General features: G+C 71.9%; 50 protein-coding genes and 1 pseudogene (1 of these 51 only partly in view). 17 read left to right on the top strand and 34 right to left on the bottom strand.

Annotated features, from left to right (window positions below):
- Both ACFY1H_RS29070 and ACFY1H_RS29065 read right to left on the bottom strand, forming a co-directional pair.
- Positions 1-1,621: the 5' portion of a HelD family protein gene (locus ACFY1H_RS29070; protein WP_386952155.1), read on the bottom strand. 650 nt of this gene lie to the left of the window's left edge; the window shows 1,621 of its 2,271 coding nt (coding positions 1-1,621); its start codon is at positions 1,619-1,621; the stop codon falls past the left edge of the window.
- Between the two features lie 221 nt (positions 1,622-1,842).
- Positions 1,843-2,823: a heme o synthase gene (locus ACFY1H_RS29065; RefSeq protein WP_360596563.1), complete on the bottom strand. Its 981-nt coding sequence runs from the start codon at positions 2,821-2,823 to the stop codon at positions 1,843-1,845.
- A 522-nt stretch (positions 2,824-3,345) separates the two neighbouring features.
- On the opposite strand from ACFY1H_RS29065, the gene tkt reads away from it, so the two are divergent.
- From tkt to ACFY1H_RS29030, 7 genes are all read left to right on the top strand, one after another.
- Positions 3,346-5,448: a transketolase gene (gene tkt / locus ACFY1H_RS29060; RefSeq protein ID WP_366583287.1), complete on the top strand. Its 2,103-nt coding sequence runs from the start codon at positions 3,346-3,348 to the stop codon at positions 5,446-5,448.
- Positions 5,449-5,473: 25 nt separating this feature from the next.
- Complete coding sequence (tal, locus tag ACFY1H_RS29055; RefSeq protein ID WP_386951474.1) at positions 5,474-6,589, top strand: transaldolase; 1,116 nt, start codon at positions 5,474-5,476, stop codon at positions 6,587-6,589.
- A gap of 9 nt (positions 6,590-6,598) precedes the next feature.
- A complete protein-coding gene (locus tag ACFY1H_RS29050) occupies positions 6,599-8,218 on the top strand; it encodes a glucose-6-phosphate isomerase (protein WP_386951471.1) in 1,620 nt (539 codons plus the stop codon).
- Positions 8,215-9,741, top strand: a complete 1,527-nt coding sequence (gene zwf, locus ACFY1H_RS29045; RefSeq protein ID WP_364047691.1) for a glucose-6-phosphate dehydrogenase — start codon at positions 8,215-8,217, stop codon at positions 9,739-9,741. Before ACFY1H_RS29050 ends, zwf begins: the two co-directional genes overlap by 4 nt.
- Entirely contained in the window at positions 9,738-10,772 is a 1,035-nt protein-coding gene (opcA, locus tag ACFY1H_RS29040) for a glucose-6-phosphate dehydrogenase assembly protein OpcA (protein ID WP_386951468.1), read from the top strand. Before zwf ends, opcA begins: the two co-directional genes overlap by 4 nt.
- The gene (pgl, locus tag ACFY1H_RS29035; protein ID WP_366583283.1) at positions 10,769-11,545 is read left to right on the top strand and encodes a 6-phosphogluconolactonase; all 777 of its coding nucleotides are present in this window, start codon (positions 10,769-10,771) and stop codon (positions 11,543-11,545) included. The genes opcA and pgl overlap by 4 nt, the downstream gene beginning before the upstream one ends.
- 450 nt (positions 11,546-11,995) lie before the next feature.
- Positions 11,996-13,198 (top strand): sensor histidine kinase, encoded by a 1,203-nt coding sequence (locus ACFY1H_RS29030; protein WP_386951465.1) that lies wholly within the window; start codon positions 11,996-11,998, stop codon positions 13,196-13,198.
- Between the two features lie 827 nt (positions 13,199-14,025).
- Here ACFY1H_RS29030 and ACFY1H_RS29025 read toward each other — a convergent pair.
- The 6 genes from ACFY1H_RS29025 to ACFY1H_RS29000 form a co-directional block, all read right to left on the bottom strand.
- Positions 14,026-14,370: an RNA polymerase-binding protein RbpA gene (locus tag ACFY1H_RS29025; RefSeq protein ID WP_220238699.1), complete on the bottom strand. Its 345-nt coding sequence runs from the start codon at positions 14,368-14,370 to the stop codon at positions 14,026-14,028.
- A gap of 95 nt (positions 14,371-14,465) precedes the next feature.
- Positions 14,466-14,696, bottom strand: coding sequence for a preprotein translocase subunit SecG (gene secG / locus ACFY1H_RS29020; RefSeq protein ID WP_220238698.1), 231 nt, complete (start codon positions 14,694-14,696; stop codon positions 14,466-14,468).
- Positions 14,697-14,814: 118 nt separating this feature from the next.
- Complete coding sequence (tpiA, locus tag ACFY1H_RS29015) at positions 14,815-15,600, bottom strand: triose-phosphate isomerase (RefSeq protein ID WP_386951462.1); 786 nt, start codon at positions 15,598-15,600, stop codon at positions 14,815-14,817.
- Positions 15,600-16,814, bottom strand: a complete 1,215-nt coding sequence (locus ACFY1H_RS29010) for a phosphoglycerate kinase (protein ID WP_386951459.1) — start codon at positions 16,812-16,814, stop codon at positions 15,600-15,602. Before ACFY1H_RS29010 ends, tpiA begins: the two co-directional genes overlap by 1 nt.
- 5 nt (positions 16,815-16,819) lie before the next feature.
- A complete protein-coding gene (gene gap, locus ACFY1H_RS29005) occupies positions 16,820-17,824 on the bottom strand; it encodes a type I glyceraldehyde-3-phosphate dehydrogenase (RefSeq protein WP_326833958.1) in 1,005 nt (334 codons plus the stop codon).
- Positions 17,825-19,016: 1,192 nt separating this feature from the next.
- On the bottom strand, positions 19,017-20,192 hold the full coding sequence (locus tag ACFY1H_RS29000) for a winged helix DNA-binding domain-containing protein (protein WP_386951456.1): 1,176 nt from the start codon (positions 20,190-20,192) through the stop codon (positions 19,017-19,019).
- Positions 20,193-20,264: 72 nt separating this feature from the next.
- On the opposite strand from ACFY1H_RS29000, the gene ACFY1H_RS28995 reads away from it, so the two are divergent.
- Entirely contained in the window at positions 20,265-20,909 is a 645-nt protein-coding gene (locus ACFY1H_RS28995) for a LysE family translocator (RefSeq protein ID WP_386951453.1), read from the top strand.
- On the opposite strand, the gene ACFY1H_RS28990 is transcribed toward ACFY1H_RS28995, so the two are convergent.
- From ACFY1H_RS28990 to ACFY1H_RS28975, 4 genes are read right to left on the bottom strand one after another with little or no spacing between them, the layout of a single operon-like run.
- A complete protein-coding gene (locus ACFY1H_RS28990; protein WP_386951450.1) occupies positions 20,906-21,715 on the bottom strand; it encodes a TIGR03620 family F420-dependent LLM class oxidoreductase in 810 nt (269 codons plus the stop codon). The two genes, ACFY1H_RS28995 and ACFY1H_RS28990, sit on opposite strands and share 4 nt — an antisense overlap.
- Positions 21,716-21,753: 38 nt before the next feature.
- Positions 21,754-26,229: a hypothetical protein gene (locus ACFY1H_RS28985; RefSeq protein ID WP_386951447.1), complete on the bottom strand. Its 4,476-nt coding sequence runs from the start codon at positions 26,227-26,229 to the stop codon at positions 21,754-21,756.
- A 10-nt stretch (positions 26,230-26,239) separates the two neighbouring features.
- Positions 26,240-27,043, bottom strand: coding sequence for a hypothetical protein (locus ACFY1H_RS28980; protein ID WP_220238690.1), 804 nt, complete (start codon positions 27,041-27,043; stop codon positions 26,240-26,242).
- Positions 27,043-28,515: a hypothetical protein gene (locus ACFY1H_RS28975; RefSeq protein WP_366583339.1), complete on the bottom strand. Its 1,473-nt coding sequence runs from the start codon at positions 28,513-28,515 to the stop codon at positions 27,043-27,045. The genes ACFY1H_RS28980 and ACFY1H_RS28975 overlap by 1 nt, the downstream gene beginning before the upstream one ends.
- A gap of 77 nt (positions 28,516-28,592) precedes the next feature.
- Here ACFY1H_RS28975 and ACFY1H_RS28970 point away from each other — a divergent pair, with 77 nt between their 5' ends.
- Positions 28,593-29,030 (top strand): PPOX class F420-dependent oxidoreductase, encoded by a 438-nt coding sequence (locus ACFY1H_RS28970; RefSeq protein ID WP_366583276.1) that lies wholly within the window; start codon positions 28,593-28,595, stop codon positions 29,028-29,030.
- A gap of 657 nt (positions 29,031-29,687) precedes the next feature.
- Here ACFY1H_RS28970 and ACFY1H_RS28965 read toward each other — a convergent pair.
- Entirely contained in the window at positions 29,688-30,296 is a 609-nt protein-coding gene (locus tag ACFY1H_RS28965; protein ID WP_366583275.1) for a TetR/AcrR family transcriptional regulator, read from the bottom strand.
- A gap of 69 nt (positions 30,297-30,365) precedes the next feature.
- On the opposite strand from ACFY1H_RS28965, the gene ACFY1H_RS28960 reads away from it, so the two are divergent.
- Entirely contained in the window at positions 30,366-31,325 is a 960-nt protein-coding gene (locus ACFY1H_RS28960; protein ID WP_366583274.1) for a sterol desaturase family protein, read from the top strand.
- A 54-nt stretch (positions 31,326-31,379) separates the two neighbouring features.
- Here ACFY1H_RS28960 and ACFY1H_RS28955 read toward each other — a convergent pair.
- The 3 genes and pseudogenes from ACFY1H_RS28955 to ACFY1H_RS28945 all read right to left on the bottom strand — a co-directional run.
- Positions 31,380-31,547, bottom strand: a pseudogene (locus ACFY1H_RS28955) (hypothetical protein); the annotation flags it as partial.
- Between the two features lie 226 nt (positions 31,548-31,773).
- Complete coding sequence (locus ACFY1H_RS28950) at positions 31,774-32,145, bottom strand: hypothetical protein (RefSeq protein WP_386951443.1); 372 nt, start codon at positions 32,143-32,145, stop codon at positions 31,774-31,776.
- Positions 32,142-32,393, bottom strand: a complete 252-nt coding sequence (locus tag ACFY1H_RS28945; protein ID WP_386951440.1) for a hypothetical protein — start codon at positions 32,391-32,393, stop codon at positions 32,142-32,144. The genes ACFY1H_RS28950 and ACFY1H_RS28945 overlap by 4 nt, the downstream gene beginning before the upstream one ends.
- 87 nt (positions 32,394-32,480) lie before the next feature.
- On the opposite strand from ACFY1H_RS28945, the gene ACFY1H_RS28940 reads away from it, so the two are divergent.
- Positions 32,481-33,338: a hypothetical protein gene (locus tag ACFY1H_RS28940; protein ID WP_366583272.1), complete on the top strand. Its 858-nt coding sequence runs from the start codon at positions 32,481-32,483 to the stop codon at positions 33,336-33,338.
- On the opposite strand, the gene whiA is transcribed toward ACFY1H_RS28940, so the two are convergent.
- Genes whiA through uvrC form a run of 4 tightly spaced genes read right to left on the bottom strand, consistent with a single transcriptional unit; the run spans position 33,335 to position 38,263 of the window.
- Positions 33,335-34,327 (bottom strand): DNA-binding protein WhiA, encoded by a 993-nt coding sequence (whiA, locus tag ACFY1H_RS28935; RefSeq protein WP_285968830.1) that lies wholly within the window; start codon positions 34,325-34,327, stop codon positions 33,335-33,337. The genes ACFY1H_RS28940 and whiA overlap by 4 nt on opposite strands.
- 36 nt (positions 34,328-34,363) lie before the next feature.
- Complete coding sequence (yvcK, locus tag ACFY1H_RS28930; RefSeq protein ID WP_366583338.1) at positions 34,364-35,335, bottom strand: uridine diphosphate-N-acetylglucosamine-binding protein YvcK; 972 nt, start codon at positions 35,333-35,335, stop codon at positions 34,364-34,366.
- 1 nt (position 35,336) lies between these two features.
- Positions 35,337-36,194, bottom strand: a complete 858-nt coding sequence (gene rapZ / locus ACFY1H_RS28925) for an RNase adapter RapZ (RefSeq protein WP_285974707.1) — start codon at positions 36,192-36,194, stop codon at positions 35,337-35,339.
- 50 nt (positions 36,195-36,244) lie between these two features.
- Entirely contained in the window at positions 36,245-38,263 is a 2,019-nt protein-coding gene (gene uvrC / locus ACFY1H_RS28920) for an excinuclease ABC subunit UvrC (protein ID WP_386951435.1), read from the bottom strand.
- Between the two features lie 208 nt (positions 38,264-38,471).
- Here uvrC and ACFY1H_RS28915 point away from each other — a divergent pair, with 208 nt between their 5' ends.
- The gene (locus ACFY1H_RS28915; RefSeq protein WP_386951432.1) at positions 38,472-39,188 is read left to right on the top strand and encodes a S1 family peptidase; all 717 of its coding nucleotides are present in this window, start codon (positions 38,472-38,474) and stop codon (positions 39,186-39,188) included.
- A 72-nt stretch (positions 39,189-39,260) separates the two neighbouring features.
- Positions 39,261-40,046: an exodeoxyribonuclease III gene (locus ACFY1H_RS28910; protein WP_386951429.1), complete on the top strand. Its 786-nt coding sequence runs from the start codon at positions 39,261-39,263 to the stop codon at positions 40,044-40,046.
- Positions 40,047-40,106: 60 nt separating this feature from the next.
- Here ACFY1H_RS28910 and ACFY1H_RS28905 read toward each other — a convergent pair whose 3' ends face one another.
- The 5 genes from ACFY1H_RS28905 to rpe all read right to left on the bottom strand — a co-directional run bounded on the left by ACFY1H_RS28905 (position 40,107) and on the right by rpe (position 43,813).
- Entirely contained in the window at positions 40,107-40,502 is a 396-nt protein-coding gene (locus tag ACFY1H_RS28905; protein WP_366583337.1) for a PH domain-containing protein, read from the bottom strand.
- A gap of 62 nt (positions 40,503-40,564) precedes the next feature.
- Positions 40,565-41,071 (bottom strand): 6,7-dimethyl-8-ribityllumazine synthase, encoded by a 507-nt coding sequence (gene ribH, locus ACFY1H_RS28900; RefSeq protein WP_364047649.1) that lies wholly within the window; start codon positions 41,069-41,071, stop codon positions 40,565-40,567.
- Entirely contained in the window at positions 41,061-42,338 is a 1,278-nt protein-coding gene (locus ACFY1H_RS28895) for a bifunctional 3,4-dihydroxy-2-butanone-4-phosphate synthase/GTP cyclohydrolase II (protein WP_220247524.1), read from the bottom strand. Before ACFY1H_RS28895 ends, ribH begins: the two co-directional genes overlap by 11 nt.
- Before the next feature lie 90 nt (positions 42,339-42,428).
- A complete protein-coding gene (locus ACFY1H_RS28890) occupies positions 42,429-43,034 on the bottom strand; it encodes a riboflavin synthase (protein WP_366583268.1) in 606 nt (201 codons plus the stop codon).
- Positions 43,035-43,126: 92 nt separating this feature from the next.
- On the bottom strand, positions 43,127-43,813 hold the full coding sequence (gene rpe, locus ACFY1H_RS28885; protein WP_366583267.1) for a ribulose-phosphate 3-epimerase: 687 nt from the start codon (positions 43,811-43,813) through the stop codon (positions 43,127-43,129).
- Between the two features lie 170 nt (positions 43,814-43,983).
- Between rpe and phoA the strand changes: the two genes are divergently transcribed.
- Positions 43,984-45,369 carry an alkaline phosphatase gene (gene phoA, locus ACFY1H_RS28880; RefSeq protein ID WP_386951426.1) on the top strand — a complete coding sequence of 462 codons (1,386 nt, stop codon included), beginning with the start codon at positions 43,984-43,986 and terminating at the stop codon, positions 45,367-45,369.
- Between the two features lie 48 nt (positions 45,370-45,417).
- On the opposite strand, the gene ACFY1H_RS28875 is transcribed toward phoA, so the two are convergent.
- The 3 genes from ACFY1H_RS28875 to fmt are packed head-to-tail and all read right to left on the bottom strand — an operon-like array spanning position 45,418 to position 48,265.
- The gene (locus tag ACFY1H_RS28875; RefSeq protein ID WP_386951423.1) at positions 45,418-45,921 is read right to left on the bottom strand and encodes a flavoprotein; all 504 of its coding nucleotides are present in this window, start codon (positions 45,919-45,921) and stop codon (positions 45,418-45,420) included.
- Positions 45,918-47,342 carry a transcription antitermination factor NusB gene (locus ACFY1H_RS28870; RefSeq protein ID WP_366583264.1) on the bottom strand — a complete coding sequence of 475 codons (1,425 nt, stop codon included), beginning with the start codon at positions 47,340-47,342 and terminating at the stop codon, positions 45,918-45,920. Before ACFY1H_RS28870 ends, ACFY1H_RS28875 begins: the two co-directional genes overlap by 4 nt.
- A complete protein-coding gene (fmt, locus tag ACFY1H_RS28865) occupies positions 47,339-48,265 on the bottom strand; it encodes a methionyl-tRNA formyltransferase (RefSeq protein WP_366583263.1) in 927 nt (308 codons plus the stop codon). The genes ACFY1H_RS28870 and fmt overlap by 4 nt, the downstream gene beginning before the upstream one ends.
- A gap of 95 nt (positions 48,266-48,360) precedes the next feature.
- Between fmt and ACFY1H_RS28860 the strand changes: the two genes are divergently transcribed.
- Positions 48,361-48,816 (top strand): GatB/YqeY domain-containing protein, encoded by a 456-nt coding sequence (locus tag ACFY1H_RS28860; protein ID WP_366583262.1) that lies wholly within the window; start codon positions 48,361-48,363, stop codon positions 48,814-48,816.
- Between the two features lie 116 nt (positions 48,817-48,932).
- Here ACFY1H_RS28860 and ACFY1H_RS28855 read toward each other — a convergent pair whose 3' ends face one another.
- From ACFY1H_RS28855 to ACFY1H_RS28840, 4 genes are all read right to left on the bottom strand, one after another.
- Positions 48,933-49,154 (bottom strand): hypothetical protein, encoded by a 222-nt coding sequence (locus tag ACFY1H_RS28855; protein ID WP_366583261.1) that lies wholly within the window; start codon positions 49,152-49,154, stop codon positions 48,933-48,935.
- Positions 49,151-49,480, bottom strand: coding sequence for a hypothetical protein (locus tag ACFY1H_RS28850; protein WP_366583260.1), 330 nt, complete (start codon positions 49,478-49,480; stop codon positions 49,151-49,153). The genes ACFY1H_RS28855 and ACFY1H_RS28850 overlap by 4 nt, the downstream gene beginning before the upstream one ends.
- A 211-nt stretch (positions 49,481-49,691) precedes the next feature.
- The gene (locus tag ACFY1H_RS28845) at positions 49,692-50,354 is read right to left on the bottom strand and encodes a Crp/Fnr family transcriptional regulator (RefSeq protein WP_386951418.1); all 663 of its coding nucleotides are present in this window, start codon (positions 50,352-50,354) and stop codon (positions 49,692-49,694) included.
- A 19-nt stretch (positions 50,355-50,373) separates the two neighbouring features.
- Positions 50,374-51,003 carry a hypothetical protein gene (locus ACFY1H_RS28840; RefSeq protein ID WP_386951415.1) on the bottom strand — a complete coding sequence of 210 codons (630 nt, stop codon included), beginning with the start codon at positions 51,001-51,003 and terminating at the stop codon, positions 50,374-50,376.
- Positions 51,004-51,255: 252 nt separating this feature from the next.
- On the opposite strand from ACFY1H_RS28840, the gene ACFY1H_RS28835 reads away from it, so the two are divergent.
- Together ACFY1H_RS28835 and ACFY1H_RS28830 are read left to right on the top strand one after the other, a co-directional pair.
- Positions 51,256-52,320: a helix-turn-helix domain-containing protein gene (locus tag ACFY1H_RS28835; RefSeq protein ID WP_366583257.1), complete on the top strand. Its 1,065-nt coding sequence runs from the start codon at positions 51,256-51,258 to the stop codon at positions 52,318-52,320.
- A 1-nt stretch (position 52,321) separates the two neighbouring features.
- Positions 52,322-53,449 carry a hypothetical protein gene (locus ACFY1H_RS28830; RefSeq protein ID WP_366583256.1) on the top strand — a complete coding sequence of 376 codons (1,128 nt, stop codon included), beginning with the start codon at positions 52,322-52,324 and terminating at the stop codon, positions 53,447-53,449.
- On the opposite strand, the gene ACFY1H_RS28825 is transcribed toward ACFY1H_RS28830, so the two are convergent.
- The gene (locus tag ACFY1H_RS28825) at positions 53,446-53,994 is read right to left on the bottom strand and encodes a GNAT family N-acetyltransferase (protein ID WP_366583255.1); all 549 of its coding nucleotides are present in this window, start codon (positions 53,992-53,994) and stop codon (positions 53,446-53,448) included. The genes ACFY1H_RS28830 and ACFY1H_RS28825 overlap by 4 nt on opposite strands.
- Before the next feature lie 207 nt (positions 53,995-54,201).
- A complete protein-coding gene (locus ACFY1H_RS28820; RefSeq protein ID WP_386951410.1) occupies positions 54,202-56,334 on the bottom strand; it encodes a primosomal protein N' in 2,133 nt (710 codons plus the stop codon).
- Positions 56,335-56,511: the final 177 nt, after the last annotated feature.

Here is a 56,511-nt window from a genome sequence, read left to right as displayed (position 1 = left end):
ACGTGCGGTCCTGCGCGGCGCGCTGGGCGGCGGTCAGCTCGCTGCGCTCCTGCTGGCGTTCGGCGAACAGCTCGGCGTCGAGGACGTCGGACACCCGCAGGATCTCCTCGTCCTGGATCTCCTCGTCCTGCTCCAGGATGTGGAGCACGCCCTCGGCGTACGCGCGCTGCACGCGGTCTCGGCGGCGGCGCTCGGCGCGTTCCTCGCTGTCGTCCTCGCCGAGCAGCTCGGCCAGCTCGTCGAGCAGCGGCACATCGGCAGGCGTCCACTTGGCGTCGCGGCCGCTCTCGAGGTGCGCGCGATCGGCCTCGGACAGCAGCTTGCCGGCGGCGCGATCGAGGTGTTCGCGCTCGGCGAACAGGTCGTCGAGCAGGCCTTCCGGGGTCAGTTTCGGCCACAGCTCGTTGACGGCGGCGGCGATGGCGGGGCTGGCGGCGAGCTCGGCGCGGATGTCCTGCACGTCCTGCGCGTCGAGCAGGTCCTCCCCCAGCTTGCGGGCGGCCTGGCGGGTGAGCGCGTCGAGCACGTCGGACACGAACAGGCGCCGCGCGAGGTTGTGGGGCCGGCGCGAGCGGCGGGCGCGGGTGCGGGCCTCGACGCAGGTCTTGCGGTCGAGCTTGAGGATCTCCCGCTCGTGCTCGATCTCCACCACGGGCTCGGGCACGCGCTGGCGGTCGCGCACGGCGTTGGCGAGCACGTCGGCCATCACCAGGCGCCCCTTGACCTCCGCGGCCTCCGGCGCCTCGACACCCTCCGCGTCGAGGCCCGGGTAGAGCTGCCCGATCGTGGCGAGGAGCACGCCGGTCTCGCCCAGCGACGGGAGGACCTGGCCGATGTAGCGCAGGAACGTGCTGTTGGGTCCGACCACGAGCACGCCGCGCGTGGTGAGCTGCTGGCGGTGCGTGTAGAGCAGGTACGCGGCCCGGTGCAGCGCGACGGCGGTCTTGCCCGTGCCCGGCGCGCCCTGCACCACCATCACCCCGCCGAGCGGCGCGCGGATGATCCGGTCCTGCTCGGCCTGGATCGTCGCGACGATGTCGCTCATCTCGCCCGTGCGCCGCCGTTCCAGCGCGGCCAGCAGCGCCGCCTCGCCCGCCAGCCCGAGGTCCTGCCCCTGGTCGGCGGCGGACAGGTCGAGGATCTCGTCGTCGAACCCCGTCACCTTGCGGCTCAGCGACCGCAGGTGCCGCCGCCGGCGCACCCCGTCCGGCGAGGCCGCCGTGGCGAGGTAGAACGGCCGCGCGACCGGCGCCCGCCAGTCCACCAGCAGCGGCTTGTAGTCGTCGTCCTCCTCGAACAACCCGAGGCGGCCGATGTAGGTCGTCTCTTCGGCGCTCTCCGGCACGAAGTCGAGGCGGCCGAAGCACAGCCCCTGCTCCACCGACCCGAGCTGCGCGAGGCGGTCGGAGTACAGCGTGGTGGCGACGTCCCGCTCGGTGCGCGCCTGCGGGGTACCGCCGGTCTGCCGCAACGTGGTGTCGAGGCGCCGCTGCGCCTCCACCCGCTCGGCGTCGAGCTTCGCGTAGAGCGTCGTGACATACGCCTGCTCACGCGACAGCTCGGCGGCGTGCTCGGGCGTACCGTCCTCGAGGGCGCGGTCTGCTTCCCGGTCCGGGGACACGGACAAGTGAGATCCTGCTTTCGCATCGGGAGAAGGCGGCGGACAGCCGGAAAACCACAACGGCCAACCAGACTACGCCATTCCCGAGCGCGGCTCAGCCGCCGCGGAGCCGGTGGAAGAGCCGAGTGACCTGGTCCACACGCCAAAACGCCGCCGGGCCGGGAGCCTCGGCGGCGCTGTGGTGAAGCGGCTGTGGTTTGAAGCTGCGGTGAAGAAACCGGCTAGAACGGCAAGCCGAGCGTCGGCAGTCCGATCGCCGAGTCCACCGCCAGTGCGACGAACACGATCATCAGGTACGTGTTCGAGCGGTGGAACAGCGACATGGGCTTCGTCTCCTCGCCGCGGCGGACGGCGGCCTGGAGGCGGTGGGCGTAGAAGAGGAACCAGGCGCCCGCGAGGACGGCGAAGGTGGCGTACAGCCAGCTCGTCACGGGGAGCAGCAGGAGGGTCCAGGCGACCATCACCCACGAGTAGATGACGATCTGCTTGGCGACGTGCTGCGGGGTCGCCACGACCGGGAGCATCGGGACGCCCGCGCGTTCGTAGTCTTCGCGGTACTTCATGCCCAGGGCCCACGTGTGCGGGGGCGTCCAGAAGAAGATGACGCCGAACATGACGAACGCGGGCCACTGCACGGTGCCGGACACGGCGGCCCAGCCGATGACCACCGGCATGCAGCCGGCGGCGCCGCCCCAGACGACGTTCTGCGACGTGCGCCGCTTGAGGCCCAGGGTGTACACGAAGATGTAGAAGAGGATCGTCGCGATCGCGAGGATCGCCGACAGCAGGTTCACGGTGAAATACAGCACCGCGAACGAAGCGACGCCGAGCACGAGGCCGAAGATCAGCGCGTTGCGCCGCGGCACCGAGTCCTTCACCAGCGGGCGCTTCTTGGTGCGGTTCATCACCTTGTCGATGTCCGCGTCGATCACGCAGTTGAGCGCGTTGGCGCTGCCGGCGGCCATCGTGCCGCCCACGAGCGTGGCGAGCACGAGCCACGGCGACGGGATCTCGCGCCCCGCGAGGAACATCGCCGGGATCGTGGTGACGAGGAGGAGCTCGATCACCCTCGGCTTCGCGAGCGCGGCGTAAGCGCCGACCACCTGGCGGACAGTTCGCCGGGCACCACGCGGTCGTTCACCGGTCGGGTGTTCGGCGCTGGTGTTCTCACTGCGTCCGTGCGCAGCGTTCACCAACGACATTTCACTCCCAAGGTCAGTTCGGGGCCGGGTGGCGATCCGGAAGACCGCGATGGAACTGGTGAAGCTCCCGGACCAGGCCCGCGCTCGATGTTAGACGTGGCGAATCCGCCTGCGTGATCGAGGGTCCTCGACACGCCACGCCTGTCTTCTGCGTCACGCCACCGGGTTCACCCGCGACGACCACGGCGGCGCACGGTGTGTCCGGAAGGACCGGTCGTGGTGTCCGGCGGATCCGGTCGGTCCCCTCGATCGTCCCTTTTGCACGGTCCGTGACCAGCGGCGGACGGCAAGCGACCCGCATGGGCGGGATCACCTGCCCGGTGGGGACGGGCACGGCTGTCGCGGCTGCCCGGAGCACACCCCACGCACTAGGCTGTCGCGGACGGGCCGCGTGGCACCCCGGCGCAGTGCTCCCAGCAGGAATATCGTCCCTTCGGGATCGATTGAGATTACTGGCAGTGCGCACCGGCTACACCATGACGGAAAGCAAGCGACAACCTCAGGACGGGGAGTTCGAGTTCAGTGTCCGAAACCGCCTCTACCAGCGAGAACAACCCTTTGCTCCGGCGTGACGTGCCCGCCGACTGGACCGGGACCGATTCCCGCGCCGTCGACACCGTCCGGGTCCTCGCCGCGGACGCCGTCGAGAAGGTCGGCAGCGGTCACCCGGGCACCGCGATGAGCCTCGCCCCGCTCGCCTACACGCTGTTCCAGCGGACCATGCGCCACGACCCGGCCGACCCGCACTGGCGCGGCCGCGACCGCTTCGTCCTCTCGGCCGGGCACTCCAGCCTCACCCTCTACATCCAGCTGTACCTCGCCGGCTACGGCCTCGAGCTCGAGGACCTCAAGCAGCTGCGCACGTGGGGCTCGCTGACCCCAGGCCACCCGGAGTACGGCCACACCAAGGGCGTCGAGACCACCACCGGCCCGCTGGGCCAGGGCCTGGCCAACGCGGTGGGCATGGCGATGGCCGCCCGTCGCGAGCGCGGCCTGCTCGACCCCGACGCCGCGCCCGGCGAGAGCATCTACGACCACCACATCTTCGCGATCGCCTCCGACGGCGACATCGAAGAGGGCGTGACGTCGGAGGCCTCGTCGATCGCGGGCCGCCAGGAGCTGGGCAACCTCATCGTCTTCTGGGACGACAACAAGATCTCCATCGAGGACGACACGAACATCGCGCTGTCCGAGGACACGGTCAAGCGCTACGAGGCCTACGGCTGGCACACGCAGGTCGTCGAGGGCGGCGAGAACGTCACCGCGATCGAGGAGGCCATCAAGGCCGCCAAGGCGGAGACCGGGCGCCCGTCGTTCATCGCGGTGCGGACGATCATCGGCTACCCGGCGCCCACGAAGATGAACACCGGCAAGGCCCACGGCGCCGCGCTCGGCGCCGACGAGATCAAGGCCGTCAAGGAGATCCTCGACTTCGACGTCGAGCGCACCTTCCAGGTCGACGACGAGGTCATCTCCCACACCCGCAAGGCCCTGGAGCGCGGCAAGCAGGAGCACGCCGCCTGGCAGGAGCGTTACGACGCGTGGGCCGAGGCGAACCCGGAGCGCAAGGCGCTGGCCGACCGGCTCGCCACCCGCACGCTGCCCGAGGGCTTCGCCGACAACCTGCCGCACTGGGACCCGGACCCCAAGGGCATCGCGACCCGCAAGGCCTCCGGTGAGGTCCTCAACGCGCTGCGCGACCCGCTGCCCGAGCTGTGGGGCGGCTCCGCCGACCTGGCGGAGAGCAACAACACCACGATGAAGGGCGCCGACTCGTTCGGCCCGGCGAAGGCCACCACGGCGGCCTGGAACGCCAACCCGTACGGCCGGACGCTGCACTTCGGCATCCGCGAGCACGCGATGGGCTCGATCCTCAACGGCATCGCCCTGCACGGCGGCACTCGCCCGTACGGCGCGACGTTCCTCATCTTCTCCGACTACATGCGCCCGCCGGTCCGGCTCGCGGCGCTGATGGGCCTGCCCACGCTCTACGTGTGGACGCACGACTCCATCGGCCTCGGCGAGGACGGCCCGACGCACCAGCCGATCGAGCAGCTCTCCGCGCTGCGCGCGATCCCGGGCCTCAACGTCGTCCGCCCAGCGGACGCCAACGAGACCGCCTACGCGTGGAAGGCCGTGCTGGAGGACGTGCACCACCCGTCGGGTGTCGCGCTGACCCGCCAGAACGTGCCGGTGCTCGAAGGCACGAGCGCGGAAGGCGTGAAGCGCGGCGGCTACGTGCTCGAGGACGCCTCGAACGGCGCCCCCGAGGTCGTGCTGATGGCCACCGGTTCCGAGGTCCAGCTGGCCGTCGCGGCCCGAAAGACCCTCGAGGCCGACGGCGTGCCGACCCGCGTCGTGTCGATGCCGTGCGTCGAGTGGTTCGACGCGCAGGAGCAGTCCTACCGCGACGCCGTGCTGCCGCCGGCCGTCAAGGCGCGGGTGTCCGTCGAGGCGGGGGTCGCGCAGTCGTGGCACCGCTTCACCGGTGACGCGGGGGTGAACGTTTCGATCGAGCACTTCGGTGCTTCGGCCGACGCCGCCACACTGTTCCGTGAGTTCGGGTTCACCCCGGAGCACGTCGTCGAGGCCGCCCGTCGCTCGATCGCCAACACCAAGAACTGAATTTCTGAAGGGACGGAAAAGAGTCATGAGCAGCACTGACCGGCTCGCGCAGCTTTCGGAGGCGGGCGTCTCCATCTGGCTGGACGACCTCTCCCGCGAGCGCCTCAGCACGGGCAACCTCGCCGAACTCATCCGCGACAAGCACGTCGTGGGTGTCACGACCAACCCGACGATCTTCGCCAACGCCCTGTCCCACGGCGCGGCGTACGACGCGCAGGTCAAGGAGCTGGCCGACCGCGGCGCGGACCTCGACGGCACCGTCCGCGAGCTGACGACCACGGACGTGCGCAACGCCGCCGACCTGTTCCGCGACGTCTACAACGCCACCGACGGCGTCGACGGCCGCGTCTCCATCGAGGTCGACCCGCGCCTGGCGCGCGACACCGACAAGACGATCGCCGAGGCCAAGGACCTGTGGAAGGCCGTGGACCGGCCGAACCTGATGGTCAAGATCCCGGCCACCGACGAGGGCCTGCCCGCCATCACCGCGGCGCTGGCCGAGGGCATCAGCATCAACGTGACGCTGATCTTCTCCGTCGAGCGCTACGCCCAGGTCATCGACGCGTTCTTCGCCGGCCTGGAGCAGGCGAAGGCCAACGGCCACGACCTCAAGGGCATCCACTCGGTCGCGTCGTTCTTCGTGTCCCGTGTGGACACCGAGGTCGACAAGCGCCTGAACAAGATCGGCACCGACGAGGCCAAGGCTCTGCTCGGCGAGGCCGCGATCGCCAACACCCGGCTCGCCTACGCCAAGTTCGAGGAGCTCTTCGCGAGCGACCGCTGGAAGGCGCTGGCCGCCGCCGGCGCCAACGCGCAGCGTCCGCTGTGGGCCTCGACCGGCGTCAAGGACCCGGCGTACTCCGACACCCGCTACGTCGACCAGCTCTTGGTCCACGGCGTCGTGAACACGATGCCGGAGAAGACCATGGACGCGGTGGCCGACCACGCCGAGGTCACCGGTGACACGGTGACCGGCCGCGGTGCCGAGGCGCAGGGCGTGTTCGACAAGCTGAGCGCGGCCGGCATCGACGTGCCGGACGTGTTCGTGGTCCTCGAGACCGAGGGCGTCGAGAAGTTCGAGAAGTCCTGGCAGGAGCTGCTCGAGACGGTGACCGGCCAGCTGAACAAGGCGAAGGGCTGAAGCCAGACCATGACAGGGGACGAAACCGGCGTCGAGCTCGTCGACGCCGAACTGGCAGGCAAGGCGGCGCCGCTGGTCGAGCGCCTCGTCGCCGACCAGGCCGCGTCGAAGCTCGCCGCGCAGGACGCGACGCTGTGGGGACCGGACGCCGAGTCCGAGGCGTCGATCCGGCTCTCGTGGACGTCGCTGCACAAGTCGTCGCGGCCGCTGATCGGTGAGATCGAGGCGCTGCGCACAGAGCTGCAGTCCGAGGGCGTGGACCGCGTGGTGCTCGCCGGCATGGGCGGTTCGTCGCTCGCGCCGGAGGTCATCGCGGGCACCGCGGGTGTCGCGCTGACGGTGCTCGACACGACCGACCCGGGCCAGGTGGCCGACGCGCTCGCGGGCGACCTCGAGCGCACGGTGATCGTGGTGTCGTCGAAGTCCGGCGGCACCGTGGAGACCGACAGCCACCGGCGCATCTTCGCGAAGGCCTTCACCGAAGCGGGGATCGACGCGGCGCGGCGGATCGTGGTCGTGACCGACCCGGGCTCGCCGTTCTCGGAACTGTCCGAAAAGGAGGGTTACCGCAAGACCTTCCTGGCCGACCCGCACGTCGGCGGCCGCTACTCGGCGCTGACCGCGTTCGGCCTCGTGCCGGCCGGTCTCGCGGGCGCGGACATCGCGCGCCTGCTGGACCAGGCCGCCGCGGTGGCCGAGACGCTGGGCTCCGACTCGGCCGACAACCCGGCGATCAAGCTCGCGGCCGCCTGGGCCGCCGCCCACGAGGGCGGCGCCGAGAAGGTCGTGCTGGCCGACACCGGTTCGGGCATCAAGGGCTTCCCGGACTGGGCCGAGCAGCTGATCGCGGAGTCGACCGGCAAGCTGGGCACCGGCCTGCTGCCCGTGGCCGTCGAGGGCCCCCAGGCCCCCGGCTTCGCCGACGCGAAGGCCGACGCGACCCCGGTCGCCGTCGGTGCTGCCGAAGGTGCCGCGAAGATCTCGGTGACGGGCCCGCTCGGCGCGCAGTTCCTGCTGTGGGAGTTCGCGACCGCGCTCGCCGGCCGGCTGATCGGGATCAACCCGTTCGACCAGCCCGACGTCGAGGCCGCGAAGAAGGCCGCGCGCGCGTTGCTCGACGAGCCGGAGAAGCTGTCCGGCAAGGAGACTCCGGCCACTGTGGACGGTGCCGTCGAGGTCTTCGGTTCGGAAGGCGTTGTCACGGAAGGAAAGCTGGTGGACGTGCTGCGCGCGTTCTTCGGCTCGGTCGCCGACGGCGGCTACTTCGCGGTGCAGGCCTACCTCGACCGGCTCGACGACGCGTCGACCTCGCTGCTGCGCGGCGAGATCGCCAAGCGCACCGGCGTGCAGACGACGTTCGGCTGGGGACCGCGGTTCCTGCACTCCACCGGGCAGTACCACAAGGGCGGCCACCAGAACGGCAGCTTCCTCCAGATCACCGGCGCGGTCGCCGAGGACCTGGCTGTGCCGGACCGCCCCTACACCCTGGGACAGCTGCAGCACGCGCAGGCTCTCGGCGACGGTCAGGTCCTCGCCGAGCACGGCCGCCCCGTGCTGCGGCTGCACCTGACCGACCGGGCCGCCGGGCTGGCCGAGCTCGTGCGGGCCGTACAGGAGGCCGGCGAGTGACGACCTGGCAGAACCCGCTGCGGGACCCGCGCGACAAGCGCCTCCCGCGCATCGCGGGCCCGTCGAGCCTGGTGATCTTCGGGGTCACCGGCGACCTGGCCCGCAAGAAGCTCATGCCCGCCATCTACGACCTGGCCCACCGCGGCCTGCTGCCCGCCGGCTTCTCGCTGGTCGGGTTCGCGCGCCGCGACTGGGAGCACCAGGACTTCGGCGAGCTGGTGCACGACTCGGTGCGCGAGCACGCGCGGACGCCGTTCAAGGAGTCGGTCTGGAACCGGCTCGCCGAGGGCATCCGCTTCGTGCAGGGCACGTTCGACGACGACGACGCCTTCGACCGCCTCGCCCAGACGGTCAAGGACCTCGACGCCGAACGCGGCACCGGCGGCAACACGGCGTTCTACCTCTCGATCCCGCCGGGCGCGTTCCCGGTGGTGACCAAGCAGCTGGCGCGCTCGGGCCTCGCCGACACCGACGCCACGACCTGGCGCCGCGTGGTGATCGAGAAGCCGTTCGGCCACGACCTCAAGAGCGCCAAGGAGCTCAACGGGATCGTGAACGACGTCTTCCCCGAGGAGTCGGTGTTCCGCATCGACCACTACCTCGGCAAGGAGACGGTGCAGAACCTGCTGGCGCTGCGCTTCGCCAACCAGATGTTCGAGCCGATCTGGAACGCCAACTACATCGACCACGTGCAGATCACCATGGCCGAGGACATCGGCCTCGGCGGTCGCGCGGGGTACTACGACGGGATCGGCGCCGCGCGCGACGTCATCCAGAACCACCTGCTGCAGCTGCTCGCGCTGACCGCGATGGACGAGCCGCTGTCGTTCGAGCCGAAGGCGCTGCGCGCGGAGAAGGCGAAGGTGCTGGCGGCGACCATGCCGATCCGGCCGTTCGACGAGACCACCGCGCGCGGGCAGTACGCCGGCGGCTGGCAGGGCGGCATGAAGGTGCCGGGCCTGCTGCAGGAAGCGGGCTTCGCGAAGGACTCCAAGACCGAGACCTACGCCGCGGTGACGCTGGAGGTGCAGAACCGCCGCTGGGCGGGGGTGCCGTTCTACCTGCGCACCGGCAAGCGGCTGGGCCGGCGCGTCACGGAGATCGCCGTGGTGTTCAAGCGCGCGCCGCACCTGCCGTTCGACTCCACCTCCACCGAGGAGCTGGGCCAGAACGCGCTGGTCATCCGCGTGCAGCCCGACGAGGGCATCACGCTGCGGTTCGGCTCGAAGGTGCCGGGGACCACGATGGAGGTCCGCGACGTCACCATGGACTTCGGCTACGGCCACGCCTTCACCGAGTCCTCCCCCGAGGCGTACGAGCGGCTGATCCTCGACGTGCTGCTGGGCGAGCCGTCGCTGTTCCCGGTGAACGAGGAGGTCGAGCTCTCCTGGGAGATCCTCGACCCGATCCTGGAGCACTGGGCCAAGGAAGGCGCGCCCGAGCAGTACGCGCCGGGTACTTGGGGCCCGCAGAGCGCTGACGAAATGCTCGAGCGTACGGGCCGGAACTGGAGGCGTCCGTGATCATCGACCTGCCATCCACCACGACTTCGCAGCTGAACAAGAAGCTGGTGGAGATCCGCGACCAGGGCGGTCAGGTCGCGCTGGGCCGGGTGCTGACCCTGGTCATCGTGGCGGACGACGACGCCAAGCTCGAGGAGGCCATCGAGGCCGCGAACCACGCCAGCCGGGAGCACCCGTCGCGCGTGATCGTGGTCGCGAAGGGCATCCGCACGGCGGCTCCGCGCATCGACGGCCAGATCCGCGTGGGCGGCGACGCCGGCGCGAGCGAGGTCATCGTGCTGCGCCTCTACGGGCCGCTGGCCGCGCAGGGCCAGAGCGCGGTCGTGCCGCTGCTGCTGCCCGACGCGCCGATCGTCACCTGGTGGCCGGGCGCGGGCCCGAAGGCCCCGGCGGAGGACCCGCTGGGCCAGATCGCGCAGCGGCGCATCACCGACTCGGCCGCGGAGAAGAGCCCCATAAGGGCTCTGACCACGCGGGCCAAGGCCTACGTGGAGGGCGACACCGACCTGGCGTGGACGCGGCTGACGCACTGGCGTGCGCAGCTCGTGTCGGCGCTGGACCTGCCGCCGTACGAGAAGATCACGAGCGCGACCGTGACCGGTGAGGCCGACTCGCCGTCCACGGAGCTGCTGGCGGGCTGGCTCGCCGAGTACCTCAAGGTGCCGGTGAAGCGGATCAAGAGCTCCAGCGCGCAGGGCATCATCTCCGTCGAGCTCGAACGGCGTTCGGGCGCGGTGGAGCTGACCCGGCCCGACGGCCGCGTCGGCACGCTGACGCAGCCGGGCCAGCCCACGCGGCGCATCGCGCTGCAGCGGCGGAGCAACCCGGAGTGCCTCGTGGAGGAGCTGCGCCGGCTCGACCCGGACGAGGTCTTCGAGGCGGCGCTGCACGGGCTGCCCAAGATCGCCTCGCCGACGACGGCGGCGAAGGCGACTTCGGCTGCTTCTGCGGCGGCGAAGCCGAAGGCCGCGGCGGCCAAGGCCCCGGCGAAGAAGGCCGGCAAGGCCAAGGCGGAAAAGAGCGCTTCGTGAGCCGCACGGAGGTCGTCGTCTACGAGAACGCCGACCTCTTGGCGGCGGCCGCGGCGGCGCGGCTGGTCACCCGGATCGTCGACGTGCAGGCGGCCAAGGGCTCGGCCTCGGTCGTGCTCACCGGCGGCGGCACGGGCATCGCGGTGCTGGAGGAGCTCAACCGCTCCAGCGCGCGCGACGCGATCGACTGGTCGCGCCTGGACGTCTACTGGGGCGACGAGCGGTTCGTGCCGGCCGATTCCGACGAGCGCAACGAGAAGGGCGCGCGCGAGGCCCTGCTGGACCACGTGCCGCTCGACCCGAAGCGCGTGCACGTGATGGCGCCGTCGGACGGCGAGTTCGGTGCCGACGTGGACGCCGCGGCCGCGGCGTACGCGGAGGTGCTGGCCTCGCAGGCGGGCCCGGACGAGGGCGGCGTGCCCGCGTTCGACATCTGCCTGCTCGGCCTCGGCGGGGAGGGGCACACCGCTTCGGTGTTCCCGGACTCCCCCGCCGTGCACGAGACGCGGCTTTCGGCGGTGGCGGTGCGCGACTGCCCCAAGCCGCCGCCGACGCGCATCTCGCTCACGCTCACGGCCATCCGCCGCGCGCGTGAGGTGTGGCTGATGACCGCGGGCGAGGCGAAGGCCGAGGCCGTGTCGCTGGCTCTCGCGGGTGCGCCGGAGGTGCAGGTGCCCGTTTCGGGTGCCCGCGGCTACCGGCGGACGCTGTGGCTCCTGGACCGCACTGCGGCCGGGAAGCTGACGAAGGTGTACGAGCCGCCGACCGCGTGACGCTCGCTGGTTCTCGAAGGCCGCTCCGGGTTCGCCCGGGGCGGCCTTTTTCTGTCGCCGGGCAGCTGTTTCGCGACTGTTTCGCGGCCCTGACCGTGGGTTTCAGGGCCCGCTCGACCGGATGACGCGTGCCACCCGTAAGCGTGAAGATCATTCATCTGCCGAACGGAGCAGTGACCACTACTCCATCAAGCGGCTCACCAGTATGTGGGATCACCCGTAAGGTGAACGTAGGGTGTTGTGATCGACACGAGGTGACGTCAGACTTCTTTTCGTCACCCGAATGCCGTAGTGATGGAGATCAGACGACCAAATTTGTGGGTGCGGGTGAAACTTACCGTCGTCACACGTCTCTTCGTTAGCATCCGCACATTTGTTGCCCGCCGCGCGTCCCGATCGGGTGCCCGGCGCATCTCATCATCAAGTCCACAAGACGAATGGGGTCGCCGCATGAGCACTGAGGGACTCTCGATTCCAGGAATCTCGATGGGCAGCCCCGGCGCGGGGGCGGCCGATCGGGTCCGGCGGTTCAGCCTGCGCGGTGTGTTCGCTTCGCTGCGCCGGCCGATCGCGACGACGGTCGGGGTCGAGGCCGTCGCCGTGCTGCTGGCTGTACTCGACGTGTGGCTGGTGATCCCGCCGAAGGCCCCGCCGTACTCGATCTACCTGTCGGCGGCCGCGTGTCTCGCGGTGGTGCTGCGGCGGAAGCTGCCGTTCCTGGCCGTGATCCTCGCGGTGCCCGGTTTCCTCGCCGGGTGGGCGCAGCTGGCGTCGATGATCACGCTCGGCACGCTCGCGACGAAGCGCCAGATCCACTGGCAGACCTGGGTGGGCGCGGGACTGGTCTTCACCTGCCGGTTCGTGCAGTGGCCGCTGGACGACTTCGCCCAGCTCAGCTGGCGCGAGCACGTGCTCGACGGCATCTACGGCGTGCTCGTGGCGGGTATGCCGATCGCGATCGGCCTGCTGATCGGCGCCCGCGCGGAGATCTCCGCCAAGCTCGCCGAGCTGGCCAAGAGCCGCGACCGCGAACGCCGCTTCCACGCCGACGCCGTGCGCGCCGAGGAGCGCGCCCGCCTGGCCCGCGAGATGCACGACGTCGTCTCCCACCAGATCACCCTCATCGCCATGCAGGCCGGCGCGCTGCAGGCCCAGGCCACCGACGGCCCGGCGCTGCAGACCGCGCAGGTCATCCGCCAGCTCTCCACGCGGACGCTCGAGGAACTGCGTTCGCTGGTGAGCGTGCTGCGCTCCGGCGCCGAGGACGACGGCCCGCGCCCCGGCATCGGCGAGCTCGACCACCTGATCCGTACCGCCGACGTCCCGGTGCACCTCACCGTGGAGCGCCTGCCGGACACCGTGCCGAGCCAGGTGTCGGCCGCCGCGTACCGCACCGTGCAGGAGTGCCTCACCAACGTCCACAAGCACGCCCCCGGCGCCACCGCCACCATCCGCATCCAGGGCGGCAGCGGCGCCCTGAACATCGAGGTCCGCAACGAACGCGCCGAGCGCGCCGGCGAACACCTCCCCTCGGGCGGCCACGGCCTCACCGGCCTCGCCGAACGCGCCCGCCTGCTGGGCGGCAGCTTCGAAACCTCGGACACCGAAGACGGCGGCTTCCGCGTGCGGGCCCGGTACCCGCTGGACCGCTGACCCACCGACCTTCCCCGGTCCCCCGTAGGCCGAAGGGGTGGCCCCGCGCGCGAGCCGCGATCCGGCTGCGGTCGGGTGCCACCCCTTCGCCGCGTCCTGGGTGCTTTGTCGCTCGCGACTTTCGTGGCTTGGGCGGCACGATCGCTGTGGCCTACCGCCTCACCCGGTCGCGGCGGCGGGCTATGACGCCGCGGTCCTCACCCAGCGCGAGCCGGCGAGCAACGGAACCGCCCTCGCCCATACCGCACCCACACGACCCCTACATCCGGCAACAACGCCTTCAGCGGGAACCCGCTCCACCCTGCGACGTACGGCCGGCGACGGCCTCACCCAGCCGCGGCTCGGGCGCTCCGCGGGATTTTGCCCCCAGGCCTCACATCTAGAGAAACCCCTCGCCCTCCCAAGGGGCTGCCCATGTCCGTTCTATCGAGCACTCCGACGAGAACCGGCCAAAGGTCACTGAGGGGCCGATTTGTGCACAACTCGGGCATAGTGTGGATTACTGGCGCTTATGACCCAGAGGCTTTGCCTGAGAAGGGGATCCGCCTGCTCCACCGCAGCCGGGCGCACCAGACGTCTTCGCCGCAAACCCAGCCGCACCGGACGCGGACGCACCACAGCCAGGCGCACCGCACTCTGCCGCGCCCACGCGAGCCCGCACCGCACACAACCCGCGCCGCAGAAAGCCGCGGCCGAGGCAAGCCGCGGTCAAGGCCGGCGAACTGCACCACCCGTCGCCGGCGTGCCGGAAAAGCCCCGGAAACGCGAAAACCACCGGCCAGAGCCGAACCGAATCGGCCTGGTCGGTGGTCTCCGACGGGGAAAAGCTAGATCAGTTCGCGGCGCTGGCGCAGACGCTCGAGGGCCTCGGCGAGGATCGCTTCGCCGTCGGCGTCGCTGCGGCGCTCCTTGACGTACGCGAGGTGCGTTTTGTAGGGCTCGGTGCGGGGCGCGGCGGGCGGGTTCTGCTCGTCCTGTCCGCCGGGCAGACCGCAGCGCGGGCAGTCCCACTCGTCGGGGATTTCGGCCTCCATCGCGAACGACGGGCGGGCCTCGTGGCCGTTTGCGCACCAGTAGGAGATCCGGCGCCGCGGCGCCGACTCACCCCGCTCCGATTCGCCCGAAGGACCGGCACCCACCCGGGTGCCTCGAATCGCGTTACCGCCAACCATGAATCCTCACACCTAGGAATCGGCGGCGCGCCCCCCAATAGGCACGCCGATGCACACGGAGCCCCTGACTCGCCGGCCCCGAGCGGGGAGTCCGGTCAGACCTTGAGCAGCAGGCCGAGGCCCACGATGCTGATCAGCCAGATGGCACCCAGCAGCAGGGTGATCCGGTCGAGGTTCTTCTCGGCCACGCTCGAGCCCGAGAGGCTGGACTGCATACCGCCGCCGAACAGCGACGACAGACCGCCACCCCGGCCGCGGTGGAGCAGCACCGCCACGACCAGCAGCACGCTGGAGACGATCAACAGAATTTGCAGGAACAGCTTCATGTCATCCTCTGTGCTCATCGGAGAATGCAGGGGTACGGCTCGAATATCACCGTACCCCTGGACTCGTCCACTGCTGTGTGACGGACCGGATACACAGGTTACCCGGTAGTGGCCTCGATCAGGGCAGGGGGCCACCCGCCGCGAGTGCGCAGAGTTTGGTGAACTCGTCACCGTCGAGACTCGCGCCACCCACGAGAGCACCGTCGATGTTCTCGCAGGCCACCAGCTCGCCCACGTTGCCCGACTTCACCGAACCGCCGTAAAGCACCCGAACGGCCGAAGCGACCTCGTCGCCGTACTTCTCCGCCAGCACCGTGCGGATGGTCTTGCAGACCTCCTCGGCGTCGGCGGGTGTCGCCACCTTGCCGGTGCCGATGGCCCACACCGGCTCGTACGCCACGACGACGTCCTTGACCTGCTCGGCCTTGAGCCCCTTGAGGCCCTCGATGAGCTGGTTCGTCGCGTGCGCGTGGTGCTCGCCGGCCTCGCGGACCTCGAGCTTCTCGCCGACGCACAGGATCGGCGTGATCCCGTGCTTGACGGCCGCGCGCACCTTCTTGTTGACCAGCTCGTCGGTCTCGGCGTGGTATTCGCGCCGCTCCGAGTGGCCGATGGCGACGAAGGTGCAGCCCAGCTTCGCGAGCATCGGGCCCGACACCTCACCGGTGTAGGCACCGGAGTCGTGCGGGGACACGTCCTGCGCGCCGTAGGTGAGCGACAGCTTGTCGCCGTCGGTGAGGGTCTGCACGCTGCGGATGTCCGTGAACGGCGGCAGCACCGCCACGTCCACCTTCGCGTAGTACTTCTCCGGCAGCGCGAAGGCGATCTTCTGAACCAAGGCGATGGCCTCGAGGTGGTTCAGGTTCATCTTCCAGTTGCCGACGATCAACGGCTTCCGTGCCACTAGTGCTTCTCCTCCAACGCCGAGACGCCGGGCAGTTCCTTGTCCTCCAGGTACTCCAGGGAGGCGCCGCCACCCGTGGAGATGTGGGAGAAACCGTCCTCGGGCAGGCCCAGCTGCCGCACCGCGGCGGCGGAGTCGCCGCCGCCGACCACGGTGAACGCGTCGCTCTTCACGAGCGCCTCGGCCACGGCACGGGTGCCGCCCGAGAACGCCTCGAACTCGAACACGCCCATCGGGCCGTTCCAGAACACGGTGGCCGCGTCGGCCAGCTTGCTCGCGAACAGCTCGCGCGAGGCCGGGCCGATGTCGAGGCCCTGGCGGTCGGCCGGGATCGCCGTGGCCGCGACGACCTCGTTCTCGGCGTCGGCCGCGAACTCGGTGGCCGCCAGCACGTCGACCGGCAGCACGAGCTCGACGCCGCGCTTCTGCGCTTCGGCGAGGAAGCCCGACACCTGGTCGAGCTGGTCGGCCTGCAGCAGCGACTGGCCCACCTCGTGGCCCTGGGCCTTGAGGAAGGTGTAGGCCATGCCGCCGCCGATGAGCAGGCGGTCGACCTTCGTCAGCAGGTTGGCGATCACGCCGAGCTTGTCCGACACCTTCGCGCCGCCGAGCACCACCACGTAGGGGCGCTTGACGTCGTCGGTGAGCTTCTTCAGCACGTCGAGCTCGGCCAGCACGAGGCCACCGGCGTAGGCCGGCAGCACCGCGGCGATCTCGTAGACCGAGGCCTGCTTGCGGTGCACCACGCCGAACCCGTCGGACACGAACGCCCCGCCGGGGACGAGCGCGGCCAGCTCGGCGGCCAGCTCGGAGCGGTCCACGGCGTCCTTGCTGGTCTCGCGCGCGTCGAAGCGCACGTTCTCCAGCAGCGCGACGCCGCCGTCGGCGAGCCCGCCGACGAGCGCCTTGGCCGAGTCGCCCACGAGGTCACCGGCGAGCGGGACCTCGGTGCCGAGCAGCTCACCGAGCCGCTTCGCGACGGGCGCGAGCGTGTACTTCGGGTCGGGCTCGCCCTTGGGGCGGCCCAGGTGCGCCGTGACGACGACCTTGGCGCCCGCGCCGGCGAGCTTCTCGATCGTCGGCAGGGCCGCGCGGACGCGGCCGTCGTCGGTGATCCGGTCCCCGTCGAGCGGGACGTTCAGGTCGCTGCGCACGAGTACGTAGCGGCCGTGAACGCCTTCGCTCAGCAGGTTTTCGAGGTTCTTGACCGTCATCGGGTTCAGGAGAGCTTCGAACCGACGAGCTTGACCAGGTCGGCCAGGCGGTTGGAGTAGCCCCACTCGTTGTCGTACCAGCCGACGACCTTGACCTGGTTGCCGATGACCTTGGTCAGCGGCGCGTCGTAGATGCAGGACGCCGGGTCGGTGACGATGTCGGCCGACACGATCGGGTCCTCGTTGTAGCGCAGGTAACCCGACAGCGGGCCCTCGGCGGCGGCCTTGTACGCGGCGTTGACCTCTTCCAGCGTCGCCGACTTGGTCAGCGTGACGGTGAGGTCGGTGGCCGAGCCGGTCGGCACCGGGACGCGCAGCGCGTAACCGTCGAGCTTGCCCTGCAGCTCCGGCAGCACCAGGCCGATGGCCTTCGCGGCACCGGTCGAGGTCGGCACGATGTTCAGCGCGGCGGCGCGGGCGCGGCGCAGGTCCTTGTGCGGCGCGTCCTGCAGGTTCTGGTCCTGCGTGTACGCGTGGATGGTGGTCATCAGGCCCTGCTCGATGCCGAACGCGTCCTGCAGGACCTTGGCCAGCGGACCGAGGCAGTTGGTGGTGCAGGAGGCGTTGGAGATGATGACCTGCGAGCCGTCGTACTTGTCGTCGTTGACGCCCAGCACGATGGTCAGGTCCTCACCCTTGGCGGGCGCGGAGATGATGACCTTCTTGGCGCCGCCGGCGATGTGGGCCTTCGCGGCGTCGGCGTTGGTGAAGAAGCCCGTCGACTCGACGACGACGTCCACGCCCAGGTCGCCCCACGGCAGGTTCGCCGGGTCGCGCTCCGCCAGGGCCTTGATGGTCTTGCCGTCGACGACGATGCCGTCGTCGCTCAGGCTGACCTCGCCCGGGAAGCGGCCCAGGATGGAGTCGTACTTGAGCAGGTGGGCCATCGTCGCGACGTCGCCGAGGTCGTTGAACGCGACGACCTCGATGTCGTGACCGCTCGCCTTCACGGCGCGGAAGAAGTTGCGGCCGATCCGGCCGAAGCCGTTGACACCTACGCGAACGGTCACTGCTGCCACTCCTCTTGTTTTTCGAACCGGGGCCCACGCCCCGGAAGACTTCCGGGCTCGGCGCAACCCTAGCGTGCGGGCGCGGTCGACCCTGACTGCCCCGACGAGACTTCCACCACTGCGCCGAACCGTCAAGAATCGATTAAGAAGCCAGCTCACGAGCTTGCGACAGGTAATCCGGCGGTGTCACAGGAGGGGTGCGGACCAGTCGCTTGATCGGTCTTGGTGCCGTGGTTCACGCGGCGGCCTGAGGGGTTTGTGGAGTCCGGAAGGTCGGGATCGAGGTGGGGCGGGCCGGGCGCGTGGTGAGCGAGACACGCGGGGGCCGCCCCCTGGCGGTGGGTGTCAGGTGAGTGGGCGGGTCACCTAGGCACGGGTCGGCGTTGCGTCGGTCCGGAGGGCGGCGGGTCGCGCTGGAATCCGGGGGCTGCGGCCAGCCGACTCCGCCAGTGCCGACCGCCGGGCCCACCGCTCGCGGGCGCTTCACGGCACGACCAGCCACGCCGGTGGCCATGCCCGCACACAGCGGGCCGAGCCGGGAAACCGGGCGCCGCGGCCAGCGGGCTCAACCGCCGCCGACGCCTGGGCCCCTGACTGTCCGGCACTTCACGAGGCGACCGGCCGCTCCGGAGCCAATGCCCGAACACAGCCGGCCCGCCGAAAACCCGGCGCCGACGCCCAGGAACCTGGCTGTCCGGTACTTCACGAGGCGACCCGCCTCGCCAGCGGAAAACGGCCGAACGCGGCGGGTCGCGCTGGAGTCCGGAGGCCTGCGGCACGCCGACTCAGCAAGTGCCGATCGTCGGGCCCACCGCTCGCTGACACTTCACGAGGCGACCAGCCGCGCCGGTGGCCACGCCCGCGCACAGCGGGCCGCGCCGGAAACCCGGCGTCGCGGCCAGCCGACTCAGCAAGTGCCGATCGTCGGGCCCGCCGTCGCGGGCACTTCACGAGGCGACCAGCCACGCCGGTGGCCACGCCCGCGCACAGCGGGCCGCGCCGGAAACCCGGCGTCGCGGCCAGTCGGCTCAGCAAGTGCCGACCGCCAGGCCCGCCGTCGCGGGCACTTCGCGAGACGACCCGCCGCGCCGGTGGCCACGCCCGCACACAGCGGGCCGCGCCGGAAACCGGGCGTCGCGGCCGGCCACGTCGGTGGCGACGCGTGAGCGGCCGGGGCTGATCGGCAGCGTGGTCAGGTGGACAGGTCGCGTTCGGCTGGGGTGCGGAACTTCGGGATCACCCGGGTCTCCCCCAGCCACGTCGTCAGGCGGGCGGCTTCGGCTTCCAGGGCGGCCGCGCGGTCGGCGCCGACGTCTTCCAGGAGGCGGAGCGCGACCTCGCCGGTGGGACGTTGGGCCCAGGCGCCGACGACGCGGCCGTCGCACCAGGCGGTGGGGCCGATGTTGCCGCTGCGGTCGAAGAGGGCGGGGCGGTGGGGGCCGAGGTACCAGTCGCGGGTGGACCAGCCCATGGGTGTCGGGTCGAGGGCGGGCAGGAGGGCGACCCAGGGGGCCGGTTCGGGGACGGGGTCGAGGTCGTCGGCCAGTACGACGCCGGGTTCGCCGTCGAGGTCCACCTCGGCGGGGGCGACGGCGGCGAGGGCCTGTTTGGTCTGGGCGGCCGTCCAGCCGGTCCACCAGCGCAGGTCGGCGACGGGTGCCGGGCCGAAGGCGTGCAGCCAGCGTCGCGCGAGTTCGGCGCGGGCGTCGGCGGGCGGGATCGGGGGCAGGCCGCCGGGAAGCCAGCCGTCGAGCGGGGCCCAGTGGTACTGCGTGCTGAGCCAGCTGCCGCGCGGGCGCCCGCGCACGATGCGGCCGTCGACGGCGAGCTGGAAGAGCACGCGACTGGTGACGTTGCCGATCGCCGCGTACGGCTTGCCCTTGGCCATGTGAAGCTGCTGGCGCAGGCGCGGTTCGTCGTCGACCAGGTCCTGCGCCGTCGCGGATCCCCTGGCGCGCAAGGCTTTCTCGACGCTCGCGGCGACGTCGGCGAGCCAGCCCGGCGGATCCTCGACGTTGGTGGGGTGCCCGACCGTGCCGAGGTGCTGTTCGAGCAGTTTCCGTTGTTTCACCGCGATATCGCTCGCACAACCGGCCTGGACGAGCGCCGCCGTGGCCACGTCGGCGACGAACATCGTGCGGCGCATGCCCAACAGCCGCACCAACGTCCGGTCCTCGTACAGCGCGCGCTCGACATCGGCCACGCCGACGTCCGGCACCCGCGCCCACGCCGCGAAGAACACCGACGCCGGGTCGGTCGCGTGCAGGGCGACGACCCCGGCGGCGGCCTCCTCGACGGTGGCCGCGGGCGCGGCGAGGTGGTGGCGCACGCCGAGCCGGGCGCGGCGCTGCGCGAGGGAGATCTTCACGGGTTCGTTGTACCAGCGGGGTCCGACAACAACGTCTCGTCCCGGCCCGGCAGCGCGTTCTACGCTCGGGAGATGGTCACGCCTGCGCACTTCGCGGCCTTCGCCGCCCTGACGTTCCTCATGGTCGTGGTCCCCGGGCCCAGCGTGCTGTTCACCATCAGCCGCGCGCTCACCGTGGGCCGCCGCGACGCGCTGCTCACGGTGCTCGGCAACGCCACCGGCGTCTACACGCAGGTGGTGGCCATCGCGTTCGGGCTCGGCGCGGTCGTCACGACGTCCGCGGCCGTGTTCACCGCGATCAAGCTCGCGGGCGCGCTCTACCTCGTCTACCTGGGCGTGCAGGCGATCCGCAAACGCCGCAAGCTCGCCGACGCCATGGCCGCCGCCGTGCGCACCACCCCGGGCCGCACCTTGACCGTGCTGCGCGACGGCTTCATCGTCGGCTTCGCGAACCCCAAGTCCATCGTCTTCCTGGCCGCGCTGCTCCCCCAGTTCGTCGACCCGGCCGCCGGCTCCGTGCCCGCGCAGATGCTGCTGCTCGGCCTTTGCCTGCCGGTGATCGCGCTCGCGTCGGACACCGCGTGGGCCCTGGTCGCCGGCACGGCCCGCACGTGGTTCGCCCGCTCGCCCCGCCGCCTCGAACTCGTCGGCGGCACCGGCGGCCTGGTGATGATCGGCCTCGGCGCGACGCTCGCGTTCACCGGCCGCAGGGACTAACCCAGCGCGGCCACCAGGTCGCCGTGCCACGAGGTGGGCAGGCCGTCCGGCGAGACCACCACCTGGTCGGCACCCGCGGCCAGGTATTCGCGCAGGCGGGTCACCACCGTGTCGAAAGAGCCGTGGACGGTGACGCCGTCGACGAGGCGGCCGGAGAGGTCGGTGACGTCCGCGTCGGTGAAGCCCATGCGGCGGAAGTTGGCGGCGTAGCCGGGGACGCCGGCCAGGAAGCGCAGTGAGCCGCCGCGCAGGGTGTCGCGGGCGCGGGCCGGGTCGGGATCCGCGGTGACGGTGACCAGCACCGCGAGGCGGGTGTCCGGGCCGAGGAGTGCGCGTGCCGAGGCGACGTAGTCCGGCGTGACGAGGAACGGGTACGCGGCCGAGGCCCGGTCGCGGGCCAGTTCGAGCATGCGGGGGCCCAGGGCGGACAGCACGCGCTGCGAGGCGGGGACCGCGGGGTCCAGCTCGTCGAGGTACGCCGAGAGCGTCGCGAGGGGGCGGGGGCCGTGGGCGCCGCCGAGGCCGGGGAGCCAGCGGCCGGGGTGTGTGGCCGCCAGTGAGCGGTACGTCGCGGCCACGTCGGCGGCCGGGACGCGGTCCACGGAGAGGATCCCGTTGACGACGGTGATCCGCCGCGTCGCGCGGACGAGCTCGGGGACGAGCGCCAGGTTGTCGCCTTGGCCGCCCGGCACCCACAAGGTGGCGTAGCCGAGTTCCTCCAGCCGCACGGCGGCGTCGACCGCGGCGGCCGAGTCCGTGGTGTCGAACGCGGGTGTCGCGGCGCCCAGTGGGCCCAGTTCGCTCATGCCGGGGGCAACTCCCGCGCCCCCGGCGGTGTTCCGCGTCACGCGGGCTGTTCGTCCACAGCGGAATCCTCGGCCGGCTCCGCGGCGGCCTCGACCTTCGCGAACATCCGCGTCGCCGAGAGCCGGGCGACGCCGTCCGGCTCGCCGAGGTCCTCCAGGGAGTTGCGGATGGTCGAGTCCACCGACAGGTACTTGCGCCCGGCGCGCAGATCGGCGTCGTTGCGCAGGCGGACGATCAGCGGGAACTCCGCGAGCGCGCCGGCGTCGAACAGGCCCGTCGTGTAGATCAGCTGCACGCCCAGCGCCTCCGCGACGGCACGCTGCAGCTCCAGGAGGTAACCCGCCGACGCGCGGCCGATCGGGTTGTCCAGGAACAGCACGCCGGAGTGGCGGTTGCGGGCCTTGCCGCGGTTGTTCGCGCGCAGCGCCGCGAGCGTGCAGTACAGGATGATCGCGGCGGTCAGCTGCTGGCCGCCGGAGAACACGTCGCGGATCTCGGACACGCGCTGGCGTTCGGTGCGCAGCACGGAGTCGGGCTTGAGCATGTCGACGCGGAACCCCTTGGGCGCGGCCACCTGCACGCCGCGCAGCACCAGGGAAAGGCCGTCGCGCTTCACGTCGCGGCCGTCGGCCGTCTTGCCCACCGCGGCCTCGTCCACGACCTCGCCGAGCTTCTCGGCCAGCACGTTGTCCTCGAGCTCGGTGAAGCGGATGCGCAGGAACTCCTGGCCCGACCAGTCGCCGAGGCCGTCGGGCAGCCGTGACACGCGCTGGGCCGAGCGCAGGGTGCGCAGCGCGCCGTCGACCATGCCCTGCAGGCGCGTGATGATGCCGCCGCGGTGCCGGTCGATCTGGGCGAGGTCGTCGGTCAGCGTGCGCAGCCGCGGCCGCAGCGCTTCGGCCCACTCCGCCGCGTGGCCGGGCAGCTGGTCGCGTTTCACCGCGATCACCTGCTGGCGCACGGGCGTGCTCAGCTTCTCGAACCGCTTCTCCGTGGCGTACTGCGCCAGCTGGTCGGCCGCCGCGCGCACCCGGCGGTCGCCCGCGTCGGCGGCTTCCTGCGCGGTCGTCAGCACGGTGTTGAGCTGAGAATGCTTGCTGCGGGCCGATTCCACGTCACCGTCGTAGGCCTCGGCTGGGTCCTCCGGCAGCAGGTGCGCGAGCGATTCGCCGAGCAGCCCGAAGCCGGAGGCCGACGCCTTCGCCGCGTCCAGCGTCGCCTCCGCCGCCGCGCGCCGCTCCTGCAGTTCTTCCCACGTGCGGGCCGCCGCCGAGACCTCCAGCGAAGCGGCGTCGATCAGCTCCAGGCCGTGCTCGATGTCGCGCGGCCGCTCGGCGGGCGAGGCCGCGCCCGTCTGCAGCGGCAGCACGTCCAGCTCCGCCCGCCGCGTGGACACCTGCCCGATCGCCTCGGTGCGGTCCTCCTCCACGGCGTCGACGACGCGGCGCGCGCGGGCCAACGCGGCCGCGCGAGCCGAAGCGTCGGAGCCGTCCGGCGTCTCCAGCAGCTCCGCCGCCCGCGTGCGCACGGCTTCGTCCAGCGCCTCGAGCGCCGAGCCCGCCGCGGCTTCCGCCGACTCGGCCTGTTCCAGCTCCGCGCGCAGGTCGCTGCCGACTTCCACCTTCGCGTAGGCCTCCGAGGCCGACGCGAAGGTCCGCCGCAACGCGTCCACGGGTTCGGCCGGCGCCTCGGCGTCCTCGGTCACCTCCGCCGCGCCCGGGACCTCGGCCAGCTCGGAGCGTGCGGTGGTCGCCGTGCGGCGGTGCCCGTCGGCGGTCCGCTGCTCCTCCCCCGCCTGCTCGCGCAGCCGCGCCGCGCGAGCCGCCGCGTCGGCCGCCGTGGTCCCCGCGCGCTCGGCGATCTCCGTGGCCCGCTCCACTTCTTCGGTCCACTCGGCGACCCGCGTGGCCCGGGTCGTGAGCTCGCCCAGCTTGCGCGCCTTCTCCTCGGCCTCCGTCACGGCCACGCGCAGCGCCGGCACGCGCTCGCGCAGCGCCGCCGCCTTTTCGCTCAGCCGCGCGAACTCCGCCTCCGCCTGCCCCAGCGCCGTCTGCGCGGTTTCCCTTGCCACACGAGCACTTTCGGCCTGCTCCGCGAGCGTGGCGATCGCGCCGGCCGGGTAGTCCTCGCGCCAGGTCGTGAGCTTCCACGTGAGCGCGCCGTCGGTGGCGAGCGCACCGGCCAGCTGTTCCAGCCGCCGCTGGCGTTCGGCGTGCCGCAGCGCCACGGCCTCGCGTTCGGTGTCGGCCGCTTCCTCGTCGTACATCGCCGGGTTCGGCGGCACGAGGAACTCCACGCCCGCCGCGGCCTCGCCGTCGTCGCGCTGGAACGCCTCGGTGGTGCCCACCGCGATCACCGCGCTGGGCAGCAACCGCCCGGCCGCCAGCACCTCACGCGCCCGCGGCACCTGCGCGGCGTCGTTCAGCAGCACGCCCGCGACGAGCTGCGGCAGGCGCTCCAGCACGTCGGCGCGGCGGCCGGCGTCCAGTTTGGACAGGTAACGCCAGCCGGACCACGCCGTGATCCCGGCTTCCTCCAAGGCGTCCAGGGCTGCCTGAACGTCGTGCGGCGGCGGGAGCAGGCCGCCGGAGCCGAGCGCCGCCAGCGCGCGCTCGTCGGCCGACTCCTCCATCCGCAGCGCCGTCTGCTCCTTCTCGACGGCCGCGCTCGCCTCTCGAAGGCGTTGCAGCAGCACGGGGAGGTCGCTTTCGAGGCGCACGTCGTCGGCGCCGAGCAGCTCGACGAGCCGGGGTTCCACCGCGAGCGCGTCCGTCCGCCGGTGCGCCCGGTCGAGGTCTTCCGCAGCGCGCACCAGACGGTCCTGAGTGGACCCGGCGAGCTGGTTCGCCTCGTTCACGGCCCGTTGCGCCGCCTGCAGATCCTCGGCCGCGCGGTCGAGCTCCTGCTCACGGCGGCCCAGCTCCGCGGCCGACTCGTCGGCGTGAGCTCGGGCCGCGCGCGAAGCCTCCGCGACGTCCGCGCCGGCCGTCAACAGTCCACTTCGGACGGACGTCGAGATTTCCTCACGCAGCTCCGCGATCCGCGACGACAGCCCCCGCGCCTCGGCCCGGCGAGACGCCGCCAGGTTCGCGGCCTCGTCCCGATCGGCCTGCGCCTTCTCCGCCTCCGCGCGCAACGCGTCCGCGTGAGCCTCGGCCTTGTCCGCCTGCCGCTGCGCGTCGCGGGCCAGCGCCGTCAGACCACGCGCCAGCGCCGACGCCGCGGAGTTGCGTGCCGCCAGCGCGGGCTTCGCCTTCTCCTCGCGGTTGCCGACGAGCTCACGCAGGTCCTTCGCCTTGCGGGAGGCGTTCAGCTGGTTCAGGACGGTCGCGGTCTCGCGCCACGCCTCGGCCGCCGTCTTCGCGTCGGCCAGCTCGGCGTCCACGCGCTGGCGCGCTTCCTGCGCCTCCTCCAGCCGCAGCACGGCGACGAGCCGGCGCAGCTCCGTCACCCCCGCGGCGAGCCGGCGGTGGTCACCCTCGGCCAGCTTCTCGGCCGACTTCACCTCGTCGACGTGTTCTTCGAGCCCCGAAAGCCGCGCGTTCTCCAGCTCGTTGCGCGCGTGGATGCGGCCGGCAAGCTCACGCAGGTCCGCGCGGGCCGACTCGGCGATCCGGCGCGACGCGGCGGCCACGCCCTCCTCGTCGGCGAGCGGGCCGAGCAGTTCGAGCGCGCCCTCCACGAAGTCCTTCTCCGCCAGCAGGTCGCCGCGCTGCGCGAGGTTGTGCGCATACGTCGACACGACCTCGGCGAGGTCCTTCGGCTCGTCCTCCGACAGCACGGCGCGCAGCAGGAACTCCACGAACGCCTCGTCGGTGGAGAACTGAAACGCGTCGGCCGCCTCGCCCTCGCCCGCGTTCATCGCGCGCTGGTAGCGGAACAGCTCCGTGTCGAGGCCGAGCGAGTCGAGCCGGCCGGTCCACTCGTGGTGGCGGCGCGTCCACGACAGCTCCAGCTCCGGCTCGGCCATCGCGGCCGCGGCGATCCGGTCGTGGAAGCCGGACATCGTGAGCAGCCGGCCGTCCTCGGTCAGCGGCAGCGAGTCGAGGCCCAGCTCCTGCGTGGGACGGAAGCAGTACCAGGAGTCCACGAGGTTCTCCGAGTCCGCCGACGTCACGTGCCCGCGCCACTCCGAGACCTTGCCGGTGATCACGCGGTGCCCGGTCTCCACGTGCAGCCACTCCAGGGCCACGTGCGAGACGTCCTTGGCCGCCACGAACTTCTCCAGCACCTTCGTGCTCGTGGTCCCGACCACCTGGCGGCGGCCGGGCAGCATCACGGAGAAGATCAGCTTGATCAGCACCGACTTGCCGCCGCCGTTCTCCAGGAACAGCACGCTCGCGGGCGAAGGCCGGCGCACCGGTCCCCCGGCGTGGATGCCGGCGCTGAACAACGCGTCCTGCTTCGGCGCGGTGATGGTGGCGCCGACGCCGCTGAAGTCCAGCACCACGTCCTGGTAGCGGGCGCCCGCGGGGCCCACCGAGTGCAGGCGGACCCGCGAAAGCTCGTACATCGAATCCCCTCTACTGCAACGTGTCCGAAGAGGCCGCGCGCAGCGTTCCCCCCGCGCTCGCGACCGCGACGACGTCGAGCGCGAGCAGGTCGTCGAACGCCGCGTCGGCGGCCAGCTCGCGCACCTGGATCTGGTACCGCGGCGTGGTGCGGTAGGTGCCGCCCTGCTCGTCGCTCACCGGCACCAGGAAGCCCTGGTCGGCCAGGAACCGCAGGGCGCGCGCGACCATGCCCCGGGTGGTGTCGGCGGCCATGCGGCCGTCCTTCGTGGCCGCCGCGGCCGGGCGCCGGGCGTAGGCGCGCCACGCCTGCTCCAGCTCCGGCGCGTCGGCCAGCGGGTCGTTGTTGGCCTCGGCCTGCTGCGCGCGCTCGTCGAGCATGCGCGCGGCCTCGCGGACCATCGCGTCGACCTGCTCCACGCTCACGCGGCCGATGTAGGTGTCGTTGGCGAGGTCGTCGGGCCGCGGGTAGGCCAGCGCGGCGGCGGCGAGGTGGATGAGGCCGTGGATGACCTTCTCCGTCTCGCGGCGTTCGCGGATCTTGGCCTGGCGTGCGTAGCTGTCCATCTTGATCTCGAAGATCGACTCGTCCACGGCAGCCAGCACCGCGCCCGCCTGCTGGTTGACCTCCAGCACCATCAGCCCCAGGCCCGACGCGACGGCGTGGGTCAGGGCCTTGAACGCGTTGTCCTCGGCGTAGCGGCGCACCAGCTCGCCGTAGACGACGTCGCGGGCGGGCAGCTGCTTCGGGCGCATGCCGAACGCGACGAGGCGCGCGGCGGCCTCGGCGTCGACGCTCGTGTGGGTCACGGGCATCAGGCGACCTCCTCGCTCTCTTCGGCAGGTTCTTCGGCGCGCTCGACCTCGGCGGTGGACAGCAGCAGGTCGGCACCGCCGAACTCGGGGTCGTCCAGCAGCGTGCCGTCGTCGACGGCCAGCAGCACGTGGCGTTCCCCCTGGCGGCGCGCGGCGCCGATCTCGGGACTGTAGGCGTGCAGGGCGCGCAGCGCGACCAGGGTGGCCAGACCGGGTTGCTTCGTGCGGCGCGCGTCCTCCAGCAGACCCGACAGGCGGCGCGGCACGTCGGGCAGGTCGAGCAGGTCGTCGGCGAGGCGCCACACGTCGTCGCCGAAGCGGTCGGTGTCCTCGGCCGGCATCAGCTCGGGCTCGGGGATCTCGCCGACGAGCTGGTCGCGTTCCGGCGCGGGCCGCAGCAGCAGCGAGACGAGCGAGGACAACGCGGGCACCACCGGCGGCGTGATGCCGGCGACCGCGTGGAAGAAGTGCTCGGCGGGCGCGACGGCGTCGGCCAGTGGCAGACCGAGCGTCGGGACGAGCAGCTGGCCGAACAGGTCGATCGTCGCGCGCTGCGGCGGACCCGAGAACTGCTGGCGGTCCTGCTCGGCGCGGAACACGGCGCCGGCGGCGGCCAGGCGCGACTGCAGCCGCGTGTGGCGGCGGATGCAGTCGGCGACGATGTCGACGAGCTCGGCCGCGCGCCGCTTGTGGTCGGGCTCTTCGGATTCATCTCGTGCGGTGGTGATGTTCTTGAGGATCGCGTTCTCCGCGCGGAAGCGGGATTCGATGTGCCCTAGCGCCGAGTCGATCAGGTCCGGCACCTCGAGCTCCCAGTCGACGGCGCGCACGTCGCGGCGCGTGGCGTCGAGCTTGGCGCGCAGGGTCTCGCCGTACTGCACGGTGCGGTAGCGCGCCTGCTCGGCCGCGAGCTTCGCGTCGGCGAGCCGGCCGCGGTTGATCAGGTTCTCGAGCTTCACCTCGGCCGCGATCTGGGCCGACTCGACGTCGGTGTCCAGCGCTCCGACGAGCACGTTGATGGCCTCGTCGGTGGCGCGCAGGTAGACCTCGCCGTCGGGCGCGGCCAGCTCGACGAGCAGCTTGAAGTCGAACTGGCGGCGTTGGTAGCCGCCGGGGCCCATCGAGCCGTAGACGCGCCGGAAGCCGCGGTCGGTGGTGCCGACGTTGATGAGGTTGTCCAGCACCCACTTCGCGACGCGCACGTGCTCCTCGGGCGTGCGCGAAGGTGCCTGCTGCGCGATGAACGGCAGCAAGCGGTCGATGACCCGGTCGTGGCCCGCGCCGGTGTCGAAGTCCATCGCGATGGTGACCTGGTCGATCGTGTGCAGCGCGATCTCGGCCATCTGGTAGATCGTCGCGTCGGCCCAGTCGAGCTTGGCCTTGCGCGCGTCGAGGTCGTGCAGCGGCGCGGTGCACGCGAGCGCCTTCAGCCGGCGGGTCAGCCCCTCGTCGGCCAGGCCCGCGAACCCCATGTCGTCGTCTCGCACAGCAGGCCAGGCTAGTCGGCCTGCTCAGGCGCCCGCACACGCGGACGGCTAGCGTGACCCACATGCGTGAGATGAGCAGGGCCGAGTGGTGGGCGTTCGCGACCGAGGGCACGCGGACGGGGATGCTGGGGATCGTGCGCGCCAACGGTGCCCCGATCGTCACGCCGATCTGGTTTCTGCTGAACGAGGGCCCCGACGGTGACGAAATCGTGTTCACCACGGGCACGGACACGCTGAAGGGCAAGGCACTGCGGCGCGACCCGCGGCTGTCGCTGGCGGTCGACGACCAGAAGCCGCCGTATTCCTACGTGCAGTTCACCGCCGAGGCGACGCTGCACCACGACCTCGACGAGATGCTCGACTGGGCGACCCGGCTCGGCGGCCGTTACATGGGCGCGGACCAGGCCGAGGCGTACGGCAAGCGCAACGCCGTGCCGGAGGAATCGCTCGTTCGGGCGAAGATCACGAAGGTGATCGCGCGGGCGGACATCGCGGGCTGAACGAGTCCGCGCCGCGCGGCGAGCCGAATGTCGTCCTGGTGCCGGACGTGACCCGGGAGTCGGTCGCGCGCCGGTGGTCGGCTCGCACGCCCCGGTGACCTGGACTGGTTGCTGTGGTTCGACCCCGGTGTGCGCCGGCCGAGCCACACTGCGCCCGCCGGACGTGGATCGGCGAGCGAGCGGGCGGTGGCGGAACCGGGCCGTCGCGGAGATTCGCCTGGCTGCTCGGCTGATCCCGGCGCTGGGGAGCTGCCGCGGTTGACGGACGGTGATCGAGCGGTCCGGTATTGACACCACCCCGTCCGGGATGGTGTCATTTCCGTAATAGATAGGAAAGTTTCCTAACTATCAACCTCGATCAGTCCCCGACCCCGCCCCCGGCACCTCTCCGCTCCGCCCTCCCGGCCGCACTGCCGCCGCCGGATCCCCTGTCCCGCAGGGGTTCCCCCGGCGCGGCGGCCTTCGGCGGCGCGTGCTCGTGCCGGAACCCAGGACTGCGCCAGGGGTGACCGGAGCGGCGCCGGTCACCCCTGGCGCACACCAGCGCCGTCGCCTTCCCGGCGGCGCGCACCCCGGACCGCGGCCGGGACGACCGGAGCGGCGCCGGTCGTCCCGGCCGCGCCGGCGTTTCGAGCACGTATGTCCACAGCGGACACTTCACCAGCCGAAGAGCGCCGCCATCATGCGCGCGCAGCGGTCGGTCATCGCCGCGGCGGTCTCGGCCGGGCGGTCGATCCACCAGCTGATCAGCGAGTCCACGACACCGGTCCAGATGTGGGCCAGGGCCTCCACGTCCAGCGCGTCCGACAGCCCGTGCGAGCCCAGCAGCTGGCCGGCACCGACGAGGGCGAACGCGTCGAGCCGTTCGCGGTAGTCGCCGGCCGCGGCGGCGATGTCGCCCGCCGCGGGGACCGTCGGGTCGCGCAGGAGCTTCCAGGCGTAGCGGTCGTGGTCGAAGGTCGCGAAGATCGCCGCCAGGACCGCGAGCGGCATGCGCTCCGGGTCGCCGCCGGCCGCCATGGTCTCGGCCACGCCCTCCGTCAGCCGGTCGCCCGCGCGGTGCAGGCACGCGAGGTACAGCCCGTCCTTCGAGCCGAAGTACTGGTACAGCAAGGGTTTCGTGACGCCCACGCGGCGCGCGATCTCCACCATCGACGCGCCCGCGTACCCCGCCCGGCCGAACTCTTCGGTGCCCGCCGCGAGGATCTGCGACTCGCGCTCGCCGCGCGGCACACCCTTCGTCCCGACGGCCCTTGACCCTGTCACGGGGTTGAGCCTACCGTAAGTGACCCTTGGGTAAGTTACCTCGGAGTTAGTTCCGTGGGAGGAGACGACGTGGCCGACTTCCTGGCGCACCTGCGTGACCCGGTGCTCTACGCGATCCCGGTGTTCCTGCTGTTCGTGGCCGTCGAGATCGTCGCCGTGCACGTGCTCGGCCACGATGACGACGTGGTCGGCTACAGCCCGGCCGACACCCGGACGAGCATGCTGATGGGCACTGTCGCGCTCGGCGTGAACGCGCTGTTCCGGCTCGTGATGCTCGTCGTCTTCGCCGTGTTCTTCGAGCTGGCGCCGGTGAAGTTCGACCCGCGCGACTGGTGGACGTGGGTGCTCATGCTGCTGGGCCAGGAGCTCGTGTTCTACGCCTACCACCGCGCGAGCCACCGCGTGCGGCTGCTGTGGGCCGGGCACCAGGTGCACCACTCCAGCGAGCACTACAACTTCTCGACGGCGCTGCGGCAGAAGTGGACCCCGTACTTCCAGCTGCCGTTCTGGTCCGTGCTCGCGCTGTGCGGGATCCCGCCGTGGATGATCCTCACCGGCCTGTCGATCGACCTCGTGTACCAGTTCTTCGTGCACACGGAGAAGGTGCGGAAGCTGCCGCGCTGGTTCGAGTACGTCTTCAACACCCCCTCGCACCACCGCGTCCACCACGGCAGCGACGCCGAGTACCTCGACGCGAACTACGGCGGCATCCTGATCGTCTGGGACCGGCTGTTCCGCAGCTTCGTCCCCGAGGGCAAGCGGCCGACCTACGGGCTGACCACCAACATCGGGACCTACAACCTGCTGAAGGTCGGCTTCCACGAGTACGGCTCGATCCTGCGGGACCTTCGCGGTGCGGCTTCGTGGCGGGACCGGGTGGGGTATGTGTTCGGCCCGCCGGGCTGGTCACCCGAGCAACTTCGCGACGAGCCGCGCAAGCCCCAGGGCACCCGCCGCGTCGTCGGCCCGGCGGGCAATGACGAACAGCGGACCGGTCCGGTCCAGGGCCACGCCGTCGCTGGTCAGTAGGTGATCGGCGACGAGCATCGCCAACCGGCCGTTGCCGTCGGCAAACGGGTGGAAGAAGCACACGTCGAGGTACGCCCGCGCGACCCGGCCCGGCAGCGGAGTGTGGTCGTGGGCTTCGGCGAGACGGGCTTCGAACTCCGCGGGCGTGGTGGGCCCGTAGCGTTCCCGGCCGCCCTTGGCGAACGCCGCCGTGGTGCGGAACGCGGTCGGCTCGCCGAGCACGATTTCGTGCCAGGCAGCCAGAATCTCGACGGTGAGGCGCCGTCCGACGTCCGCCCGCGACCTCGCGAGCGCGGCTGCCAACCGCTCGGCGCGCTCCTCGCTCCGGCGACGAACGGTGGTGCCGACGAACTCGGCCACGCCGTCCCGGCCGCCGGTTTTCGGTGACGCGTCGGGAACCTCGGCCCACGGGACGCTCGCGCGGACGGTGAGCCAGGTCCGCAGATCGTCACGCACCGGGCGCGGCCGCGGCGATCCGCCGCGCGAGCGCGGCGACCTCGCTTTCGGCGGGCGCGCACCAGCTCTCGAACCGGCCGCCGAGGGCTTGCTCGACGAGCTGCGGGTCGGCGATCCCCTGGTCGGCCAGGAACCAGTCCAGGACCTGCGCGCAGTGCCGGTACCACGCGTCGCCGGCTTCGGTGCGGTCCACGACTTCCTCCACGAGCGCGGGCACCGCCCGTTCCCACGCGGCGAGCCGCTCTCCGGCGGGACCGACCGGCAGCGCGTGCGTGGCGAACAGGTCGACGAGCCGTTCGAGCCAGTCGCGCCATTCCCTCAGCGCGGTGAGAGCGCGGGTGGCCGTCTCGGCCGGGGTGGTCACGGAATCCGTGACACAGCACCAAGAAGCCACCGGGCCGCCGCCGAAGTCGCTTTCGCGCGGCCCCAGGCCCAGCCGCGCGTCCACGGGCCGATGCGGCGGTCGAGCGCGGCCAGGACGCCTTCGGTCCAGTCGTCGTCCCAGGGGACGGCGGCGATGACCGCGGCGGCCGCGGCGGCGTCGAAGGGGTGCGCTCGGGGGTCCACCTCGGCCCAGGTGAGGCCGGCGGGAAAGTAGTCGTACAGCGACATGAGGAGTCGAGCATCGCGCACGGTCGTGGTGCGCCGCAACCGAATTACGCAGGTCAAATCGGTTGCGCCGCATGGTGTTCTGGAAGGGTGACCGAACCGAACCGCCCGCATCGCTGGGATCTCGTGCGCCCGGACCAGCTCGGGAGTCTGCCCACCGGGGCGCCCGTGTTGTGGTTCCTGGACGAGCTCACGGCGTGCGCGGCGAAGGTGCTGGCGCGCAGTGAGGACGGGGACCTCTTCTTCGTCGGGCGGTCGGCCGACAGCGTGTACGACCTGTTGAGCGGGGCGCTCACCGACCGCAGCCGGCTGCGGTTGCTGCCGTTGTCATTGCGCATGGTCGGTGGCACGGACCCGCTCGCGGGTGCGGAAGCGGCGCAGCTGCGGGCGAACCTCACCGACGCCGGGCTCTCCCCCGCCGCGCTCGCGGGTGGCGGGGCGCCGGTGGTGTTCACCGACCTGGTGCACTCGGGCAGCACGTTCCGGACGCTCGTGCACCTGCTGCGAACCTGGGCCGCGGATGAAGACGTCGCGTGGGTGGAAGTTCGGCGCAGGATGCGGTTCCTCGGCATCACGTGGCGTTACGACACGAGCCCCAAGACCTGGCGCTGGCACCAGCACGCGGACTGGACCGCCGAGCTGCCCGCGAGCGCCGTCCGCAACGTCTCCCTCGACGGCGACGTCTGGGCGTACTTCGGCAATACGCAACCGAAGCTCACGCGGTCGTTCTCGCGCGAGAAATGGGGCGCCGAGGACGCCCGCGCGCCCCGCCACGACGACAAGACCCGCGAGGCCCTCGCCGAAGCGCTGGCCGTCGTCGCGGCCGGTCGCACACCCGAAGTGCGCGACCGGCTGGTGCACGGCATCGTGAAGGAACCGGCGATCGCGCGGCCGTGGCTGCGCGCGCTCGTCACCGAGCTGAAACTGCCGGCCCCGAGAAGGCCTTAAGCCTCCTCGTCCTCCAGCATCTCCGGCGTCACCGCGGACTCCGTGTCCGGGATGTTCAGGTCCTTCGCCCGCTTGTCCGCCATCGCGAGCAGACGCCGGATGCGGCCGGCGACCGCGTCCTTCGTCATCTGCGGGTCGGACAGCTGGCCGAGCTCCTCCAGCGACGCCTGCCGGTTGGACAGCCGCAGCTTGCCGGCCGCCAGCAGGTGATCGGGCGCGGTGTCGCCGAGGATGTCGAGGGCCCGTTCGACCCGGGCGGCCGCCGCGACGGCCGCGCGGGCCGAGCGGCGGAGGTTGGCGTCGTCGAAGTTGGCGAGGCGGTTGGCGGTCGCGCGGACCTCGCGGCGCATCCGCCGTTCCTCCCACTGCAGCACGCTCGCGTGAGCGCCGAGGCGCGTCAGCAGCGCGCCGATGGCGTCGCCGTCGCGCACCACGACCCGGTCGGCGCCGCGGACCTCACGCGACTTCGCCTGGATGCCCATGCGCCGGGCCGCGCCGACGAGAGCCAGCGCCGCTTCCGGGCCCGGGCACGTGACTTCCAGCGACGACGAGCGGCCGGGTTCCGTCAGCGAACCGTGGGCCAGGAACGCACCGCGCCAGGCGGCTTCCGCGTCGGCGACGCCGCCGGACACCACGGCCGCGGGCAGGCCGCGCACCGGCCGCCCGCGCTGGTCGATCAGCCCGGTCTGGCGGGCGAGGCCTTCGCCGTCCTTCACCACGCGCACGACGTACCGCGTGCCCTTGCGCAGGCCGCCGCTGGCGGTGATCACGTGCACGTCGGACTGGTGGCCGTAGAGCTCGTGGATCTCCTTGCGCAGCCGCCGGGCCACGGAACCCGTGTCGAGCTCGGCCTCCACCACCACGCGACCGGCCACGATGTGCAGCCCGCCGGCGAAGCGAAGCAGTGACGCGACCTCCGCCCGGCGTGGCCCGATCTTCGTGATCTCGAGCCTGCTCAGTTCGTCCTTCACCGCGGCGGTCATCGCCATGTACTGCCCCTCCTGCCTTCCGCTGCGCGCCCGCCGTCAGCCACGGTGCCCGCTGTGTCCCCCATCGAGGCCGAGAGCCTCTCGCATGCACCGGGCGAGCGCATCAGGATCATGCCGTCCCTCCACGACCGGGTCGGCCACCGCCCCCAAATGGGCGCGGCCACCCAGCCGCTGCGCCGCCCGGCGCAGACTTGCCGGGTCCGGCACGGAATCGCGGTCCGCGATCACGGCGTCGACCCGCAGCGCGGGGGCGTGCTCGAAGAGTACGTCCAGATGCCGCTCCGGGGAGAACCCGGCAGTTTCCCCCGGCTGGGGGACAAGGTTGAGGACCACCACCTTGGTGGCCTTCGTGCGCACGAGCGCGTCGTACAGATCCGGCACGAGCACGTGCGGCAGCACGCTGGTGAACCACGAGCCCGGCCCCAGGAACACCACGTCGGCGCCGAGCACGGCCTCGATGGCCTCCGGACAGCCCTGCGGCGGCCGCGCCTGACGTCCGACCGGGTGCAGGCTGATGCGGTGCACCTGGCCCGGGGTGCTCGCCACGGCGACCTGGCCGCGGATCCGGCGGACGGCGCCCGGGTCCTCGCTGTCGAGGCCGCTCACCTCGGCCTCGATCTCCAGCGGCTCCGGGGACATCGGCAGCACCCGTCCGGAAATCCCCGTCAGGCGGCTCGCCTCGTCGAGCGCCGCCACGGGATCACCGAGCACCTCGAACAGGCCGGCCAGCAGCAGGTTGCCCACCGCGTGGCCGGCCAGCGCGCCGTCGCCCCCGAAGCGGTGCTGGAAGACCTCGGCCCAGAGCGTGCCGCCGTCTTCGGCCGCGAACGCCGCGAAGGCCTGTCGCAGGTCGCCCGGAGGCAGGAGACCCAGCTCGCGCCGCAGCCGCCCGGACGAGCCACCGTCGTCGGCGACGGTGACCACCGCCGTGACCTCCCGGGTGACCCGCCGCAACGCGGTGAGCGTCGCGTGCAGGCCGTGTCCACCGCCGAGCGCGACCGCGCGCACGTCACTCACGGCCAAGGTCGCGGTGCACCACCTTCACGGCCATTCCGTCCTCCTTGGACAGTCGGTGCGCGAGCTCTTCCGAGATCGCGACGCTGCGGTGCTTCCCGCCCGTGCAGCCGACGGCGAGGGTGAGGTACCGCTTGCCCTCGCGCTTGTAGCCGGCGCCGATGAGCCGCAGCAGCTGGTGGTAGCGGTCGAGGAATTCCTCCGCGCCTTCCTGCGACAGCACGTAGTTGCGGACCTCGCCGTCGAGCCCGGTGTGCTCGCGCAGCTCCGGGATCCAGAACGGGTTCGGCAGGAACCGCACGTCCATCACCAGGTCGGAGTCCATCGGCAGGCCGTACTTGTAGCCGAACGACAGCACGGTCACCCGCGTCTGCGTGCTCGCCTCGGAGCCGAAGGCGTCCTCGATCTTCGCCCGCAGGTCGTGCACCGACAGCGCCGACGTGTCGAGCACCAGGTCGGCTTCCTCGCGCAGCGGCGCGAGCAGCTTGCGCTCGGCGGTGATGCCGTCGGCGAGCCGCCCGTCGCCCTGCATCGGGTGGCCGCGGCGGACGGCCTCGAAGCGGCGCACCAGCACCGCGTCGGTGGCCTCCAGAAACAGCACGCGCGGCTTGTACCCGCGCGCGTCGAGGTCCTTGATCACCGAGGCCAGGTCGTCGGTGAACGCGCGCGAACGCACGTCCATCACCACGGCCACCTTGGTGATCGCGCCGCGCGCCTGCGCGCCCAGCTCGACCATGGTGGCGATGAGCTCCGGCGGCAGGTTGTCCACGACGAACCAGCCCAGGTCCTCCAGGCACTTCGCCGCGGTGGAGCGGCCCGCTCCCGAGAGGCCGCTGACGACGGCGACCTCCATCCCGGTTCCCCGGTTGTCCTCTTGCGCACTCACGATGGTTCCTTCCCCGATCACGACCCCTTGTCCCCTCCCGAGCCGGCACCGGTCTCCCCGGCCAGTGCCGCCACCACGGCCTCCGCGGTGCGCCTGCCGAAGCCGGGCACCGCCTCGATCTCCTCGACCCTGGCTTGCTTGAGCTTCTTCACCGAGCCGAAGTGCTTGATCAGCGCGGTGCGCCGAGCCTGCCCCAGCCCGGGCACACTGTCCAATTCGGACGCCGACAGCCGCTTGGACCGCTTCTCGCGGTGGTAGCGGATGGCGAAGCGGTGGGCCTCGTCGCGCAGGCGCTGCAACAGGTACAGCGCTTCGGACGTGCGCGGCAGGATCACCGGGTCGGGGTCGGCGGGCAGCCAGACCTCCTCCAGCCGCTTCGCGAGCCCCACCACCGCGATGTCGGTGATCCCCAGCTCCGCCAGCACGTCGGCCGCCGCCGTGGCCTGCGGGCCGGCGCCGTCGACCACGAGCAGGTTGGGCGGGTAGGCGAACTTGCGCGGCCGGCCCGTCTCCGGGTCGATGCCCGGGCGGGCGGGTTCGATCGCCTCGCCGTTCGGTTCGCCGCCATCGCCGTCACCGCTGACGGTTTCGGCCGGGCCGTCCTCGGCGGTTTCCTTGAGGTAGCGGTGGAACCGGCGGCGCACGACCTCCGCGATCGACGCGACGTCGCCCTCTTCCGCCGCCTCGCGCAAGGCGAACCGGCGGTACTCGGACTTGCGCGCGAGCCCGTCTTCGAAGACCACGAGCGACGCGACCACGTCGCTGCCCTGGATGTGGCTGATGTCGATGCACTCGATGCGCAGCGGCGCGCTGTCGAGCGCGAGGAAGTCCTGCAGTTCCTGCAACGCCGCCGACCGCGCGGTGAGGTCGCCGGCGCGGCGCAGCTTGTGCTGGGTGAACGCTTCGGCCGCGTTGCGCTCCACCGTCTCGGCGAGCGCCTTCTTGTCGCCGCGCTGGGCCACACGCACCCGCACCCGCGAGCCGCGCATGCCCGAGAGCCACTCCCCCAGCGCTTCCGCGTCGGCGGGCAGCTCGGGCACGAGCACCTCGCGCGGCACGACCGGGCCGCTGTCGACGCCGTCGCGCGCCGCGCGGTCGGACTCCTCGCCGTAGAACTGCGTGATGAACTGGTCGACGAGGTCCGGCACGGCCATTTCCTCGGCCTTGTCGATGACCCAGCCGCGCTGCCCGCGCACGCGCCCGCCGCGCACGTGGAAGACCTGCACGGCGGCTTCCAGCTCGTCGTGGGCGAAGGCGACGACGTCGGCGTCGGTCCCGTCGCCGAACACCACCGCCTGCTTCTCCATCGCGCGGCGAAGCGCGCCCAGGTCGTCTCGCAGCCGCGCCGCGCGTTCGAACTCCAGCTCCTCCGACGCCGCGGACATCTCCTGTTCGAGGCGCCGGATCATCGCGTCGGTGCGGCCGGCGAGGAAGTCGCAGAAGTCCTCGACGATCCCGCGGTGCTCGTCGGCGCTGACCCGCCCGACGCACGGCGCCGAGCACTTGTCGATGTAACCGAGCAGGCACGGCCGCCCGATCTGGCCGTGGCGGCGGAACACGCCGGCGGAGCACGTGCGCGCCGGGAAGACGCGCAGCAGCAGGTCGAGCGTCTCGCGGATCGCCCACGCGTGGGAGTACGGCCCGAAGTAGCGCACGCCCTTCTTGCGCGCCCCACGGTAGACGTGCAGGCGCGGGAACTCCTCGTTCAACGTCACCGCGAGCACCGGGTAGCTCTTGTCGTCGCGGTAGCGGACGTTGAACCGCGGGTCGAACTCCTTGATCCAGTTGTACTCGAGCTGCAGCGCCTCGACCTCGGTGGTGACCACGGTCCACTCGACGCTCGCGGCCGTGGTGACCATCTGGCGCGTGCGCGGGTGCAGGCCCATGAGGTCGGCGAAGTAGGAGTTCAGCCTGCTGCGCAGGCTCTTGGCCTTGCCGACGTAGATGACCCGCTTGGCGGCGTCGCGGAACTTGTACACGCCAGGGGCGTCCGGGATGCTCCCCGGCGAGGGACGGTAGGTGGTCGGGTCAGCCACGTCCCAAGCCTATGGCGCGGCCCCGACAAGTTTGCGAGGCCCCGGTGCACAGGGGACGTCGAGTGCCCGGCCGGTGCCCCGAACCCGACGGAAGTCGGGTGATCCGGGCAGAAGCGACGTTCGTCGGTTCCCGGCCGGGTGACGCGCTGATTACCGTCCGTTCCAGCCGAAACCCGGCTCTTCCGGTCCCCACCGAGAGGAACATCCCGTGAGCAGAACCCGAATCGCCGGCGCCGTCACCGCCGTCGCGGTCGCGTGCACCCTGGCCGGCGGCACCGCCGCCACCGCGCAGACGAACATCGTGGGCGGCAGCACCGCGCCCGCGGTCAGCTGGGGCGCCCAGGTCTACGTCAACACCCCGGGCCGCGACTTCCAGGGCTTCAACTGCTCCGGCACGGTCGTCGCGTCGCGCTGGGTGATGACGGCCGTGCACTGCCTCGACGAAGACGGCAGCGGCATGTACGTGCGCGTGGGCACCAACACGCTCTTCGGCGGCACCAAGATCACCGTCGACCGCGAGGAGGAGTCACCCAACGGCGACATCGCCCTCCTGCACCTCGCCCAGGCCACCTCCGCCACGCCGATCACCCTCGGCAGCACCGACCCGGCCACCGGCAGCACCAACCAGCTCTACGGCTGGGGCCGCACGACCCCGACCGGCCCGCCGGCGTCCGCGCTTAAGGTGACGAACGTGCAGGTCACCGGCCGCTCCACCGACGCGTTCGGCGGCCGCGCGATCCAGAGCGTCGGGATCAACGGCTCGGCCTGGAAGGGCGACTCGGGCGGGCCCGAGGTCTCCAACGGCGTGCAGGTCGGCGTCGCGTCGACCGTGCAGAACCAGAGCGGCACGAACACCCGCGGCACCAACAACTACGCGAGCGTCGCCACCAGCCGCTCGTGGATCCGCAGCACCGCGGGCGTCTGATCCGCGCCGGCCCCACCGAGCCGGGGGTGCGTGGCCGGGTGCCCCGGGCCACGCACCCCTATCCTGGCGGTCGTGAGGATCGCGACCTGGAACGTCAACTCGATCGTGCCGCGGCTGCCGCGCGTGCTCGACTGGCTCGAGCACTCGGCACCCGACGTGCTCTGCCTGCAGGAGCTGAAGAACACCACCGAAGCGTTCCCGGCCGACGAGGTGAAGGCGCTCGGCTACGACGTCGCCGCCTACGGCCTCGGCCGGTGGAACGGGGTCGCGATCGTCTCGCGGGTGGGTCTCGACGACGTGGTCCGCGGCCTCACGGGTGAACCGCAGTTCGAGGGCGCCACGGATGCGCGCGCCGTCGGCGCCACCTGCGGCGGTGTGCGGGTGTGGTCGGTGTACGTGCCCAACGGCCGGGAGCCCGACAACCCGCACTACGCGTACAAACTCGAATGGCTCGAAGCCTTGCGGACGACCGCCGCGGCCGAGCTGGCAGGGCTTTCCGGGACACCGTTCGCCGTGCTCGGTGACTTCAACGTCGCCCCCACCGACGCCGACGTGTGGGACCGCTCGCTGTTCGACGGCTCCACCCACGTCACCGAACCCGAGCGCGCGGCGCTGGCCCGCCTGCGCGACCTCGGGCTGGCCGACGTGTTCCCGCGCCCGCTGAAGTACGACCACCCGTTCACGTACTGGGACTACCGCGCCGGGAACTTCCCCAACAACCGCGGCATGCGCATCGACCTCGTGTACGGCAACGAGCCGTTCGCCAAGGCCGTGCGCGATTCCTATGTGGACCGTGAGGCCCGCAAGGGCAAGGGCCCGTCGGACCACGCGCCGATCGTCGTCGACCTGGAGCTGTGACGCACCAACGAGAAAGCCGCCCGGACCACGGTCGTCCGGGCGGCTTTCTCGTTTTGAAGATCAGGAAGCCGTGGCTGCCTTGTGCAGCTTGCGCAGCGCGCGCACCGCGGCGACCGCGCGGTCGCGGTCCACGGCCTGCACGGCCATCACGGAGAAGTACTCGTCCTCGGGCAGCTCCAGCCGGGCCCACGAAGCGCCGTCGGGAAAGCTGACCGACAGCACGTCGCTCCACAGGAACCGGCGGGTCGTGATCACGTTGCGGACCTCGATGCCGGTCGCGTCCGCGCGCACGCGGGCGTTGGCGAACAGCATCGTGCCGAGCGCGAGCAGCACGCCGATGCCGATCATCGCGACCTGGTCCGACTTCTCGAACACGACACCGGTGTGGGAGTTGCGCAGCAGGATCGCCACGACGATGAACACGGCGAGCAGCAGCACGGCCAGCACGCTGCACATCACCAGAGCCCGCCGGGGGCGGATCACCAGGGTGGTCTCCTGCTGCTCGCTCACGGCCGGGCTCACACGAATCCCCGCTCGGTCCACGGCTGACGCAGGCCGCGCAGCACGTGGGCGGTGTCGAGCGCCGCGACCGTGGCCTCGTAGCCCTTGTCTTCCTTCGAACCCGGCAGGCCGGAACGATCGAGCGCCTGCTGCTCGTCGTTGACCGTCAGCACGCCGTTGCCGACGGGCGTGCTCTCGTCGAGCGCCACGCGCGTGAGGCCGGCCGTGACCGAGTCGCACACGTAGTCGAAGTGCGGGGTCTCGCCGCGGATGACCACGCCGAGCGCCACGACCGCGTCGTGGTGGCGGGCCAGGGCCTGCGCGACCACCGGCAGCTCGACGGCGCCGGCGACGTGCACGACGGTCGGCTCCTCTTCGAGCTCGGCCGCCTTCGCGGCGGCCAGGGCCCGCTCCAGGAGCGTGTCGGTGATGTTCGCGTTCCACCGCGTCGCCACGATGCCGAGCTTCAGCGCCTTGCAGTCACTCAGGTCGAGCTCGAACTCGGGCCGTCCCTCACCGCTCATCGGGTGCTGTCCCCTTCTCCGCCTGGTCGGCGGCACCCACCTGTTCGTAGTGCTCCAGCTGCGCGAGGTCGTGGCCCATGCGGTCGCGCTTGGTGCGCAGGTACCGCAGGTTCTCGGGATTGGGCGAGATGGGCAGCGGCACGCGGCCGGTGACCCGCAGGCCGTACCCCTCGAGACCGACACGCTTGGCCGGGTTGTTCGTGAGCAGCCGCATCGACCGCACGCCGAGGTCGCACAGGATCTGCGCGCCGGTGCCGTAGTCGCGGGCGTCGGCCGGGACGCCGAGCGCGAGGTTGGCGTCGACGGTGTCCGCGCCGGCGTCCTGCAGCTGGTAGGCCTGCAGCTTGTGCAGCAGCCCGATGCCGCGGCCCTCGTGGCCGCGGATGTAGAGGACGACACCGCGGCCCTCGTCGGCCACGGCCTGCAGCGCGGCTTCGAGCTGGGGGCCGCAGTCGCAGCGCAGGGAGCCGAAGACGTCGCCGGTCAGGCACTCCGAGTGCACCCGCACCAGGATGTCCTCGCCGTCGCCGATCTCGCCGTAGACGAACGCGATGTGTTCGATCCCGTCCAGCAGACTGTCATACCCCACCGCGCGGAACGTGCCCGCCGCCAGCGGGATCCGGGCCTCGGCGACCCGCTCCACCTGCTTCTCGGTACGGCGGCGGTAGGCGATCAGGTCGGCGATCGTGATCACGCGCAGGTCGTGATCGGCGGCGAACACCTCCAGCTCGTCACGCCGCGCCATGTCGCCCTCGTCCTTCTGCGACACGATCTCACACAGCACACCGGCGGGGTTGAGCCCGGCCATGCGGGCCAGGTCCACCGCGGCCTCGGTGTGCCCGGGACGCCGCAGCACACCGCCCTCCTTCGCCCGCAGCGGCACGACATGGCCGGGGCGGCGGAAGTCCTTGGCCGAGGCGGCCGGGTCGGCCAGCAACCGCATCGTGTGCGCCCGGTCGGCCGCGGAGATCCCGGTGGTGATGCCTTCGGCGGCGTCGACCGTGACGCTGTACGCAGTCCCCCGCACGTCCTGGTTCGTGTGATACATCGGCGGCAGATCCAGCCGATCAGCCTCAGCCTCGGTCAACGCGACACACACATACCCCGAGGTGTAACGGACCATGAACGCCAGCAGCTCGGGCGTCGCCTTCTCGGCCGCGAAAATGAGGTCACCCTCGTTCTCCCGGTCCTCGTCATCGACGACCACCACAGCCTTGCCCGCCGCGATGTCCGCGACCGCCGCCTCGATGGCGTCCGCGTCGAACACCGTGCCGGTACCGCAGGGCGTCCAGCCCGTCCGCGGCTCGGCCGCCTTCGTCTCGCTCACGGCTGCTCCTTCGTACCGTCCGACCGAACGTCACACATTGTGCGCGCTCGCGGCCAGATGTGGGGTCGCCAGCTTCTCGACGTACTTCGCGACCACGTCCACTTCGAGGTTCACGAGATCGCCCGCTTCGCGGCGGCCGAGCGTCGTGGCCTCGAGCGTGGTGGGGATCAACGCAACGGAGAACTGCTCGTCGGTGATCGACGCCACGGTCAGCGAAACGCCGTCGACGGCGATCGAGCCCTTCTCGACGACGTACTTCGCCAGGCCCGTGGGCAGGGCGAACGTGGTCACACCCGTGTCGTCGCGGGACAGGAAGACACCCGTGCCGTCGACGTGGCCCTGCATGATGTGCCCGCCGAGCCGGCCGCCCGCGGGGGTGGCGCGCTCGAGGTTCACGGCGTCGCCCACGGCCACCTTGGCGAGGCTGGAGCGCGCGAGTGTCTCGTTCACCACATCGACGGTGAACCCACCATCCGAGACGTCCACGACCGTCAGGCACACCCCGCTGACAGCGATCGAGTCGCCGTGGTTCGCGTCGGACGTGACCAGGGGGCCACGCACCGTGAGCCGCGCCATGTTCGTGCCCTGCTCGACCGCGGTGACTTCGCCGATTTCCTCGACAATCCCGGTGAACACTGCTGCTGCCTCCTCGCCGCCGTCACCGTCCGAACCCGGTGATCCCTCCATCCAACACCCGCCCGTACCCCGATGTTTCCCGGGGCGCGGGGTCAGTTCGCGCGGTGGCGCGCGGCCTGTTCACGCAGGGCCGCGACCGCCCGGCCGGGGTCGTCCGCACCGTAGACGGCGGACCCGGCGACGAAGCAGTCGACACCGGCTTCGGCGGCCTGCTCGATGGTCTCGGCGTTGATCCCGCCGTCGATCTCCACCAGGAGCTTGAGGTGGCCGGTGTCGACCAGCCGGCGCGCGGTGCGCACCTTCTCCAGCACGTCGGGCATGAACGACTGGCCCCCGAACCCGGGCTCGACGGACATCACGAGCAGCGTGTCGTAGTGCTTGAGGGTCTCGACGTAGGGCTCGAGCGGGGTGCCGGGCTTCACCGACAGGCCCGCCTTCGCCCCGGCGGCGCGCAGGTTCTTCGCGAGCTTCACCGGGTCGTTCGCGGCTTCCACGTGGACGGTGACGTTGTAGGCGCCGGCCTCGGCGTAGCCGATCGCCCAGCGGTCCGGGTCGTCGATCATCAGGTGGCAGTCGAGCGGCACGTCGGTGGACTTCAGCAGCGCCTCGACCACGGGCAGGCCGAGCGTCAGGTTGGGCACGAAGTGCGCGTCCATCACGTCCACGTGGACCCAGTCGGCGCGCGTCTCCCCCGGGTGCGCGATCGCCGCGATCTCCTCGCCGAGCCGGGCGAAGTCCGCGGACAGGATGCTGGGTGCGATGAGGGGTCGATCGGCCACGCCCCGAGTCTAGGTCGGGCCGGTTAACCGTCGTGAACCGGCTGCGGCCGTCCGCTGTTCGCCTTTCGGACAGACCGTGATCATCGGGATGACTCGTGCGGAACACATGCATACGGACTAATGGGGCGACCCGGAAGTTCCGGATTAATCCCCATCCGAGGAGAAACTGCATGAGAACGCTCTTCGCCGGCCGCCGCAAGTGGCTGACCGCGGGCGCGCTCGGCGCCGCGCTGATCGCCGCGGCCCCGGTCGCCTTGGCGACTTCGGACACCGCGACGTCGCGCACCGCCTCCGCGGGTGACCGCACGCAGGACGTCCGCAACGCGATCCAGGGCGGCACCGCGCGCAACGTGATCCTGTTCATCGGCGACGGCATGGGCCAGTCGGAGATCACGGCGGCGCGCAACTACGAGCGCGGCGCGGCCGGGCGGCTCGCGATGGACGAGCTGCCGCTGACCGGCGACTACACCACGTACGCCGTGGAGCAGAACAACCCCGGCAAGCCGAACTACGTGACCGACTCGGCCGCGTCCGGCACCGGCTGGGCCACCGGCACCAAGACCTACAACGGCGCGATCTCGGTCGACGCGTACGGCAACGCCGTGCCGACCATCCTCGAGCTGGCCAAGCGCGGCGGCCTGCGCACCGGTGACGTCACGACCTCCGAGGTCCAGGACGCGACCCCGGCCGTGCTCGGCTCCCACGTCGTCAGCCGCGACTGCAAGGGCCCGGTCGAGACGACCGCCAAGTGCGCGCAGAACGCCAAGGAGAACGGCGGCGCCGGCTCGATCTCCGAGCAGCTGGTGCAGACCCGCCCCGACGTGCTGCTGGGCGGCGGCGCGGCGTTCTTCGACCAGAAGGTGACGGCCGGTAAGTTCAAGGGCAAGACCGTGCTGGACCAGGCGAAGGCGGCCGGTTACAACGTCGTCAACACCGCCGCCGACCTGGCGAAGGCGAAGAACGGCAAGCCGGTCCTCGGCCTGTTCGCCGCGAACAACATGCCGGTGAACTGGACCGGCCCGGCCGCGGTCCACGGCGGCACCCAGCCGGCCCGCTGCACGCCGAACCCGGCGCTGCCGAAGACCCAGCCGAAGCTCGCCGACCAGACCCGCAAGGCGATCGAGCTGCTCGACGACCGTCACAGCGACAAGGGCTTCTTCCTCCAGGTCGAGGGCGCCAGCATCGACAAGCAGGACCACGCCGCCGACCCGTGCGGCCAGATCGGCGAGACGGTCGACTTCGACTCCGCGATCGCCGCGGGCCTCGCGTATGCCCGCAGCCACCGCGACACCCTCGTGCTCGTGACGGCCGACCACGGCCACAGCAGCCAGATCGTGGAGCCCACCGCCACCCCGGGCCTCACCGCGACGCTGGTCACCAACGAGGGCTCGAACATGACGATCGCCTACGGCACAGCGGAGCCGGGCGGCTCGCAGTCGCACACCGGCACCCAGGTCCGCATCGCGGGCTACGGGCCGCAGGCCGCGAACGTTGTCGGGCTGACCAACCAGACCGACCTGTTCTCGACGCTCAAGCGCGCTCTGCACCTGCGCTGACGTTCGGCTGACGGGTGTGTCCTCGGGTTCCGGGGGCACACCCGTTTCTCATGTGCCGGGCAGCAGGTCCAGGACTTCCGACCAGGGCCGCCGGGGATCCAGGCGGTGCAGCCGCACGCCCGCCGACTTCAGCGTGTCCAGGTGGCGCTGCCAGGCCGGGTGGTGCACCCGGGTGTCCTGGATCTGGTACGCCACCACGATCGTGATCCCGGGTGCGCCGAGGACGTCGCCGAGCAGGGTCAGCGCCTGGTTGTCGGCGATGCCCAGGGCGAGCTTGGCCAGCGAGTTGGCCGACGCGGGGGCGAAGAGGAACACCGCCGGATCCGGGTGCGGGCGCGGCTCGCCGGGCAGGCGCGAGACGCTGCGCACCGGCAGGTCGGTGGTGGCGGCCAGCTCGGTCAGCCCGCCCGTCGCCTCCAGCCAGCGGTGGGCGACGGGGGTCAGCGTGACCGCGAGGCGCCAGCCCCGCGCGGCGGCGGGACGGGCGAGCTCGGCGGTGAACCGGGTGTCCAGCCCACCGCACGAGCTCGCGACCAGGCCGAGGTCCCTCACGGTTTGCGCAAGGTGGCGCAGAACATCGCGTCGGTGCCGTGGCGATGCGGCCACAGCTGCACGTACGGGCCGTCGCCGAGCTGCGGCACGCCCGGGAAGAACTCGCGCGCGTCGAGGACTTCGGCCTTGGTGCGGCGGGCGATCTCGCCCACCACGCCCTCGGTCTCGGCCAGGTGCGGCGAGCACACGACGTAGGTGACCACACCGCCCGGCCGGACCAGGTCCAGCGCGGCGGTGAGCAGCTCGCCCTGCAGCTTCGTCAGGTCGGAGACGTCGCTGGGCTTGCGGCGCCAGCGCGCTTCCGGGCGCCGCCGCAGGGCGCCGAGGCCGCTGCACGGCGCGTCGACGAGCACGCGGTCGTAGCCCGGTTCGAGGCCGGACTCGCGGCCGTCGGCGACGCGCACGGTCACGGGCAGGCCGCGGGTGGCGTTCTCCACGAGCTTGGCGCGGTGCGGGGCCTTCTCGACGGCGTCGACGGTCGCACCGCTGATCGCCGCGAGGGCGCCGAGCAGCGCGGCCTTGCCGCCGGGGCCGGCGCACAGGTCGAGCCAGCGTTCGTCGGAACCCTCGAGCGGCACCTTCGTGGCGGCGATCGCGCACAGCTGGCTGCCCTCGTCCTGCACGGCGGCGAGGCGTTCGCGCACGGGCTCGGCGTCGGCCGGGTCACCGGCGCCGGCGGGCAGCCGGACACCGTACGGCGAGTACGGGGCGACGTCGCCGCCCGTGATCGCGGCCAGCTCGTCGGCGCTGATCTCGCCGGGCCGCGCGACCAGGTGCACCTCGGGGCGGGCGTCGTCGGCTTCCAGCGCCGCCTTCAGCTCCGCGCCCTTGTCGCCCAGCGCTTCCGCGAAGGAACGCGCCACCCAGCGCGGGTGCGCCGTGCGCATCGCGTACGAGCCGATCGGGTCGGTCGCCTCGTCGGGGGCCAGCTCGTCGAGCCAGGTCTGTTCGTCCTTTGCGGACACCGAACGCAGGATCGCGTTGGCGAACCCCGTTGCCCACGAACCGGCTTCGGCGCGCACGAGGTCCACAGTGGACCCGACGGCCGCGTGCTCCGGGATGCGCGTGCGCAGCAGCTGGTAGACGCCGAGGCGCAGCGCGTCGAGCACCACCGGGTCCGTCTTCTCGATCGGCCGCTCCGCGCAGGCGCCGATCACGGCGTCGAGCAGGCCCTGGGCGCGCGAAGCGCCGTAGGTGAGCTCCGTGGCCAGCGCTGCGTCGCGACCGGTGATGCGACGTTCGCGAAGCAGTTGCGGCAGCACGAGGTTCGCGTACGCGTCCTTCTCGCGCACCGCGCGCAGCACGTCGAACGCGACCTGGCGGGCCGGGTCGACCTCCGGCGGACGGCGCGGTCCCTCTTTGCGCGGAGCCGGCCGGCCCCGCTGCGGCCTGGACGGCCGCCGTTCCCCACGCTCGTTCACCGCAGGCGCTCTCCCTCTTCGATCCGTGTACCGCGCGCCCAGTCGGTGGCCGCCATCCGTTTCTTGCCCGATGCCTGGACCTCGCCCAGCCGCACCGGTTTCGTCGCTGTGCCCACGAGCACCCGCTTGCGCTCGACCACGAGCTCGCCCGGCGGCGGGCCCGGTTCGTCGACCACCGTGACGGGCCCGAGCTTGAAGCGCTCGCCGCGGAACTCCGCCCACGCGCCCGGCTCCGGCGTCACCGCGCGGATCTGGCGGTCGACGGCCGCAGCCGGGTCCGCGAACGATACGCGAGCGTCTTCGACCGTCACCTTCGGCGCGTAGGTCATGCCTTCGGCGGACTGCTCGACGGCCCGCAGCGTGCCGTCCTCGATGCCGTCCATGGTGGACAGCAGCAGGTGCGCACCCGACTCGGCAAGCCGGCCCAGCAGCGCGCCCGAGGTGTCGGCCGGGCCGATCTTCTCGGTGACGACACCGAAGACCGGCCCCGCATCGAGCTCCTTGACGATGCGGAACGTGGTGGCGCCGGTGATCTCGTCGCCGGCGCGGATCGCCGCCTGCACCGGCGCGGCGCCGCGCCACGCGGGCAGCAGCGAGAAGTGCAGGTTCACCCAGCCGTGGACCGGGATGTCGAGCGCGGACTGCGGCAGCAGCGCCCCGTACGCGACGACGGGGCACGCGTCGGGCGCCAGCTCCGTGAGGCGCGCGAGGAACGCGGGGTCGCCGGCGCGCGCGGGCGTGAGCACCTCGATGCCGTGCTCGTCGGCGAGCGCCCCGACGGGCGAGCGCACGACGTGGCGGCCGCGCCCGGCCTGGGCGTCGGGGCGCGTCACCACCGCGACGACCTCGTGGCGACCGGATTCGAGCAGAGCGCGCAGCGAGGGCACCGCGGGTTCGGGGGTGCCGGCGAAAACGAGCCTCATCACCGCACCTCCGGAAGCGATTCGTACTGGTTGGACATCACGGTCGAGTCTAGAAGACCCGCGCGTCGCCGCGGCGGTGGTGCCAGGATCGGGGGATGACCACGCTCAAGCAGACCCTCCACGACGACCTCACCACCGCCATCAAGGCGCGCGACCAGCTCCGCTCCGCGACCCTGCGGCTCACGCTCTCGGCCATCGGCTACGAGGAAACCGCGGGCGACACCCACCGCGAGCTCTCGGACGACGACGTGCGCAAGATCATCACCCGCGAAGTGAAAAAGCGCCGCGACGCCGCCGAAGCCTTCGCGGGTGCCGGCCGCGCCGAATCGGCCGACCGCGAACGCGCCGAGGCGGAGGTCCTCACCGGCTACCTGCCGGCGCAGCTCTCGGACGAGGAGCTGGCCGCCCTGGTCACGGACGCCGTGGCGAGCACCGGCGCGTCCGGGATGGCGGGCATGGGCGCGGTGATGAAGGCCGTACAGCCGAAAGTCGCGGGACGCGCGGAGGGCGGCCGCGTGGCGGCGGAGGTGAAGAAGCAGCTGGCCGGTTGAGCGAGGTCGTCGAGCGGGTTCCTGCGCCGAAAAGAGAAAACCCGGTCCCCGCCAGGTGCGGGACCGGGTTCCCGGCCGCCCGGGAATCGTGGTGGGGCAAGGAGAACGCGGACGGCCTACTGGAGGACGAGAACGGCCAGCGTCGTGAGTCCGCCGAGGCCGCCGACCGCCATGACGACGCCGGCCAGCGCCGCGGCCGACGCGGCCGTCTTCACGACGAAGCCGACGATCCGCCGCACGATCCGGACGGCGACGACGAACACGACGAGGGCAACCACCAGTACGACCGTCGACGGGTCCGGGCCGCTCCCGGTGGCGGCGGCCGCCAGCGCGTTCATCGGCGGCCTCGCCCGGCACCGATTCGTTCGGCCGGCGGGATTTCGCGTGCGGCATCGCGCCAGGCCTCGAACTCGCGGCGGGTTTCGAGCGCGCGGCGGCGTTCGGAACCCAGGCGCCAGGCCCAGCGCCAGCCGACGGCGAGCGAGACCACCGAGCCGAGCACGAGCACCAGAACCGCTTGCGCGACAAGGCCGCTGAAGTCGGCGACGCTCAGGAGCACGAGCAGCGCCCACACCTGCGTCACGGTGAACGGGATGACCAACGCGGCCGCGTAGACCCCGCGGCGCCAGCGAATCGGTTGCGGGGAGGGAAGAAACGGGTCCATGGCTGCCTCCGTCGTGAGTGTGTACCACCAGGATTCCGCTGTGGCGCAGGGAAATCTGTGTCTGCAGACACGTTCGGGGAAACTCGCGGGCCTGATTTTCCGGTTTCAACCCGCGTTGAGCGCACAGGAATGCCCACTGCGCCGGGAAATCCACAGCCGCGCGCCCCCGAACCGGCCGTGGTGCAGGGAAATCCCCGCCGGTTGCGACGACTCAGCGCGCGAGCCGGCCGAGTTCCGCGAACTGGTGCACGACCACTTGGCCCCGCGAGGTACTGACCACTCCGAGCCGCCGCAGCTCCCGCGTGACCCGCGCCCACGACTCCCGCGAAATCGCCGCCGTGGTGGCGAGTTCGGCCTGCGTGCCGGGGATCGCGATGACGATGTCGTCCCCGCGGCGCACCCCGTGCTGCACGGCCAGCTGCATCAGCAACGCGGCGACGCGGCGGGTGATGGTGCCGCCGCCGACGTCGAGGCGCTGGCGGCCGGCGTCGCGCAGGCGTTCGGCCAGGACCAGCAGCAGCGCCCACGAGATGGTGGGCTCGCGCCGCGCCAGCGCGGCGAACCGGGGAGCCGGCACGACGAGCGCGTCGAGGTCGTCGAGCGCCGCGACGGTCGCCGAGCGCGGGCCGCCGTCGATGGCGCCGAGCTCGCCGACCACGTCGCCCGCGCCGCGCACGGCGATCACGACCTCGCGCCCGTCCGAGGTGGCGATGGTGATCCGGACGTGTCCGGCCAGCAGGAGCACCACCACGGCGGCGTGATCCCCCTCGCGGCACACCACGTCGCCACGGCGGTAGCTGCGCCGGACCGCGAGCTCCGCGACCTTGTCGCGCTCGGTGGCGCCGAGCGCGCGCCAGAATCCGGTCGTGTCCACGGGGTCACCTCCCGGGTCGTCAGGCGGTGAGCCCCGTTCTGGGGCTGCCGGCCCCGGCCCAGTCGGCGGTGCGGAGCCAGCCCCGCATCCGCCGGCCGCCCACTCGCACGTGGAACGCGTCGGTGAACGCGGCCCGGTCGATGCCGTCGTAGTCGTGGCGGACCACCGACCAGTGGATGGCCTCGGAGACCGCCAGCGCGAGCGGCGCGTCGGTGGTGCGCAGCCGGCGCCGCAGGTCGGCGGCGTCGAGCAGCCGGCAGGCGAGGTCGACGTCCTCGCCGTAGGGGCCGTGCAGGTCGTAGTGCACCTCGCCGGCGTGGATCGCCACCCGGAGCCGGAAGGCCTCGTCGGGCCCCTCGGCGTTGTGCCGCGCGAGGAGCTCCGCCAGCGCGGGCACCACCTCGGCGAGCAGGACCGTCTTCGGCGCCTCGTCGACCGGCCGGACCAGGCACAACGCGCCATCCCCGCGATCCACGAACGGGTCCCGGAACCCCTCCGCGATGCCGCCGGCGCGGAACGCCTCGTCGAGCAGGTCGAACAGAATCGCGCGCAGCCGCGCCCGAGCGGGGTTGGTGCGGGTGGTCGACCCCTCGATGTCGACCACCACGATCGCTCGATGCAGTGGCACGTGCAGAACGCTGGTGTCCATGGCCGACCCCCTGTTCAGGTGGTTCCTGAAATCCAGTAGACTTCCATAGATCGAACTATAAAGGCTGCGACTGAACCTGAACAGGGCCTTAGACTTAAGTTCTCCCTAAGACTTTTGCCGATCCGCGAACTGAACAACCCCTCAATTCTCCGCCAGAGACGTCCCGACGAGCCTCCCACGCCGTTCCAGTACTCTCCGTGTACAATCTTCGTCACTCGCGTTCCAGTGGACTTCACTGAAAGGTCTGAAGTCGTGTCCCAGCCGAGCCCCGCCCTCGCCGGACGCCTCCGCGCGCTGCGGAAGGAGACCTGGCCCGGGGTGCAGATCACCCAACGCCAGCTCGCCGACGTGTTCGGGGTGAGCAACACGCTGCTCTCGTCCTGGGAGAACACCGGCAACCCGGTGTCGCCGCCGATGCTGCGGCTCGACGCGTACGCCACGTTCTTCGCCACCCGCCGGTCGGTCGAGGGGCCGTCCTTCCGTCTGCTGCAGGCTGAGCAGCTCACCGAGGACGAGCAACGCGGGCGCGAGGACCTGCTCGCCGAGCTGACCGAGCTGCGCGGCGGTTCCCACGAGGCGACGGGCTCGGCCGAGTTCGCGCCGGGCAACGTCTGGCGGTTCCCGCCGAACGAAGACGTCGTGATCGTCGACGCCCAGCTGCCCGAGGACATGCGGATCGGCTACGCGGATCCCGCCAGTCCCGACTACTCCCGGCTCTTCAGCTACGCCGACCCGGACGCGCTGATCGAGCTGTACGGCCACATCCGGGCCTGCAACCCCACCAGCAACGTCTCCTTCCGCACCGCGAACCCCCGTGTCCCCCTGCGGCCCAAGGACTACACGGCGCACCTCGTGCTGCTCGGCGGCGTCGACTTCAACCCGCAGACCCGCGAGCTGCTCAACCTGATCGACGCGCCGGTGCGGCAGATCGGCCGCGGCGGCCCGGGCGAGGACGTGCCGGGCAGCTTCGAGGTGACGCACCCGGACGGCACGACCGAACGTTTCAACGCCCAGACGTCACCCGACGACACCCTCGTCGCGGACGTCGCGCTCTTCTACCACGGAGTCAACCCGCTCAACCGCAAACGCACCGTCACCGTGTGCAACGGGATGTACGGCCGGGGAACCCTCGGAGCCGTGCGAGCGCTGACCGACCCGCGTTTCCGCGATCGCAACCAGGCCCACCTGGACGCGCGATTCGCCCACGCGGACTCCTTCAGCATCATCAGCCGCGTGCCCATCTTCAACAACCAGGGGCTCACCCCCGACTGGACGCTGGCGGAGCACCGGCTGCACGAATGGCCAGAAACGAGCTGAGATGACCACTGCCGTCGGAGCGCCGGCGCAGCACACCACCCACCGGCGCCTGCTGGCCGAGGTCGGTGCCGGGAGGACTCCCCAGGCCGAGCTGGACGCGATCGTGGTGCCTAACGGCCGTGACGAGCACGCGCTGGTCCACGTCTGGGACATCGCCCGCGAGCTCGATGTGCCGGTCCTCCTGCTGTGCAGCCACGCGGCAAAGGCCGACCAGGTCGTGCTGGCGGCGAAAAAGGCTGGCGTGCGGGCCTTCGCGATCGACACCGACGACCTCCCCGCGAAGGTCATGCCCCAGTTCGCCACGACTGAGCTGCTGCGGCGCCACGAGCTGCTCCGCGGCGCCGACACGAGCCTCAAGCGCAACCTGGGGCTGCTCGTCGCGGGCCTCGCACGCTGGGACCGGGTGCTGTTCCTCGACGACGACATCACGCTGCCCCGTCCGGCCGACCTGCGTGAGGCCGCGGGCCTTCTGGGCGAGTACGCGGCCGTGGGCCTGAACAACATCGGCATGCCGGACAACTCCGTGGTCTGCCACGCCTATCGCGAGTCCGGCGGGTGGCAGGACACCTTCGTCGGCGGCGGGGCGCTGGTCGTGGGCGAGCAGTGCCTCGACTCGTTCTTCCCGGACATCTACAACGAAGACTGGTTCTTCCTGCTGGGCGACAACGGGTTGCGGCGCACGGCGCTCACCGGAAGCGCGTTCCAGGCGGACTACGACCCGTACAACCTGATCCGCGCCGAGAACGAGGAACTGGGCGACACCCTCGCGGAAGGCGTCTACGCCCTGCTCGACCGGGGTCTCGGCCTCCCCGACGCGACCGAGGACTACTGGGCCGAGTTCCTCGTCCAGCGCCGGAACTTCATCCGCAAGGCGATGCTGCAGGTGCAGGAAGCGACCGGGCTGGAACCCACCCGGCGCGACAACATGAGCGAAGCGCTGCGCACTGCCTTGCACCAGAGCGAGAACGTGCTCGAGGCCGAGTTGTGCGCGAGCTACCTGCGGGCTTGGCAGGAGGACCGGGCGACCTGGTGCGCGCACGTGACCGAGCTCCACGAGCAGCACGAGGCCGACGGCATCGGCGGCGCGTTCCGCACCCTGCGCATCACCGGGCTGGTGCAGCAGAGCTAGAGGTTCTTCACCAGCACGTGGCACACCTCGGCTTCGGACACGGTGCGGCCGTCGGCGGCCGTGCGCTCGGCGTAGCAGACGACGGTGCCGTGGCCCCAGTCCCGATAGCCGAGGCGGCGGTACAGGCGGGCCGCGTCGGTGTTGTCCGTTCGCACGGCCAAGGCGCCGCGGTGGTGGCCGAGCTCGGCCAGCCGGTCCTCGGCCGCGAGCATGAGCGCGCGGCCGACCCCTCGGTTGCGCACGGCCGGCAGCACCTCCAGGTGCATCAGCAACGGCACCCCCGGCAGGCGGCGCCGGATCTCGCGTTCCTCGGCGTCCTCGAGCCACACGTACAGGTCCCCGACCGGCCGGCCCGCCCACCACGCGGTGAACAGCACCCCCAGCCCCTCGGCCTGCCGCCCGAGCCGGTCCGCGAAGTACTTCGGCTCCCCCAGTGCGGCGCCGAGCGCCTCGACGTCCGCCGGATCGGCCTCCCGGATCGAGGGCGCGGTCGCCCCTTCACCGGCCGGGCAGCCGTCGGCGTCGCGCGGATCGGTCCTGAACATCGCGCCTCCAGCGTAAAGGGACCCGGAGGAAGCGTGCAGCCAGCGAACGCAGCAGTCCCGGAGCGCACACGGAGCAACGGAACCTGGTCCGGGGCCCGATGGGCGTGGTTCGGCCGAGTCCTCCCCCCGACCGTTGTCCACATGCCCGATCAAGGCCGAAACGAAACGGTCCGAGCCCGCAATGGTCCGGACAACCCGCTTCCGGCGCTAGATCAGCTCCAGTGGGTCGAGCTGGATCCGGATCGGTTCGGACGCCTTACGGGCGTCGCGGCGGGCGGCGGCGTCGTGGAGGAGGGCGGCCAGGGTTTTGCCCTCCGGGCGGGCGACGCGGACGAGGGCGCGTTCGCGGGAGGCGTTGCCGTCGGGGTCGAGGTCGCCGAGGGGGACGGGGCCGAGGACTTCGCCGGTGTCGGGGAGGGGCAGATCGTCGAGGACGGAGGCGACGGCGTCGGGCGTGCCTTCGACGCTGGCCATGCGCATGGCGGGCGGGAAGCCCAGTTCGCGGCGCTGGCCGAGCTCCAGGGCGGCGTGCCAGGCCGGGTCCCAGCGGACCAGGGCCTGGACCACGGACAGGCCGGCCTCGGCGCCCACCACGATGCGGCCGCCGGAAGCGGCCGGGCGGACGAGGGCGCCGGCGGCCATCCAGCGGCGCAGGGTTTCCTCGGCGGCCCGCAGGTCCTGGCGGCCGAGCAGGGCCCAGCCGTCGAGGAGCAGCGCGGCGCCGTAGCCGCCCTCGGCGACCGGTTCGGCGCCGGGGGTGCAGACCACCAGTGCGGGGCGGCCCGGCACCGTGGCCAAGACTTCCGCGGCGCCGGAAGTGCGCACGGGAACGCCCGGGAAGGCCCGGCCCAGTTCCTCAGCCGTCCGTTTCGCGCCCACGATCACCGCGCGCAGCCGCACGGAACCGCAAGCCTGGCAACGGAACGCGGTCTCCGGGACGCCGCACCAGCGGCACGCGGGCGGCTTCGGCGCGCCGTCCACCGAGCCGCCGGGCAGCGCCAGCGGGCCGGCGCAACGGCGGCAGTGCGCGGGCGTGCGGCAGTTGCCACAGGCCAGGCCCGGGACGTAGCCGCGCCGGGGCACCTGGACCAGGGCCGGGAGGCCGGCGGCGAACGCCTGGCGCGCCGCTTCGAACGCGACAGCGGGCAGGCGGGCCACGCGCGCAGCCTCGTCGCGGGCGACGTCGAAGTCCTCCCCCACCGGCGTCACGCGCGGGGCGGCCGCGCGCAGCTCGGCGCGGTCGGCCAGCACGGCCTGCGCCCAGCCCGACTCCACGAGCAGCTGCGCCTCCGCCGTCCGCGCGAAGCCGCCGACGAGCAGCGACGATTTCGTGGCGTGCGCGCGGTCCATGAGCACGTCGCGCACGTGCGGGTAGGGCGCGTGCGGGTCGAGGTGCAGGTCGTCGCCGTCGTCCCACACCACGAACAGGCCCGGGTCGGCCACCGGCGCGAACATCGCCGCGCGCGTGCCCACCACGACCCGGACGCTGCCGCGCAGCACGGCGAGCCACCGCCGGTACCGCTCCGCCGGCCCCAGCCCGGCGATCAACGCCACCACCGACGAATCGCCCATCAACGCGACACAAGCCTCGTGCACCCGCGTGAGGTCCCGATGATCCGGCACCACGAGCACCGCACCCCGGCCGCACGACGCCGCCACCGCCGCGGCCTCCGCGAGCCGGCGCGGCCAGTCCTCGCCCGGCAAGGCCTGCCACACCGCGTTGGCCGGCTTGCCGTCGGCCACGGCGTCCAGGAACGCCGGACCCCGCTGGTACTTCGCCCACGCCGACACGTCCGGCACCTCCGGCGGCGGCGCCGGTTCTGCCGCAGGCTCGGCCTCCGCTTTGGCGTGGCGCGGCGGCAAAGCCAGGCGCAGAACGTCGGACAGGGTGCCGCCGTAGCGGTCGGCCACCGACCGGCACACGGCGTGCAGCGAAGGCGGCAACACGGGCTCACTCGACGTGACGCGCTCCAGGTACGCCAGCTTCCGCTCGTACTCCGTGGTGTCCGTGCGCTCCACGAGGTAGCCGTCCACGAGCTGCCCCGCGAACCGCACCCGCACTCGGCAGCCCGGCACCGCGGCCTCGTGCAGCTTGTCGGGCACCTGGTAGTCGAACGTCCGGTCCAGGTGCGCCAGCGGGATGTCCACCACGATCTTCGCCACGGGCAGCTCGGGCGCCGGCTGCTGCGCCCCCTTGCGCGGCCCGGCTTTCCGCGCCGCCGCGGCCTTCCCCGCACCTGCGGCCGGCTTCCTGGCGCGCGGCGCCGACGCCTTCGGCTCCGAGGCGGAGCGCGAAGGCTCCGGAAGGTCCCACAGCGGGGCGGGTTCGGAGCTGCTCACCCCGAGATCTCTACCAGACCCCACTGACGGTCCCACCGCCAGAACTCCCCAATGCCGCTTTCGGTGCGCCCACGGCCCCCAATGAGGTTTTCTCAGTAGCGGCCGTGGTGTTCGTGGTGGGTGAGGACGAGTGCTGCTTGGACGATGGTGCCGATGCGTTTGGGGCAGAGGGTGATC

Source organism: Amycolatopsis sp. NPDC001319 (assembly GCF_042896185.1).
GTDB lineage: Bacteria > Actinomycetota > Actinomycetes > Mycobacteriales > Pseudonocardiaceae > Amycolatopsis.
This window is presented reverse-complemented; position numbering and strand designations above follow the sequence as displayed.

Excerpts from the sequence above, each read along its gene's own strand:
- ACFY1H_RS29065 (WP_360596563.1), bottom strand. The coding sequence starts at position 2,823 with ATGTCGTTGGTGAACGCTGCGCACGGACGCAGTGAGAACACCAGCGCC.
- tal (WP_386951474.1), top strand. The coding sequence starts at position 5,474 with ATGAGCAGCACTGACCGGCTCGCGCAGCTTTCGGAGGCGGGCGTCTCC.
- ACFY1H_RS29050 (WP_386951471.1), top strand. The coding sequence starts at position 6,599 with ATGACAGGGGACGAAACCGGCGTCGAGCTCGTCGACGCCGAACTGGCA.
- ACFY1H_RS29030 (WP_386951465.1), top strand. The coding sequence starts at position 11,996 with ATGAGCACTGAGGGACTCTCGATTCCAGGAATCTCGATGGGCAGCCCC.
- ACFY1H_RS29025 (WP_220238699.1), bottom strand. The coding sequence starts at position 14,370 with ATGGTTGGCGGTAACGCGATTCGAGGCACCCGGGTGGGTGCCGGTCCT.
- secG (WP_220238698.1), bottom strand. The coding sequence starts at position 14,696 with ATGAAGCTGTTCCTGCAAATTCTGTTGATCGTCTCCAGCGTGCTGCTG.
- ACFY1H_RS29010 (WP_386951459.1), bottom strand. The coding sequence starts at position 16,814 with ATGACGGTCAAGAACCTCGAAAACCTGCTGAGCGAAGGCGTTCACGGC.
- ACFY1H_RS28995 (WP_386951453.1), top strand. The coding sequence starts at position 20,265 with ATGGTCACGCCTGCGCACTTCGCGGCCTTCGCCGCCCTGACGTTCCTC.
- ACFY1H_RS28990 (WP_386951450.1), bottom strand. The coding sequence starts at position 21,715 with ATGAGCGAACTGGGCCCACTGGGCGCCGCGACACCCGCGTTCGACACC.
- ACFY1H_RS28985 (WP_386951447.1), bottom strand. The coding sequence starts at position 26,229 with ATGTACGAGCTTTCGCGGGTCCGCCTGCACTCGGTGGGCCCCGCGGGC.
- ACFY1H_RS28980 (WP_220238690.1), bottom strand. The coding sequence starts at position 27,043 with ATGCCCGTGACCCACACGAGCGTCGACGCCGAGGCCGCCGCGCGCCTC.
- ACFY1H_RS28975 (WP_366583339.1), bottom strand. The coding sequence starts at position 28,515 with ATGGGGTTCGCGGGCCTGGCCGACGAGGGGCTGACCCGCCGGCTGAAG.
- ACFY1H_RS28970 (WP_366583276.1), top strand. The coding sequence starts at position 28,593 with ATGCGTGAGATGAGCAGGGCCGAGTGGTGGGCGTTCGCGACCGAGGGC.
- ACFY1H_RS28945 (WP_386951440.1), bottom strand. The coding sequence starts at position 32,393 with ATGTCGCTGTACGACTACTTTCCCGCCGGCCTCACCTGGGCCGAGGTG.
- whiA (WP_285968830.1), bottom strand. The coding sequence starts at position 34,327 with ATGGCGATGACCGCCGCGGTGAAGGACGAACTGAGCAGGCTCGAGATC.
- rapZ (WP_285974707.1), bottom strand. The coding sequence starts at position 36,194 with ATGGAGGTCGCCGTCGTCAGCGGCCTCTCGGGAGCGGGCCGCTCCACC.
- ACFY1H_RS28905 (WP_366583337.1), bottom strand. The coding sequence starts at position 40,502 with ATGTGCAGCGTGCTGGCCGTGCTGCTGCTCGCCGTGTTCATCGTCGTG.
- ribH (WP_364047649.1), bottom strand. The coding sequence starts at position 41,071 with ATGAGCGGTGAGGGACGGCCCGAGTTCGAGCTCGACCTGAGTGACTGC.
- phoA (WP_386951426.1), top strand. The coding sequence starts at position 43,984 with ATGAGAACGCTCTTCGCCGGCCGCCGCAAGTGGCTGACCGCGGGCGCG.
- fmt (WP_366583263.1), bottom strand. The coding sequence starts at position 48,265 with ATGAGGCTCGTTTTCGCCGGCACCCCCGAACCCGCGGTGCCCTCGCTG.
- ACFY1H_RS28860 (WP_366583262.1), top strand. The coding sequence starts at position 48,361 with ATGACCACGCTCAAGCAGACCCTCCACGACGACCTCACCACCGCCATC.
- ACFY1H_RS28855 (WP_366583261.1), bottom strand. The coding sequence starts at position 49,154 with ATGAACGCGCTGGCGGCCGCCGCCACCGGGAGCGGCCCGGACCCGTCG.
- ACFY1H_RS28850 (WP_366583260.1), bottom strand. The coding sequence starts at position 49,480 with ATGGACCCGTTTCTTCCCTCCCCGCAACCGATTCGCTGGCGCCGCGGG.
- ACFY1H_RS28840 (WP_386951415.1), bottom strand. The coding sequence starts at position 51,003 with ATGGACACCAGCGTTCTGCACGTGCCACTGCATCGAGCGATCGTGGTG.
- ACFY1H_RS28830 (WP_366583256.1), top strand. The coding sequence starts at position 52,322 with ATGACCACTGCCGTCGGAGCGCCGGCGCAGCACACCACCCACCGGCGC.
- ACFY1H_RS28825 (WP_366583255.1), bottom strand. The coding sequence starts at position 53,994 with ATGTTCAGGACCGATCCGCGCGACGCCGACGGCTGCCCGGCCGGTGAA.